50 protein-coding genes (2 of these 50 only partly in view) are annotated in these 57,279 nt (G+C 60.4%); 34 read left to right on the top strand and 16 right to left on the bottom strand.

Features of this window, described 5'->3' with window-relative positions; all coding sequences use genetic code 11:
- Positions 1–1,555 carry the 3' portion of a hypothetical protein gene (locus LC531_RS05885; RefSeq protein WP_223649385.1) on the top strand. The gene continues 50 nt to the left of window position 1, outside the view, so only the last 1,555 of its 1,605 coding nucleotides appear in the window; the start codon falls outside the window, past its left edge; the stop codon is at positions 1,553–1,555.
- Positions 1,556–1,585: 30 nt separating this feature from the next.
- On the top strand, positions 1,586–3,229 hold the full coding sequence (locus tag LC531_RS05880; protein WP_223649384.1) for an LGFP repeat-containing protein: 1,644 nt from the start codon (positions 1,586–1,588) through the stop codon (positions 3,227–3,229).
- Positions 3,230–3,265: 36 nt separating this feature from the next.
- On the opposite strand, the gene LC531_RS05875 is transcribed toward LC531_RS05880, so the two are convergent.
- Positions 3,266–3,886 carry an N-acetylmuramoyl-L-alanine amidase gene (locus tag LC531_RS05875; RefSeq protein WP_223649383.1) on the bottom strand — a complete coding sequence of 207 codons (621 nt, stop codon included), beginning with the start codon at positions 3,884–3,886 and terminating at the stop codon, positions 3,266–3,268.
- Between the two features lie 51 nt (positions 3,887–3,937).
- Positions 3,938–5,695 carry a phospholipase D-like domain-containing protein gene (locus tag LC531_RS05870; RefSeq protein ID WP_223649382.1) on the bottom strand — a complete coding sequence of 586 codons (1,758 nt, stop codon included), beginning with the start codon at positions 5,693–5,695 and terminating at the stop codon, positions 3,938–3,940.
- 223 nt (positions 5,696–5,918) lie between these two features.
- Between LC531_RS05870 and LC531_RS05865 the strand changes: the two genes are divergently transcribed.
- The gene (locus LC531_RS05865) at positions 5,919–6,587 is read left to right on the top strand and encodes a helix-turn-helix transcriptional regulator (RefSeq protein WP_223649381.1); all 669 of its coding nucleotides are present in this window, start codon (positions 5,919–5,921) and stop codon (positions 6,585–6,587) included.
- Positions 6,588–6,736: 149 nt separating this feature from the next.
- Here the strand turns inward: LC531_RS05865 and LC531_RS05860 are convergent, their stop codons facing one another.
- The gene (locus LC531_RS05860) at positions 6,737–7,870 is read right to left on the bottom strand and encodes an SMP-30/gluconolactonase/LRE family protein (protein WP_223649380.1); all 1,134 of its coding nucleotides are present in this window, start codon (positions 7,868–7,870) and stop codon (positions 6,737–6,739) included.
- Positions 7,871–8,129: 259 nt separating this feature from the next.
- Here LC531_RS05860 and LC531_RS05855 point away from each other — a divergent pair, with 259 nt between their 5' ends.
- Positions 8,130–10,349: a catalase gene (locus tag LC531_RS05855; RefSeq protein WP_223649379.1), complete on the top strand. Its 2,220-nt coding sequence runs from the start codon at positions 8,130–8,132 to the stop codon at positions 10,347–10,349.
- Positions 10,350–10,533: 184 nt separating this feature from the next.
- Positions 10,534–11,049 carry an FKBP-type peptidyl-prolyl cis-trans isomerase gene (locus LC531_RS05850; RefSeq protein WP_223649378.1) on the top strand — a complete coding sequence of 172 codons (516 nt, stop codon included), beginning with the start codon at positions 10,534–10,536 and terminating at the stop codon, positions 11,047–11,049.
- Between the two features lie 5 nt (positions 11,050–11,054).
- Here the strand turns inward: LC531_RS05850 and LC531_RS05845 are convergent, their stop codons facing one another.
- Positions 11,055–11,651, bottom strand: a complete 597-nt coding sequence (locus LC531_RS05845) for an acyl carrier protein phosphodiesterase (RefSeq protein ID WP_223649377.1) — start codon at positions 11,649–11,651, stop codon at positions 11,055–11,057.
- Between the two features lie 132 nt (positions 11,652–11,783).
- Between LC531_RS05845 and LC531_RS05840 the strand changes: the two genes are divergently transcribed.
- Both LC531_RS05840 and LC531_RS05835 read left to right on the top strand, forming a co-directional pair.
- Positions 11,784–12,296, top strand: a complete 513-nt coding sequence (locus LC531_RS05840; RefSeq protein WP_223649376.1) for a pyridoxamine 5'-phosphate oxidase family protein — start codon at positions 11,784–11,786, stop codon at positions 12,294–12,296.
- An 82-nt stretch (positions 12,297–12,378) separates the two neighbouring features.
- Positions 12,379–13,065, top strand: a complete 687-nt coding sequence (locus LC531_RS05835) for a spheroidene monooxygenase (RefSeq protein WP_223649375.1) — start codon at positions 12,379–12,381, stop codon at positions 13,063–13,065.
- A 50-nt stretch (positions 13,066–13,115) separates the two neighbouring features.
- On the opposite strand, the gene LC531_RS05830 is transcribed toward LC531_RS05835, so the two are convergent.
- Entirely contained in the window at positions 13,116–14,858 is a 1,743-nt protein-coding gene (locus LC531_RS05830) for a hypothetical protein (protein ID WP_223649374.1), read from the bottom strand.
- 96 nt (positions 14,859–14,954) lie between these two features.
- Between LC531_RS05830 and LC531_RS05825 the strand changes: the two genes are divergently transcribed.
- Positions 14,955–16,523: a hypothetical protein gene (locus LC531_RS05825; RefSeq protein WP_223649373.1), complete on the top strand. Its 1,569-nt coding sequence runs from the start codon at positions 14,955–14,957 to the stop codon at positions 16,521–16,523.
- 127 nt (positions 16,524–16,650) lie between these two features.
- Here LC531_RS05825 and LC531_RS05820 read toward each other — a convergent pair whose 3' ends face one another.
- On the bottom strand, positions 16,651–17,772 hold the full coding sequence (locus LC531_RS05820; RefSeq protein WP_223649372.1) for a DNA topoisomerase IB: 1,122 nt from the start codon (positions 17,770–17,772) through the stop codon (positions 16,651–16,653).
- Between the two features lie 267 nt (positions 17,773–18,039).
- Here LC531_RS05820 and LC531_RS05815 point away from each other — a divergent pair, with 267 nt between their 5' ends.
- From LC531_RS05815 to LC531_RS05775, 10 genes are all read left to right on the top strand, one after another.
- Positions 18,040–19,170 carry an App1 family protein gene (locus LC531_RS05815; RefSeq protein ID WP_223649371.1) on the top strand — a complete coding sequence of 377 codons (1,131 nt, stop codon included), beginning with the start codon at positions 18,040–18,042 and terminating at the stop codon, positions 19,168–19,170.
- Between the two features lie 174 nt (positions 19,171–19,344).
- On the top strand, positions 19,345–20,106 hold the full coding sequence (gene mtgA / locus LC531_RS05810) for a monofunctional biosynthetic peptidoglycan transglycosylase (protein ID WP_223649370.1): 762 nt from the start codon (positions 19,345–19,347) through the stop codon (positions 20,104–20,106).
- A 44-nt stretch (positions 20,107–20,150) separates the two neighbouring features.
- On the top strand, positions 20,151–20,573 hold the full coding sequence (locus tag LC531_RS05805; RefSeq protein WP_223649369.1) for a YybH family protein: 423 nt from the start codon (positions 20,151–20,153) through the stop codon (positions 20,571–20,573).
- Positions 20,574–20,613: 40 nt separating this feature from the next.
- Positions 20,614–21,180, top strand: coding sequence for a DinB family protein (locus LC531_RS05800; protein ID WP_223649368.1), 567 nt, complete (start codon positions 20,614–20,616; stop codon positions 21,178–21,180).
- A 92-nt stretch (positions 21,181–21,272) separates the two neighbouring features.
- A complete protein-coding gene (locus tag LC531_RS22635) occupies positions 21,273–21,407 on the top strand; it encodes a hypothetical protein (protein ID WP_262903260.1) in 135 nt (44 codons plus the stop codon).
- A 162-nt stretch (positions 21,408–21,569) separates the two neighbouring features.
- Positions 21,570–22,220 carry an FKBP-type peptidyl-prolyl cis-trans isomerase gene (locus LC531_RS05795; protein WP_223649367.1) on the top strand — a complete coding sequence of 217 codons (651 nt, stop codon included), beginning with the start codon at positions 21,570–21,572 and terminating at the stop codon, positions 22,218–22,220.
- 39 nt (positions 22,221–22,259) lie between these two features.
- Positions 22,260–22,889: a hypothetical protein gene (locus tag LC531_RS05790; RefSeq protein WP_223649366.1), complete on the top strand. Its 630-nt coding sequence runs from the start codon at positions 22,260–22,262 to the stop codon at positions 22,887–22,889.
- Positions 22,890–22,974: 85 nt separating this feature from the next.
- Positions 22,975–24,945, top strand: a complete 1,971-nt coding sequence (locus LC531_RS05785; RefSeq protein ID WP_223649365.1) for a KUP/HAK/KT family potassium transporter — start codon at positions 22,975–22,977, stop codon at positions 24,943–24,945.
- A 250-nt stretch (positions 24,946–25,195) separates the two neighbouring features.
- The gene (locus tag LC531_RS05780; protein ID WP_223649364.1) at positions 25,196–25,399 is read left to right on the top strand and encodes a hypothetical protein; all 204 of its coding nucleotides are present in this window, start codon (positions 25,196–25,198) and stop codon (positions 25,397–25,399) included.
- Between the two features lie 111 nt (positions 25,400–25,510).
- Positions 25,511–25,759, top strand: a complete 249-nt coding sequence (locus LC531_RS05775) for a hypothetical protein (protein WP_223649363.1) — start codon at positions 25,511–25,513, stop codon at positions 25,757–25,759.
- Between the two features lie 7 nt (positions 25,760–25,766).
- Here LC531_RS05775 and LC531_RS05770 read toward each other — a convergent pair whose 3' ends face one another.
- A complete protein-coding gene (locus tag LC531_RS05770) occupies positions 25,767–26,738 on the bottom strand; it encodes an ADP-ribosylglycohydrolase family protein (protein WP_223649362.1) in 972 nt (323 codons plus the stop codon).
- A 198-nt stretch (positions 26,739–26,936) separates the two neighbouring features.
- Here LC531_RS05770 and LC531_RS05765 point away from each other — a divergent pair, with 198 nt between their 5' ends.
- The 3 genes from LC531_RS05765 (at position 26,937) to lysS (ending at position 32,182) form a co-directional block, all read left to right on the top strand.
- A complete protein-coding gene (locus tag LC531_RS05765; RefSeq protein WP_223649361.1) occupies positions 26,937–29,078 on the top strand; it encodes a carboxy terminal-processing peptidase in 2,142 nt (713 codons plus the stop codon).
- Between the two features lie 224 nt (positions 29,079–29,302).
- Positions 29,303–30,406, top strand: a complete 1,104-nt coding sequence (locus tag LC531_RS05760; protein ID WP_223649360.1) for a hypothetical protein — start codon at positions 29,303–29,305, stop codon at positions 30,404–30,406.
- A 246-nt stretch (positions 30,407–30,652) separates the two neighbouring features.
- Entirely contained in the window at positions 30,653–32,182 is a 1,530-nt protein-coding gene (gene lysS, locus LC531_RS05755) for a lysine--tRNA ligase (RefSeq protein WP_223649359.1), read from the top strand.
- A gap of 280 nt (positions 32,183–32,462) precedes the next feature.
- Here the strand turns inward: lysS and LC531_RS05750 are convergent, their stop codons facing one another.
- Both LC531_RS05750 and LC531_RS05745 read right to left on the bottom strand, forming a co-directional pair.
- Positions 32,463–32,864 carry a YtxH domain-containing protein gene (locus LC531_RS05750; RefSeq protein ID WP_223649358.1) on the bottom strand — a complete coding sequence of 134 codons (402 nt, stop codon included), beginning with the start codon at positions 32,862–32,864 and terminating at the stop codon, positions 32,463–32,465.
- A gap of 157 nt (positions 32,865–33,021) precedes the next feature.
- Complete coding sequence (locus tag LC531_RS05745; RefSeq protein WP_223649357.1) at positions 33,022–33,606, bottom strand: CsbD family protein; 585 nt, start codon at positions 33,604–33,606, stop codon at positions 33,022–33,024.
- 263 nt (positions 33,607–33,869) lie between these two features.
- Here LC531_RS05745 and LC531_RS05740 point away from each other — a divergent pair, with 263 nt between their 5' ends.
- The 3 genes from LC531_RS05740 (at position 33,870) to LC531_RS05730 (ending at position 35,546) form a co-directional block, all read left to right on the top strand.
- Positions 33,870–34,241 carry a cupin domain-containing protein gene (locus tag LC531_RS05740; RefSeq protein WP_223649356.1) on the top strand — a complete coding sequence of 124 codons (372 nt, stop codon included), beginning with the start codon at positions 33,870–33,872 and terminating at the stop codon, positions 34,239–34,241.
- Positions 34,242–34,461: 220 nt separating this feature from the next.
- Positions 34,462–35,001 (top strand): RNA polymerase sigma factor, encoded by a 540-nt coding sequence (locus tag LC531_RS05735; RefSeq protein ID WP_223649355.1) that lies wholly within the window; start codon positions 34,462–34,464, stop codon positions 34,999–35,001.
- A gap of 206 nt (positions 35,002–35,207) precedes the next feature.
- On the top strand, positions 35,208–35,546 hold the full coding sequence (locus LC531_RS05730; RefSeq protein WP_223649354.1) for a hypothetical protein: 339 nt from the start codon (positions 35,208–35,210) through the stop codon (positions 35,544–35,546).
- Between the two features lie 164 nt (positions 35,547–35,710).
- Here LC531_RS05730 and LC531_RS05725 read toward each other — a convergent pair whose 3' ends face one another.
- Positions 35,711–37,900 (bottom strand): glutamine synthetase III family protein, encoded by a 2,190-nt coding sequence (locus tag LC531_RS05725; RefSeq protein ID WP_223649353.1) that lies wholly within the window; start codon positions 37,898–37,900, stop codon positions 35,711–35,713.
- 556 nt (positions 37,901–38,456) lie between these two features.
- Between LC531_RS05725 and LC531_RS05720 the strand changes: the two genes are divergently transcribed.
- The 5 genes from LC531_RS05720 (at position 38,457) to mtaB (ending at position 43,021) form a co-directional block, all read left to right on the top strand.
- Entirely contained in the window at positions 38,457–38,744 is a 288-nt protein-coding gene (locus LC531_RS05720) for an outer membrane beta-barrel protein (RefSeq protein ID WP_223649352.1), read from the top strand.
- A 57-nt stretch (positions 38,745–38,801) separates the two neighbouring features.
- Positions 38,802–38,948, top strand: coding sequence for a hypothetical protein (locus LC531_RS05715; protein ID WP_223649351.1), 147 nt, complete (start codon positions 38,802–38,804; stop codon positions 38,946–38,948).
- A gap of 49 nt (positions 38,949–38,997) precedes the next feature.
- Positions 38,998–40,326: an ammonium transporter gene (locus tag LC531_RS05710; RefSeq protein WP_223649350.1), complete on the top strand. Its 1,329-nt coding sequence runs from the start codon at positions 38,998–39,000 to the stop codon at positions 40,324–40,326.
- 116 nt (positions 40,327–40,442) lie between these two features.
- A complete protein-coding gene (locus tag LC531_RS05705; protein ID WP_223649349.1) occupies positions 40,443–41,645 on the top strand; it encodes a glycosyltransferase family 9 protein in 1,203 nt (400 codons plus the stop codon).
- Positions 41,646–41,680: 35 nt separating this feature from the next.
- Complete coding sequence (gene mtaB / locus LC531_RS05700) at positions 41,681–43,021, top strand: tRNA (N(6)-L-threonylcarbamoyladenosine(37)-C(2))-methylthiotransferase MtaB (RefSeq protein ID WP_223649348.1); 1,341 nt, start codon at positions 41,681–41,683, stop codon at positions 43,019–43,021.
- Positions 43,022–43,181: 160 nt separating this feature from the next.
- Here mtaB and LC531_RS05695 read toward each other — a convergent pair whose 3' ends face one another.
- Together LC531_RS05695 and LC531_RS05690 are read right to left on the bottom strand one after the other, a co-directional pair.
- Entirely contained in the window at positions 43,182–43,691 is a 510-nt protein-coding gene (locus tag LC531_RS05695) for a hypothetical protein (RefSeq protein WP_223649347.1), read from the bottom strand.
- Between the two features lie 135 nt (positions 43,692–43,826).
- Complete coding sequence (locus tag LC531_RS05690; protein WP_223649346.1) at positions 43,827–45,074, bottom strand: ABC transporter permease; 1,248 nt, start codon at positions 45,072–45,074, stop codon at positions 43,827–43,829.
- A 196-nt stretch (positions 45,075–45,270) separates the two neighbouring features.
- On the opposite strand from LC531_RS05690, the gene LC531_RS05685 reads away from it, so the two are divergent.
- The 3 genes from LC531_RS05685 (at position 45,271) to LC531_RS05675 (ending at position 50,077) form a co-directional block, all read left to right on the top strand.
- Positions 45,271–46,536 carry an asparagine synthetase B gene (locus tag LC531_RS05685; protein WP_223649345.1) on the top strand — a complete coding sequence of 422 codons (1,266 nt, stop codon included), beginning with the start codon at positions 45,271–45,273 and terminating at the stop codon, positions 46,534–46,536.
- A gap of 207 nt (positions 46,537–46,743) precedes the next feature.
- Positions 46,744–47,841 carry a tetratricopeptide repeat protein gene (locus LC531_RS05680; protein WP_223649344.1) on the top strand — a complete coding sequence of 366 codons (1,098 nt, stop codon included), beginning with the start codon at positions 46,744–46,746 and terminating at the stop codon, positions 47,839–47,841.
- 172 nt (positions 47,842–48,013) lie between these two features.
- A complete protein-coding gene (locus tag LC531_RS05675; RefSeq protein WP_223649343.1) occupies positions 48,014–50,077 on the top strand; it encodes an OmpA family protein in 2,064 nt (687 codons plus the stop codon).
- 34 nt (positions 50,078–50,111) lie between these two features.
- Here LC531_RS05675 and porX read toward each other — a convergent pair whose 3' ends face one another.
- Complete coding sequence (gene porX / locus LC531_RS05670) at positions 50,112–51,680, bottom strand: T9SS response regulator signal transducer PorX (RefSeq protein ID WP_223649342.1); 1,569 nt, start codon at positions 51,678–51,680, stop codon at positions 50,112–50,114.
- A gap of 210 nt (positions 51,681–51,890) precedes the next feature.
- Between porX and LC531_RS05665 the strand changes: the two genes are divergently transcribed.
- Complete coding sequence (locus tag LC531_RS05665) at positions 51,891–53,126, top strand: HD domain-containing protein (protein WP_223649341.1); 1,236 nt, start codon at positions 51,891–51,893, stop codon at positions 53,124–53,126.
- A gap of 105 nt (positions 53,127–53,231) precedes the next feature.
- Here the strand turns inward: LC531_RS05665 and dnaA are convergent, their stop codons facing one another.
- From dnaA to LC531_RS05650, 3 genes are all read right to left on the bottom strand, one after another.
- A complete protein-coding gene (dnaA, locus tag LC531_RS05660) occupies positions 53,232–54,767 on the bottom strand; it encodes a chromosomal replication initiator protein DnaA (RefSeq protein ID WP_223649340.1) in 1,536 nt (511 codons plus the stop codon).
- A 153-nt stretch (positions 54,768–54,920) separates the two neighbouring features.
- Positions 54,921–55,847, bottom strand: a complete 927-nt coding sequence (locus LC531_RS05655; protein ID WP_223649339.1) for a bifunctional metallophosphatase/5'-nucleotidase — start codon at positions 55,845–55,847, stop codon at positions 54,921–54,923.
- 178 nt (positions 55,848–56,025) lie between these two features.
- Positions 56,026–56,775: a 5'-nucleotidase C-terminal domain-containing protein gene (locus LC531_RS05650; protein ID WP_223649338.1), complete on the bottom strand. Its 750-nt coding sequence runs from the start codon at positions 56,773–56,775 to the stop codon at positions 56,026–56,028.
- 233 nt (positions 56,776–57,008) lie between these two features.
- On the opposite strand from LC531_RS05650, the gene LC531_RS05645 reads away from it, so the two are divergent.
- Positions 57,009–57,279, top strand: the beginning of a protein-coding gene (locus tag LC531_RS05645; RefSeq protein ID WP_223649337.1) for a methylmalonyl-CoA mutase family protein. 1,535 nt of this gene lie beyond the right edge of the window; the window shows 271 of its 1,806 coding nt (coding positions 1–271); the start codon lies at positions 57,009–57,011; its stop codon lies off the right edge, out of view.

Below are 57,279 nucleotides of genomic sequence, written 5' to 3'. Positions count from 1 at the left end.
CGAGACGGACGCCAACGGCAAACCCCAGGACGACACGTTCCTGGCGTTTCAGAACGGGTCGTTTGCCGTGGGCAAGGACAGCTTCTACTTTATGGAGCCGGCCAAGCACGGCCTGGGCCCCAACGAAACGGCGCAGGCCATGATGAGCTTCGACAAGACGTTCAACTTCGTGGCGACGGTGGACGACATCATTACCAGCGCTCCCGACGAGCTGGACCAGGTGTACTACGAAACCCTGAAGGGCTGCCAGCCCGCCAGCAGCATCCGCACCGCCGACCAAGAAGCGCGCTACCAGGTGGCCCTGGCTTACCTGCAGCAACCCGTGACCGGCGACGATGGCACCATCCTGTCGGCGCTCGATAACTACCAACGCTATTCTGACGCCTACAAGGCGGCTACCAGCGAGTACAAAAACGGCCAGATTGCGGCCGACTCGGCGACCGGTAACGGGGCTGCCGCCCTCCAGCAAGCCTGGCAAACCGATAGTGGCGCGCAGCAGCAAGCCTGCGCCACGGCCCTGCTGAATTGGGAAACCAAGGGCCACCGCACCGAGGTAGAGGACAACCTGGCCACGCTTATCTCGCTCGGGGGCAGCTCGCCGCGCAAAACGGTAGCTGACCTGCAGAGCGACTACGAGCTATTTGGCAAAAGCACGGCCCTTGACCCAGCGGGTAATGAAATCAACTACCTACCCACCCAGTTTTCGCCCACCAACTTCTTCGACGATAGCGTACCCTGGCTCACCATCTCGCTGGATAAGACGGAGATTAACAGCCTGTTGCAGCGCGCTTCGCCGCACCTCAAAAGTCTGTTTCAGCTGGATGCCAACTCCGATATTGAGCATATGACGGCCGAGTACACGGTAGTGGAAATTTTGCGCAACTGGTTTCACTTTCCCGATTTTGTGCTGCAACGCTTCTGGAAGCAGGCTCCCGGCGCGCCGCTGCTGGCCGATGGGCAGGGCCAGGGCCGGCTACCAGCCTTTCCGGCCAAGCTCCTATTCGTGCGCAACGTGAGCATTGTAGCACCCAAAGCCGCCCAAAACGCGCCGGCTACGCCCAATCGGTTTAGCGCCCTACTGTTTGCCAGGGCCCAGCCCAGCGGCATGCAGCTGCTGCAAGCTAAAGCCGCGCCTTTTCAAGCCAAAGAGCAAACTACCAAGGTGCAAGTCAATACTTTCCGCTTGCAGCAGCTGAAAATGGCCACCGCGCCAGTGGCTCACGCGGCCACCAAGCCGATGATGGCCAGGGCCGTGGCCAACCCCCAGCTGCTGATGGCCGTGGGCAGGCCCGCGCCGCCCGTGGCCATCGGGCACGTCGTGGCCAAGCCAGTGCCTGCGCCGCCCATCATCTGGCGCGGCATTGTGCGCACGCCCACGCCGGCAGTGCCTATCCGCTTCCTGCCGCCAACGCGCGTCTTTATCCCCGTCAGCCCGCCACCCAAGGCCGCCACCGTGCTCGAAACCAAGACTTACCCTGAGCTGGAGCTGCTGGGCTTTCTGTGCCGCCGGCTACCCGCCTGCCCCAACCCTGACCCCACGCTACCTTGGAGCTAACTACCGGCCCGCCACTCCCCCTTTTTTATCATGACCCTTATTCAGGATAAAGTGCAGGCCCTGGCCCAAAGTGGCTTTGACGTGGGCGCGCCCGTGACGGCCGAAACGCCCGAGCGCGACGGTGGTGCGCTGCAGCAGTTTGCGGCCGCCACTATTATTGCGCACCCGGCGCTGGGCACCTTTGAGGTGCACGGTCTCATTCGGGACCGCTACGAGCAGGACGGCGGCATCCAGGGCAACGCCCTGGGCTACCCCCTCTCGGACGAGGAGGCCGACCCGGACGTGCCGGGCGGGCGGCGCAGCCGGTTTCAGTTTGGGCAGCTTACGTGGTCGGGGGCGGTGGGCGTGACGCTGGTTTCGGCCGGCGGCAGCCCTACCCCCGCCCCAGACCCTACCCCCACGCCTGACCCGGTGCCCGCCGCTGCCGCGCCGCCCGCGCCGCTGCACCAGCTCACGGACGTGACCGCGCGCGTGCTGCGCGAGCTGAACCTGGTGCCGGGGGGTAGCCGGCGGCCCGGCCCGGCCCAACGCGCCGGCGACGCCGCGCCTTTTTTGCAAGCTAAGATGGGCGAGCTGCCCGCCGACGCCGATAAAAGCACCTGGCAAAGCTTACTGCTGGCCTGCGAGGCCAATAACCTGACGCTGCTCGACACCTGGGACCCGCAGCCGCTGGCAGCCATTGCCTGCCTTTCGGCCCAGGATACCGACGACCCGCAGGTATTTAAGCTGGCCGACGGGGCATTCGACTTCGACGGCAGCGCCGACGTGCAGCACGTGGTGCTGGAGCGCCCCGGCAACGTGTTTCCCAAGCTGATAGCCGTGAGCTTTCCCAAAAGCCTACTAGAAAGCGAGGAAACGCCGTTTCTCGTATATTTCCACCCTACGCTAGGGCAGGCGGTGCCCTCGGGTTACTACACGGCCGCACCCAACCTTAAGAGCCCCGAAGATGGAAATTTTTATCCCTACGGCTGGGATTTTCTCTTCCACGGCTTCTGGAAGTACCTGAACTACAGCGGCCCCGATTTTACCACCGAGTACAGCATCGGCCTCGACTACCAGATGGCCCAGAGTGGCAAGGCCGTGGCCGTGGTGCTGCCAATATTTCACGCCAACGACGGCATCAACGTGGGCGACTTCCTGAAGCCCGACCAGATACTGTTGCTGCTGGCCGAAATTAAGTGGTTTTTCACCCAAAAAGCCGAGCTGGCCGACGGCAAGCCCACGGCCGCCAACTTTCGGGTGGCGATGGGCGCTTTCAGCTCAGCTACCAGCCTGCTAGCCACAGTTTTGGGTAATATAAATTCGGTTTTTTGCCGCGATGTGCTGCGCGAAGTCTACTTCTTCGACGCGCCGCAGGGGGTAGGGCACGCCTGCGTGGCCGCCGCCCTGGCCTGGGCCAAAGACAACGCCGACAAGCACGTGCGCTTTTACTCGCAGTGGACCTACGACAACTACAACCAAGTGCTGGGCGGCCAGAAAACCGTGCAGAGCGCCCGCTTGGTGGTGCACCCCGCCAACCCCAACCGCTCGGTGGCCCTGGTGCCGCAGGCTTTCTGGGAGCCTATCGTCAACGACGTGGCGCTCAAAGACATCAAGGCGCGGGGCTGGGCGGCTATTCACGCCCTGGTGCCCAGTACCCTGCTGGCCGACGCGCTGGCTAGAAGCGGTTTCTAGTCAGCGCGTCGGCGCGGGCAGTGGCCAGCCAATGGCTCAGGCCGGCACTGTGCTGCTGGCCTTCGCGGGGGTTTTGGCAGTGGCAACTACCGGGGAGTGCTCGCCGCCGTGGCGAACCACCAGCAGGGCCTGCACCTGGTCGATAACGGGCTGCTTGTTGACGTGCTCCTTGCCGGGGCAGATGTGGGTCGTAAGTGGGTCTTCGCGGTGCAGGCGCATGGTGGCGGGGTCGAGGCCCAGCACGGCGCTGAGGGTAGCCATCGCCGCTACGGCGTTGGCCTGCACCTTTTTACCGCGGCCCGAGTCGAATTCCTCCTTGGCGTAGTCGCCCAGCATTTCGAGGCCCAGGGCCACTTTGTTCCACGACGGCGAGTGCACGCCCGACACGGTGAGGGGCGTGAAAACCCAAATCTGGTGGTCGTCTACGAACAGGTGGGGGCCGGCGCTCCAGTGCTGGTCGTCGCGGTAGTAGCTCTCCAGGTCCAGAATGTGCTGCTTGCTGAGGCCATTCGGGCGCTGCGCCAGGGTCGGCACGGCCGTGTTGTGCAGCACGATAAAGCTGGGCCGCCACGCCAGCCAGTGCAGCGAGTGGCAGTAGGCATCAAACGAATCGGGCGTGAAGCTGGCCCCCACGATTCCCTTCCAGGCAATAGACATAAGAAGCAGGTGATGAAAAGGTTGAGAGATAAAAACCGAGCCCCTACCCCCCTACAGGGTGCCGGCAAACAGGCAGCGGTCGCGGGCGTCGGGGCTGTCCTTGACGTAGTATTTATCGGCCCAGCTGGCGTCCGACTTCAGGCCCAACGGCTGGGTAATCGGGGCTTTGGCCAACGAGGCGCGGAAGTGATAGTGCTCGAACATGCGCATGAAATCGGTGGCGTAGATGTCGGCCACCGCCGTGTGGCCGCGCACCACCAGGCTGTTCGAGTCGTTGGTCACAGTCGAGTTGCTGGAAAAATTGGCCGAGCCCGTCACCAGAATCGGGTCCGAGCTGAAGGGGTCGGCCAGGATAATCTTGGCGTGGATGTGGATGCCCGCGTGGTGAAAGCCCTCGTGCTCGTCGAGCAGCCGGTTCTGGTAGTCGTGCAGCGGCGAGCTGAGGGTAGTAGCCACCGCGATGGAGCTAGCCGGGTCATCCTGAATAATTTTCACTTCCTCGCCCGTACCCAGCGCGCCGGCCTTGTCGAGCAGCATAAACTGCGCCGTGCCGGGCGGCCGCTTTGTGAGGGCCGCCAGCACGATGGGCGAGAGCGCGAACGGGGCCGACACGAACAGGCACCGCGCCCCGGCGCACAGGCTGGCGTAGAGGTGCAGCATGGTGTCGTTATTTTGGGGCGAGAACACGGGCACCACCTGCTCGCCGTTGGGCAGCAGCAGCGACACCGGCGTGAGGCCTTCGAGGGCGTGCTTGAGGTCGTGGGCGGTTGGGTCCGGGGCCAGCAGCTGGAAGCATTGCTCGTAGGTGGCGGCCGTTTTGGCCTCGAACACGGCGTGGCCCACGTTGAGCTGGCCGTAGAGGCCGCCGTCGGTCCAGTTGGTCGAGCCCGTCCACACGGCTATTGGCTGAAGCGCGCCGGCCGCGTCTTTTTTGAGCAAAATCACGAACTTATCGTGCATAATGGCCGCCTGCGGGTCGGCCTGCCGGGGCCGCAGCGTGAGGCCGGGCACGCCGGCCAGGCCGGCATCGGTAATGGCCTGCTCGTTTTTGGCTTTGGTGGCGTCGGTGGCGGCCTCACCGGCCGCTTTCTGGCGGGCGTGGTACACCACTTCCACGGCCGCGCCGGTTTGGGCCACGGCCTTGAGGGCCGCCAGCAGGCTGGGCTTTTGAAACTCGTAGATGGCGGCGTGCAGGGCGTAGCCGGGGCCAGCGGCCTGGGCCAGGTAGGCCAGCAGTCCTTCCTCGAGGCCATTGGACAGCCACTTGCGGGCCAGCGCCGCCTCGGGCGAGTCTTCGGACACGTCCTTGACGTTTGGGAACTTACTGTTGAACGCCTCGCTGGCGGCGGCGGCCCGGTTGAAGAACACCATCGTGTCGGGGTGGGTCGGGTCTTCGGTAGTCACCTCCACGCTCACGCCATCGGCGTCGCTGGGGTCGTCGCCCCCGGAGTTCCAAAGGAGCTTATCGGGCGTGCCGTAGCGCGGCACCACCCGAAAGCGGTAGCGCTGCCCCGGATACAAGGCGTAGTCGCCCCACCGAAATTTCTGGAGCGGGGCCGTGTCGGTGGTAGCAAAGGCCCCCGCCGCCAGCGGCGGCGCGGTGGCGAAGCGCAGCATATTGGGCAGCCAGCGCGGCGGCTTTACTACCCCCCCGGCTGCGCCGGAAGCCGGCCCCAGGTCGGTACGCTGAATAGAAAAGCCCAGGCAGCCGGCCCGCTTATTTTCCTGCAAGTCGATGCCGATGATGGCGCTGTGCGTGCCCGCGATAACGCGCAGCGTGAGGCCATTAGAGGTGATACTGCTTTTCATAGCGGCCGGGTGGCTAAGGGGTGGAAGTCCCCGGCGCGGCGGGCGAGGGAGCGGCGCGCGACCCCGGTGCGGGGGCCTACCCCCGCCTGGGCTACCGCACCTGATTCTTCCCCTCTACCAACCCCTTCGCGGGACCATTACAAAAGTATACCCCGCTGTTTGTCAGTAAAATACCTAGCACTAGGTAATTTTTATGCTTTCCCTACCCCTCTCTTTTTCAGCTATGACAACCGACCAACGTATTCAGCAGCGCATTGACCAGCTCGCGCCGGCCGCCGATTTTTTTCCGGGCCCGGTCTTCGTGCACGACCTGCGCACGGGCGGCATCGCCTACATGTCGCAGGTGGGGCTCACCGCCCTGGGCACAACCCTGCCCGCGCTGCGCGCCCTGGGCAGCGGCTTTCAGGAGCGCTACCTGCCTCCCCGCGACGCGGCCGAGCACGGCCCCCGGCTGGCGGCCCTGCTAGCCCCCGGCAGCAACCACGAGCAGGTGTCCTTCTTGCAGCAGCTGCGTGCCGGGGCGGGGCAGGAAGCAACCTGGTACCTGAGCACGGTGCGCATCTTTCTGCGTGATGAGGCTGGCCGGCCGTTGCTCGCGCTCACGGTGGCCTGCCCGCTGCACCCGCTCAGCCACGTCGCGCCTAAGGTAGCGCGGCTGCTTGACGAGCATGTTTTCCAGCGCCAAAAAGAATCATTATTCGCCCAGCTCACCCGGCGCGAGCGGCAGATACTGCAATTGCTGGCCCAAGGCAAAAACTCGGTATCCATTGCCAACGAGCTGTTTATTTCGGCCAATACGGTCATCACCCACCGCCGCAACATCAACGCCAAGCTCCACCCCGAAACCCAGCACGAGCTGGCCCGCTTCGCCTATGCTTTCGACTTGGTGTGAGGGTAGCGTAAGAGGGTAGGCGGGTAAAGGGGTAAGCGGAAAGTCATGCAGACCGCAGGGAAGCATCTCGTCCACGTCGTTGGAGTAGTAACCCTAACAAAGCAGGCGAGATACTTCCCTGCGCTCTGCATGATGTTTCGCTTACCCGCTTACGGCAAGTCAATCGCCGATTCCGTGTGCGGGGCGTCGGACTTCGTGTTCACGAAGTGCTTATTGGGATTGTCGTAGTTCGAGATAAGCAGCTGCTTGCCTTTGAGCAGCACCTCGGCGGGCTGGTCGAGGCGGCCGCCCGCGCCGTTGGTGTCGCCGTTGCGGGCCAGAATGGTGTGGGCGTTGGTTTTCAGGTCTACCACATCAATCGAGTTGAGGCGGGCGCTGGTGATGTAAGCTTTATCGGTGGTGCGGTCAATCACGAAGCCGTCGATGCACGGGATTTTGGGAGCGGCCACCGGCACTACTTCCTGGCTGGCGTAGCTGCCATCGGGCTTGAGCGTGACGCGGTACAGGTTGCCATCGCCAAAGGAGCCGGTATAAATGCGGCCCTGGCTGTCGTAGTCGATGCCATCGGCCCCGTTGTCCACGCCGGTTTCGTTCACGGTCGTCGTGAACATGGCCAACACGTGCGGGTCCTTGGTTTTGGGCTTGAGGTGAATAGTGGTGCCGGGCTTCAGCTCGGCCAGCGCGAAGTGCATGATGGCGCTACCCTTGTCGTTGTCGGGCAGGTCCCACTGGCTGTCGGTCACGTACAGGTCGTTGCCCTTCCACACGATGCCGTTGGCGAGGGCGAAGTGGTCCACGGCCGTTTCGATGGTGCCGGTGGGCTGGCCGTTCTTCATCAGCACCCGCATCAGGCGCGATTTAAAATCCTTGCTGTTTTCGTACTGATTCTCCGCGTAGTATACATTGCCATCGGGGCCGATAGCCAAGTCCATCGGGGCAGCGTGCTTGGTAGTGGGCTCCACCGGCGGATGGCTGATGAAGGGCTTATAGCCATTGGACGTCAGCTCCACAATGCGGGCTGGGTACTTATTATCGGCCATGTTGGGGATGGACAGCAGCACCCGGCCACCGGGCAGCAGGGCCAGGCCGTCGGGCGTGTTCATGGAGTCGGGGAAGGTAGTAATCAGGCGCGGCTTGAGTCCCTGGGTGGCGGTATCCGCCATTTCGACCGTCTTATCGGTGGCTTTGGCTACCTCTTTTTTTTCTCCGGATTGCTGGGGGCTGCAGCTGCCGAGCCAGGTAGCGCCAGCCAGCGCGGCGAGGGGTAGGAAAAGGATTCTCATGTGGTTTTCAGGGAAGTATGAGCGGAGCTTTACGACCAAGCGCGGACCGGAGTTGTGCGGCCGCATCCTGGTGGCGAGGCCCTTTTTTGGGCGTAATTTTTTTCGCGGAGATTAGCTCTGCCTTATGCAATAGCCGCGTTTTGACTGTCAGCTAGTAACCTGATACCTTGACCCTTATTAAGAGAAATTTAAGCTAACCCGCTGGCTTAAAAGCCCGTTGGCAGAAATCCATTCCTTTTCCCCTATCTACTCTCTTTGTATGGAACAGAAACCACTGGCGAAGCAAACCCACGAGGACGTGGTAAGCAACCCCAAAACTGACGAGCTAGCCCAAAACCGTGAGGATGGCTACGGCCAATTCTTAACTACCAACCAGGGCTTACGCGTCAACGACGACCAGAATTCGCTCAAGGATGGCGACCGCGGCCCCACGCTGCTGGAAGACTTCCTGCTGCGCGAAAAAATCACTCACTTCGACCACGAGCGCATTCCCGAGCGGGTGATACACGCCAGGGGGGTAGGGGCGCACGGCTACTTTGAGGCTTACGGCAACGCCACCGACCTGACCCGCGCCGCATTTCTGCAGCCGGGCGCAGTAACCCCCATTTTCGCCCGCTTCTCCACGGTAGCTGGCTCGCGCGGCTCCTCCGACATGGCCCGCGACGTGCGCGGCTTCGCGGTGAAGTTTTATACCGAAGAAGGCATTTATGACTTCGTGGGCAATGATATTCCGGTGTTTTTCATCCAGGACGCGATAAAGTTTCCTGACCTCATTCACGCCGTGAAGCCCGAGCCGCACAACGAGATTCCGCAGGCGGCCTCGGCTCACGACACGTTCTACGACTTTATTTCCATCACGCCCGAAAGTATGCATATGCTGCTGTGGGTGATGAGCGACCGTGGCCTGCCGCGCAGCCTGCGCATGATGGAGGGCTTCGGCGTGCATACCTACCGCCTGATTAACGCCGAGGGCAAGTCGCGCTTCGTCAAGTTTCACTGGAAGCCCAAGCAAGGTGTGCACTCGGTGGCCTGGGAAGAGGCGCAGCAGATTTCGGGCAACGACCCTGACTTCCACCGCCGCGACCTCTGGAGTTGCATCGAGTCGGGGGCCTACCCCGAGTGGGAGCTGGGCGTACAAGTGATTGAGGAAGAAGACGAAATGAAGTTCGGCTTCGATATTCTGGATGCCACCAAGTTGATTCCCGAGGAGCTAGTGCCGGTGCAGATGCTGGGCAAGATGGTGCTCAATCGCAACGTGGACAACTACTTCGCCGAGACGGAGCAGGTCGCGTTTTGCCTTAGCCACGTGGTGCCGGGCATTAATTTTTCGAACGACCCGCTGCTGCAAGGCCGGCTGTTTTCCTACCTCGACACCCAGCTCAAGCGCCTGGGCGGCCCCAATTTTCACGAGATTCCAATTAACCGCTCGCTCGCGCCCATCCACAACGGGCAGCGCGACGGCCACATGCGCCAGACCATCAACAAGGGCAATGTTGCTTACGGCCCTAACCTGTTGAACGACAACTTTCCGAAGCAGGCCAAGCAAAGCGAAGGTGGCTTCGTGAGCAACCACACTCGCGTGGACGCGGCCAAAATTCGCCGTCGCAGCAAGAGCTTCATTGACTTTTATAGCCAGGCCAAGCTGTTTTGGAACAGCCAGACTGAGATTGAAAAGCTGCACATCGTCAAGGCCTTACGCTTCGAGTTGGGCCACGTGCAGACGCTGGATGTGCGGATGCGGACCGTGCTTCAATTGGCGCAAGTAGACCACGACCTAGCGCACCGCGTGGCCGAGGGCCTGGGCATGAGCATCCCGGCCGTCAACGGCACGCAGCTCAATCTGAATGTGCCCGCCGATGCCAACCCGGCCGACTACCAGTCGGGCCCGGCCAAGCCGACCGTGGAGAACTCGGCGGCGCTCAGCATCTCGGCCGACAGCCCCGCCAACGCAGACAAGAAAGATATTAAGACCCGCCAGATTGCCATTTTGGCCACCGATGGGGCCGATGTGGCCGCCATCAGCGAGCTGATGAAGACGCTGATGGAAGCCGGTGCACAAACCGCCATCGTGGCCACGCACCTAGGCACCATTAAGGGTAAGGATGGCCAGGAGATTATGGCTAACTGGACGTTCCAGAGCACGTCGTCGGTACTGTTTGATGCCGTGTACGTAGCTGGCGGAGTCCACAGCGTGCAAATGTTAGTGCAGGATACGGATGCCGTGCGCTTCGTGCAAGACGCCTTCAAGCACTGCAAGCCCATCGCCGCCTCGGCCGAGGGTGCCGACCTGCTCAAAGCCGCTACCCATCCCAGCGCAACGGACATCGTGGGTGCCGAGGGGGTAGTGGTAGATACCGGCAACATGGTGAACAAACTGGCCCCGCAGTTCATACAGGCCATTGCGCACCACCGCTTCTGGGGCCGCGAGCTGAAAGCCGCCCAGAAAATGGAAGCAATTCTGGCGGAAGCAGTGAATTAGTGATTGCGTGAACAAAAAGAACGTCATGCTAACGCAGGAAGCATCTCTAGGACGTCGTTCGGGTGTCGTTCGGTAGAGATGCTTCGTAAGCTCAGCATGACGTTCTTTTTATTTACGCAATCACTAATTCAATCGCTAATTCACCGCAGCCCTACCTTTGCGGCTGACCCTAACCCACTCTTTTATGGCTGCCATTGCCCCAAACTCCGTCGTAACCCTGACCTACGACTTGTCCGTAACCGACGATAATCAGCAGAAAGTATTAGTAGAGCAAGCCGAAGCCGACGAGCCAATGGTGTTTCTATTTGGCCACAGCGGCCTACCCGAAGAGTTTGAAAACCAACTTAACGGCAAGAGCGAGGGCGACTCGTTCAGCTTCTCGCTCACGCCCGAGCAGGCCTACGGCGACTACGACGAGCAGGCTGTGGTGCAGATTCCGAAAGAGGTGTTTGAAATTGATGGCAAGCTCGACACGGAGATGCTGCAGGCCGGCAACTACCTGCCGATGGCTGACAACGAGGGCCACCACATGCAGGCCAAAGTAGTGGAAGTCAATGACGAACAGGTAACGATGGACTTCAACCACCCGCTGGCCGGCATGGTCATGCACTTCGACGGCAAAGTGCAGGGCGTGCGCCCCGCCACCGCCGAGGAACTGACCCACGGCCACGCCCACGGCGAAGGCGGGCACCAGCATTAAGTGAGCTAAGAATTGGGCGAATAAAAAAGCGCACTTACCGCCGCCCAAAATTCCTGGAAATCGGCTTCATACTCCGCATAGTGGCGTTGCAGCTCCTGGGTAGCGTTTTCCATGCCGGAGCCGGGGGAGGCGCGGCGGCTCAGGCCCTGCAAGGCGCGGGTGATGCCTACAATTTCGGCGTAGTGCAGCAGCCAGTTTTGCTGCACCAGGTAGGGAAAAAAGCGCTGCACAGCCGCCGGAAACTCCGGCTCGTGCGCAGCCAGCAGTGCGTAGGTGCGCTGGGTGAAAGCCAGCAGGTTATCGCCGGTTAGTTCGGTGAAGTGAAGGGCCAGGAAGTGGTCCATAAACACGTCGGCCACTACGCCGGCGTATTTACCGGAGCCAGCCAGGCGCAGGCGGGCGGTGGTGCGGCGCACCACGGGATGCTGGTCGGTAAAGGTATCGAGGGCGCGGTGCGCCCGGATGCCTACCTGCACGGCGGGGGGGTAGGCTTCGAAGCGGCGACCGGGCACCGAATCGGCGATGAACTGGCCCACCAGCCGGCCGGCATAGTCGGGCGCAGTGGGTGGGCCGGCCAGGTAGAGGTGCGCCAGGAAGTTCATACGAAAGCGGGAAAGCGCGGCCGGCGGCCACTCCCCTACCCTAACCGCAAAACCAGATGCCTGTTCGGCCGTAAAGCCAGGTACACCCGTGCCGATTCCGGCGCGGCACTTCTTGCTTAATTTTCCTTTCCCATGTCTGATACGAAAACCCCGGTCACCCACGACCTGAAGAATCTGTTTGAAAAAATCAAGGAAGTGCGCATTGCCATGTTCACGACCTTCGACGAAAACCGCGTGCTACACAGCCGCCCGATGGCTACCGTTAAGCCCGAAGCCGACGGCTCGCTGCTCTTCCTGACTGATAAGGACTCGGCCAAAGTGTACGAGGTGAACAAGGACAGCCAAGTGAACCTGAACTACGCCAGCCCCGACGACAGCGTGTACGCCTCCGTATCGGGCCGCGCCAATGCCTACCGCGACGAGGCTAAAATTGCCGAGCTGTGGAGCGAGCATATGCGCGCCTGGTTTCCGAAGGGCAAGGAAGACCCTAACATTATGATTCTCAAAGTCACCATTGACCAGGCCGAGTACTGGGACTCGCCCAGCGGCCTGCTTTCGCGCGCCTACGGCTACGCCCGTGCCGTGGTCACGGGCGAGCGCAGCACGTCGGACGACGTGAATGAGCACGCGCAGGTGAAGGTGTGATTTTTCACTCATAACCCTTAACTTCAAAAAAGGCCGGGCGTAATCCCGGCCTTTTTTTGCGTCCGTTTGTTTGCCTGTTTGAATGCTTACTACCCTTTCCCTTATTACGCTGAAGCCCGGCGTGGCCCGCTGGGCGCTGGCTCAGATGGCTACGGCCCCGCCCCGGCTACGACGGGTGCCGGGCCTGCGCTTCTGCCAGCTGCTGGGTAGCGGGGCCGCCAATGGCTTCGGCTTCTGGCCCAACTTGCAGCGCTACGGCCTTATCGCCACCTGGGACCGGGCCGCGGATGCCGCCGCCTTCTTCGCCGCCGACCCTACCTGGGCCGCCTATAGCGAACGCAGCCATGAAATCTGGACCGCCGAACTGGCCCCGCTGCAAGCCCACGGGGCCTGGAACGGCAGCAACCCTTTTGCCGGCGAGCTGGCCGCGGCGGGGGGGGTAGGGCCGGTGGCGGTACTCACCAGGGCCAGCATCCGGCTGCGGCGCGCCCCGCGCTTCTGGCGCTTCATAGAGCCCACAAGCCGGGCGCTGGCCGGGGCCGAGGGCCTACGCCTGGCCATCGGACTGGGCGAATTGCCGCTGGTGCGCCAAGCCACGTTCAGCGTCTGGGATTCGGCTCAGGCCATGCAGCAGTACGCCTACCGCGACGTGCGCCACCGCGAGGTCATTCAGCTTACCCGCCGCGAGGGCTGGTATTCGGAGGAGCTATTTGCCCGCTTTCAAGTGCTAAAAAGTACCGGTACGGTGGATGGAAAGGTAATTGAGTGAGTGCAATTGTCATTGTGAGCGAAGCGCAGCAATCGCACTCACTCAATTACTCACTCACTCTTCCCCAAATTCAGCCGGTACTGGCTGGCGACCCACGCGGCGGCCGTGGCGGTGGCGGCCGGAGCCGGTAGCACCCGCACGGTATGGCTCACCTGCACCAGGTCATCGGGCCCAGCAGAGTGAATGGTGAAGCCGGGGCCAGCGGTGGCCAATATATCCTGCTGCAAGAACACGTTGCGCCCGGCCCCGCCGTAGAGGTGCACTCCGAAGCCGGGGGCCAGCCGGCCATTCAGGTCAAACTCGTCGTTGCCGCCCAGGCCGTAAAGGCTCAGGTGCACGGTGCGGTGCACGTCGTAGGTCTGCTCGCCCAGCAGGCTGTCGGGGCGGGTAGGGCGGCGGGCAAACACGCGCAGACGCAGGCAGCCCGGCCCTATCCCCGTCAATTCGAAGCGCTCGGCGGCATCGGTACCCGTGACCACGGCCTCCGCTTGCAACACCTCGTAGTAGCGGCGGGCGGCGGCGGGCAGCGCGTCGCGGCGGGCGCGCAGGGCGGGTAGCAGCGCGCGGGTTAGGTAGGCGCGAACTTCGGGCGGCCCGGCTTGCAGGGCTTGGGCGAGCGCGGCATTGGGCAGACGGGCGCGCAGCGAGTCGGCCTCGGCCTGGAAGGCGGCGGGGGGTAGCAAAGCCAGGGCCGTGTGGTCGAGGGCGCGGGCGGTGACGGTGAGCGGGTCCACGTCGGCGGGCGCGAGGTGGGCGTTAAACGTCTGGTAGCGCGGCCGGAACCAGGAGATAAGCCGCGTCAGCCAGCCGTCATCAAACCGAAAAAACGCCTGGTCACGGTCGCGCGGAATGGGCCGGAACTCAATGCCCCTACCCCCCTGCGCAAAGCCAGCCCAGCGCCACTGGTCGGCGCGGCGGCTCCAGTCGCCCATCAGCATATCCAGCAGGCGGGCGCGCAGGTAGGCGCGGGCCGCGAGGCGGGCGGCCGGGCCGCGCAGCACCTGCCGCAGCATCTCCTCGGAGCCCACCACCTGCCGGGCATCGCCAAAGCTGCTTGCCTCGCTTTCGTCGTGAGCGGGGCGCTCTTCGAGCAGATATAGCGCGGGCCGAAACCGCTCGCGCCACGCCCCCAGGGCCGAATCGGGCAGCAGGTACACCAGCCGCGGGTTGGTGTGAAACACCCCGGCGGCGCGGGCCAGCCGGGCCGCCACGTAGGCCCCGTAGGGCGGGGCGGCGCAGGCCTGGTCGCGCAGCACGGGCGCGGCGGCGCGCGCCAGCCAATTTGTATTTAGGCTTTGGCTCAAGTCTTTATCCACGGAGCACAGCACGAAGGGCTGGCCATCGCGGGCGCGCAGGTGGAGCGAGTTGGTTTGGAAGCTGCCGCCCGCTCGCGTGGGCCGCAGGCCGGCTGCGCCCAGGCGCAGCGTGGGGGCGCTCACGGGGGTGGCCCATAGCGCCCGGTAGTGATAGCCCCACAGGTGCTGCCACCACCAGCCGCGCTGGGCGTACTGCGGCCCGGCGGCCACCCGCACTGCGCTCGAATCGGAGTTGAAGACCGCGCCGACGGCCGGGCCCGCGCCAGTTGGCGCGCCGCAGCCCGCCAGCAGGGCAGCCAGGCCCGCCAGCAACCCACGCCGCCAACTCTTTATTCTTGGCTTGACTGAAGTTGATAGCACCTGCGTGACGAAGCAAGCCTGGCGGCGGGCTTTTTTAAAGTAAAGCAAGCTACCCGTGGGCTCTGAGCCCCGGCTTAGCTGCCGGGTATAGCGTAGGGTGTGCCGACCGGGTTGCACACGGGAGACAGTTGGGCATTTATCTTTTCTGGTTGAGCTACTTTAGGTGAATTTCTGGTGGTTTCGGCCGCTATTCACAACCTACTTCAGCCCGTTTTGCGCATTGGTACTCTCTTATTATTGATGGGCTTAGGAGGAATTCTGACGGTTGGCTGCGCCCGGCATCCCTACTTCCAGCCCGATGCCCGGCTGCCGGCCGCGGCCGACGCCCCTACCCCCCCCGCCGACAGCGTCTGGGCCACGGCTGGCCGCCAGTACGCCCGACACGGCGGTGCCTACCGGGTACTAATGGGTCCGCACTACCGCGCCGTGTGGGCCGCCCCGGTGCGTGTGCCGGTGCTGCGCCTAGCTACCGCCGGCCCCGGCCCACTGACTCCGGTAAAGCTGGGCGGCGGCTTCCAAACCACCAGCCTGACCCTGCACGCGCCCGACGGCCGGCTTTTCGCTCTGCGCTCCTTGGATAAGGACCCGTCGCGCATTTTACCGGCCTTCTGGCATAAGACCTTCGTGGCCAATTTCGTGCGCGATGGCACCTCGGCCGGCAACCCTTACGCGGCATTGGTGATGGTGCCGCTGGCCCAGGCCCTGGGCGTGCCCCACCCCCACCCGCGCCTCTTCTACGTGCCGGCCGGGGCCGCCGACCTGGGTTCGGCCGAGGCCAACGAGCGGCTGGGCGGTAAGCTGGTTTTGCTCGAAGAAAAATACGTGGGCGATGACGTGCGCTCGCCGTTGCTGCCCGCCGCCCGCCAGTTTATTAATGATGAGGACGCGCGCCAACTGCTTTACACCGACCCCCGCACCCGCGTGGACCAGCCCGCGCTGCTGCGCGCCCGCCTGCTCGACGTGCTGGTGGGTGACTGGGACCGCCACGCCGGCCAGTGGCAGTGGGGCCAGGTGCCCGACCCCCAGCGGCCCGGCAGCTACCTGCTGGTGGCCGTGCCCAAGGACCGCGACCAGGTATTTTTTCGGATGTCGGACGGGGCCGTGCCCTGGCTGCTGACGCGCAAGTTCGCGGTGCGCCACCTGGTGACTTTTAAGGAACGCTACCACGACCTGCCGGCCCTCACCGGCCAGGGCCAGTATGTGGACCAGCGCGGCCTCAATGCCCTCACTCAAAGTAACTTCGCCGCCGCAGCCCGCTTTGTGCAAGTCCGCCTGCCCGACTCGGTGCTGGCCCGCGCTCTGCGCCGCCTACTCCCCGCCGTGTATGCTCACGAGGGCCCTACCCTGCTACGCGCCCTGCAAGCCCGCCGCGACGCGCTGCCTGCCGCCGCCCAGCGCTACTACGCGTTGCAAGCCCGCCGCCCGGTGGTGGCCGGCACCGAGCAGCCCGACTATTTTGCGGTAGTCCGCACGCCCGATTCCACCACCGTGCGCGTGTATAATGCGGGTCTGGGGGCCGATTCGCTATTCTATCAGCGCACTTTTTATACCCGCGAAACCAAGCGCCTAACTCTCGAAGGGCTAGGTAGCACCGACGTATTCGACCTAACCGGCCGGGGCCTCAAAATCGTCATTCACGCCGGCGCGGGACCGGATGTGCTGCGCGCCACCTCGCGCCGCCGCCTGCGCTACGAGCCTGAATCGAATGGTACGCTCAATATCGCCGAACCTGGAGGGAAGAAGCAACGCTTCCAGAACTATAATCGGCTGACAGATGAATAAGTAATGGGTAAGAAAGAACGTCATGCTGACGAAGGAAGCATCTCTACCGCACCGTTCGGGTTTCGTGCGGTAGAGATGCTTCTTTCGTCAGCATGACGTTCTTTCTTACCCATCACCGACTACTCACTCAAACTTCCGCCAGCATTTCCAGCACCAGGTGCTCGGTGGGCGAGAGGTCGTCCTGGTCCTGCGGGTCGGCATCGTGGCGGCGCAGGTACTCGATGAGGCGGCCCGATTTGAACAGCTCCGTTACCTGGGGATGAATATAGTATTTGGAGCATACCGTGGGCGTATTACCCAAGTTAGAGGCCACTTCCTTGATGGCTTGGCGAATGGCTTTGTCGGGTGCCAGCTCCACGTCGCCGTTCAGCGCGTGTTCGAGGCACTCTACCATTTTCACGGTGCCGCCCCAGGTGCGGAAGTCCTTGGCCGAGAGCGCGATGCCGGTGTGCTGGTGCAGGTAGTCATTTACGTGGCCCGACTCCAGGGGGTGGCGCTGGCCATCGGTACCGTAGAACTGAAACAGGTGCTGGCCCGGAATCTCCTGGCACTTGCGCACCAGCCGCGCCAGCCGGCGGTCGTGGATGGTCACGTCGTGGGCTACCCCCTTCTTGCCCACGAACGTGAAGCGCACGTCGCTGCCCTCAATCTGGGCGTGCTTGTCGAGCAGCGTGGTGAGGCCATAGCTCTTGTTTTTCTTCGCATACTCCTCATTACCAATGCGAATGAACGACTGGTCCATGAGCGTGAGCACCAGCGCTACTACCTTGTCGCGGTCGAGGCCGGGGCGGGCCAGGTCGCGGCGCAGCTGCGCACGTAACTCGCCCAGCCGCTGGCCGAACGCCAGCAGGCGCGAGAACTTGGTGAGCGAGCGGGCCGCGTCCCAGTCCGGGTGGTAGCGATACTGCTTGCGGCCGGCCGCATCGTGGCCCGTCACCTGGAGGTGAAAGTTGGCATTAGGCGCAATCCACACCTCCGTCCAGGCCGGCGGAATCACGAAGCTCTGGATGCGGGCCAGCGTCTTTTCATCCTCAATTCTTTTCCCTTTTGCGTCAAAATACGTGAACTCGCCCTGGCTGGCCCCGACCTCGCGGCGCAGACCGGGGCCGGCGTCGGTGGCATAGCGCAGGCCGGCCAGCTCGGCCTGGCGGGCGGGGTCTTTGTACAGCTCATGGGCCGCCAGCTCGTGGATGGGCGGCAGGTCCTTCTTGCGGGTTTTAGGGCGGGGTAGGGCGGGGGTGGCGGTCATAAAAGGCGGGGCTTAGAGGTGCCTTCTACGCAGATTTGGCGCGCGGGGTGAGGCAGCTTTTTTCGGAGCCGCGCAGTATATGTGTGCAGAGAGTGGAGCGTTTCGGATGCTGAAGAAAGGGACGCACTGCGAAGTGCGGCGCATTGTTCGCCACTCGAAAAGTCGAAGGCCAGCTGCTTAGGCAGCCGGTCTTTTTTTGCGGTCGCTTTCGTTGGTCAGAATCCAGCTTTACCCTTTCAGTTCTCCCGCCCGCCGTAGGTTTGCCGGATGGAGATTGGCCAGCGGCTTGCGGATGCCTGGGAATGGATTGATGCGTCGGTGACGCGCGTGGCGGCGCGGCTGGGCCGGCTGCGCCCGCTGCACCTGGATGTGTATCGCAGCTACGGCACCGTGCACCGCTTCTACGTGAAGGGCCGCCTACTCGCCGACCGTGGCCTGACTCCCCAAACCAACGCCGACTCGCCGTGGCGCAACCTCCAGGCCATGTACCGGCGCTTCAACAGCCGCGAGATTCCGGGGGCCGAAGTGCTTATTTCTTTGCCCGAGCACCTGGATTTGCCCGTGACCACGGGCCCGACCGGCTACTTCACCCTCAGCCTCGACCCGCCCGTGCTGCCGCCGGCCGTAGACTACCTCTGGCACCCGGTGCCGGTGCGGCTAAGCCGGCTGCCGCAGCGCTTCCGGGGGCTGCTGGGCCAGGTGGAGGGGGTAGGGCAGGTCCTGATTCCGCCGCCCACGGCCGAGTTTGGAGTGATTTCGGACCTCGACGATACCGTGATTGTGACCCGCGCCACCCACCTGCTGAGGATGCTGCGCACGGTGCTGCTGCGCAACGCTCACTCGCACGAAACGCTGGCGGGCGTGGCGGCCTTTTACCAAGCATTGCTGCGCGGGCAGAGCGGCCGGCCCGACAACCCGTTCTTCTACGTCAGCTCCTCGCCCTGGAACCTCTACGACGTGCTCGATGACTTTTTGCGGCTGCAAGGCGTGCCGCCCGGCCCCTTGCTGCTGCGCGAAACCCTGCTGGGCCGCACGCCCGGTTCGGAGGGCCGCACCGCTGACTCCTCGCCCCACCACGGCCATAAGCTCAAGGAAATCAACCAGGTACTCGATACTTATCCCCTCCTACCCTTCCTGCTGCTGGGCGACAGCGGGCAGCGCGACCCCGATATCTATGCGGAAGTGGTGCGCACTTACCCCGGCCGCATTCGGGTGGTATACATCCGCGACGTGGGTGTGCCGGCCCGTGCCGCCCGCGTGGGCCCTCTCGCCGAGGCCCTGCGCCGCGATACGGGCGTGGAAATGCTGCTGGTGCCCGACTACCGGGCCGCCGCCACCCACGCCGCCGCTCACAGCTTTATTTCTTTAGGAGGCTTGCAGAAGGTTATGGAAGAGTAGCGGGCTGTCTGTCATTGCGAGCATGTTGCGCATCAAGAAAGGACGCGGCAAGCTTTCCCTCACGGCCGCGCCGATTGGCCTTCTCAGTGAGCAGCCGACAAGAAAAGATTGCTTTGCAGGCTCGCAATGACAAACGTCTAACAATTCCTCATTCTAACCTATAATTTAGCCTCCGTGGCACAGTCTATTCAAACGCTCCTACCCTCCTGGCGCACGGCCGGGCGGATGACGCTGCAAACCCTGGCGGCGCTGTTTCTAGTGACGGTGGCTTGGGTGCTGCTGTACCGGTGGGTAGCGCCGCCGGCCACCTGGCTCATGCTGGACCGCCGCGCGCACGCGCCGGTGGGCCAGGGCTACTACGGCATTCAGCCCGACCCGCGCCACGTGCGCTACGATTTCACCTCGCTCGATGAGGTAGCCCCGAGCGTGCCGCTGGCCCTGGTAGCGGCCGAGGACCAGCGGTTTCTGGTGCACCACGGCTTCGACGTGGATGGGATGTGGCGGGCGGCGCAGTACAACTGGCACCGCGCCGCGGGCCAGCCGGTGCGCGGCGGCTCCACCATCTCGCAGCAAGTGGCCAAAAACGTGTTTTTGTGGCAGGGCCGCTCCTACGTGCGCAAGGCCGCCGAGGCGTATTTTACTGTGCTCATCGAGCTGCTGTGGAGCAAGCGCCGCATTATGGAGATGTACCTGAGCGTGGCCGAGATGGGCGACTGCACCTTTGGGGTGGAGGCCGCCAGCGAGCGCTATTTTCACAAGCCCGCCCGCAGCCTGAGCGCTCCCGAGGCGGCCTTGCTGGCTGGCGTGCTGCCCAATCCGCTACGCTTCCGGGCCGGGCAGCCGGGGCCGCAGGCGCGGGCCAAGCAACTGCGCGTGCTGCGCAATATGCGGGCGCTGGGCGGCACCGCCTACGTAGCTACCTTGCTGAGCCGCTAGGAGTTGCCCGCAGTCGTTCGTCATCTTCCTTACTCTTTATCTGTATGCTGCTGACTCTCGCCCTAGCTTATGCGCTGGCCACGCCGCCTACCCCCCGCCAAGCCATCGCCCAGGTGCTGACCACCCAAACGGCGGCCTGGAACCGGGGCGACATCCCCGGCTTCATGGCCGGCTACTGGCACTCCGATTCGCTGGTGTTCATCGGCCGCAAGGGCCCGACCTACGGCTGGCAGCCTACCCTCGATAACTACCGCCGCAGCTACCCCGATGCCGCCCAGATGGGCCAGCTTGATTTCAGCGGCCTGCGCATTACGCTGCTGAGCCCCGAGGCGGCGCAGGTGGTGGGCCACTGGCACCTGGCCCGGCCGGGGGTAGCCGCCGGCGACTTGCAGGGCTATTTTCTGCTGGTTTTTCAGCGTATTAAAGGGCAGTGGGTTATTGTGGCCGACCATACCAGCTCTACCTAACGCACACGGATTCAGATTTCTTAATTTTAATCGCATAGCAATGGAAATTCGTGACCTGCTCACTGAGTTAGTTAGCTGCCTTACCGATACGTTCGCGTTGGTAGATGCGTGGTTTGACCAACCCGCCGACCTGCGCAGCTATCGTCCAGTTGACCAGGGCTGGACGGTTGATGAAGTGCTGCTCCACATTGGCCTAACGAATCATTTCTTACTCATTTTGATTGAGAAAGGGGCCATTAAAGCACTGAATAATCCGCAGGGGCTCGACTTAAACGCCGAGTTGACGGCCTACCAATTCCCACGCGATAAGCTGGCTGCCATCGGTGTACTGCACGCTTTCCCCTGGATGCGGCCCGAGCACATGGAGCCCCGCCAGCAATTGCCTGGGCCGGCTGTGCGGGAACAGCTACGCCAGCAGTTGGCCCAGGCTCTAGCTTGCCTGCAACGTTTATCACGTGGCGAGGGACTACTTTATTACACCACCATGTCGGTAAATGGGTTGGGCAAGCTGAATGTGTATGAGTACGTCTACTTTCTGGCTCAGCACGCCCGCCGTCACTTTACCCAGATGGCTGAGAATACGCGGGAGTTCGCTGAGAGCAGCTAGTAATTACCCTACAATTTAGTCGGCATGCCTAACATATTTGGACTGGCTTTCGTATCTTTGCACTGCGTTTAATCACTTAATTATCAGCGCTCATGAAAAAGACCACTGTCCTTTCCTCGTTGCTGCTGCTTGGCGGCCTGGGCTCGCTCCGCTACCTGAGTATGCGGCTGGCTTCCCTCAATCTGACCTTTCACCTGCATGGCGAAGAGGACCACCATTACCTCTAGCCAAAGCGGGTTTTCCCACCCTATTGCTTGCAGAAGCCCCGCCCCCGGCGGGGCTTCTTGCGTGAGAAGCCGGCTGTGGTGCCGACCTTTGCAGCCGCAATTCTTCATTTTCCACATTTGGCCGGCTTTAGCCAGCCGGTCAGCCTACCCCCTTTCTTTTCCGTGACGCTCGACACCAATCAACAGCAGGTCAGCTACATTATTGGCCGCGACCTGGCCCGCAACTTTGCCCAGCAGGGCCTAGAACTGGATATTGATACCCTGGCCGCCGCCCTCAAGGAGGGCATGGCCGGGCAGCCCAGCCGCCTCACTCAGGAGCAGATGCAAGCCGCCATGCAGCAGCTGCAGGAGCAGCTCGGCGGCAGCGATGACAACCAGGACGACGACCAGGACGACAACGATTCCTCAAACCCTAACTCCATGAACAACAAAGCCGAAGGCGAAGCCTTCCTCGCCGAAAACCAGCACAAGCCGGGCATCACCACGCTGCCCAGCGGCCTGCAATACGAAGTGCTAACCGAGGGCACTGGTCCCAAGCCTACCCTGCGCTCGTCGGTGACGACGCACTACCACGGCACCCTCATCAACGGCAACGTTTTCGATAGCAGCTACCAGCGCGGCCAGCCGGCTACTTTCCCGGTCAACGGCGTGATTGCTGGCTGGACCGAAGCCCTGCAACTGATGCCTGAAGGCTCGAAATACCGCCTCTACATCCCCTCGGACCTGGCCTATGGCAAGCGCGGCGCGGGCCGCGACATCGGCCCCGACTCGGCGCTGATTTTCGACGTGGAGCTGTTGAAAGTGAACAACTGAGCCGCCGCGTCGGCCGGGGTGCTGACGGCACCTACCATCTTGCCGGATACCCAGCCGGCCGCCCGCGCCCCGGCCTGGGTGCGCAGTGGTACGGCCGGGGTAGGCGGCCTTTGGGCCACCCCTACCCCCCTACCGGCCCCCGAAGCCCCGCCCCCGGCCACGCCGGGGGCGGCGGCTGAGGCCCCCGCCCCACCCCTACCCCCCTTACCTACGGTGGGCAGCCCCGATGGGCGCTTCATGCTGACGGACAGCACCCTCACGGTACTGGGGCAATCGTTTGGGCTGCGCGAACTGGAGGGGGCCGAGGTGCGGCCGGTGCGCTGGCTGCTATGGTATCTGCTGGGTGGGCTGGGCCTGGCGGTGGTGCTCATCCTGTTTTTAAATAACTGGCTGCGGACTTTGCCCACGATGGCGGGCCTGCTGGCAGCTGGTCTACTACTACTGTATGGCCACCGGGGTACCAACCGGCTACGGCTGGCGCGGCTGGGGCGCGAAGCCGTTCATGTGGCACTGCCTGGCGAAGCGGCCACCTGGCAGCGCCTGGTGCGCGAACTAAACCGCCGCATCGACCGGGCCCACGACCAAGCGGCGGCCGAAGCGGCCGCCCTGCTGGCGGCGCTGGAAGCCCTACCCCCAGCCGAGCCGGCCATTCCTGAAACACCTGCGTAAAGCGCGAAGTATGCCCTGTCTTACTTTTACCGCGCCACCGAGCTTCACCTCCCGCTGCCTGATTAAGTAATTACGCCATCAACAAATGAGTTCTAAATCCTCGCACACCGCCATTTCCGGGGCTGGGCTGCTTATCGCGCTGGGCATTATTTATGGCGACATCGGCACGTCGCCGCTCTACGTGATGTCGTCCATCCTGAAGAGCGGCCGGATACCCAACCATATTGACCCGATACTGGTGCTCGGCGGCATCTCGTGCGTTATCTGGACGCTGACGCTCCAAACCACTATTAAGTACGTGATTATCACGCTCAATGCGGATAATAATGGCGAGGGGGGAATTTTCTCGCTCTACGCGCTGGTGCGGCGGCGCGGGGCCTGGCTCTCGGCAGTAGCTATTATTGGGGGGGCGGCGCTGCTGGCCGATGGCGTGATTACGCCGCCCATCTCAGTAGCCTCCGCCGTAGAAGGGCTGCGGATTATCTACCCTACTATTCCCACGGTGCCTATCGTTATTGGTATCATCGCGGGGCTTTTCTTACTGCAAAGCTTTGGTACTCAGATTGTAGGCAAGGCTTTTGGGCCGATTATGCTCCTGTGGTTTACCATGCTAGGCGTGCTGGGTGCGGCCTGGATTATTGAGAATCCGACTATTCTGCGCGCCCTCAACCCCTACCACGCCTACCAGCTACTGGTGCATTACCCCGGTGGATTCTGGCTGCTGGGCTCGGTATTTCTTTGCACAACGGGGGCCGAGGCGCTGTACTCCGACCTGGGTCACTGCGGCAAGGGTAATATCCGCATCAGCTGGGCTTTTGTGAAGACTACGCTGCTGCTCAACTACATGGGCCAGGGCGCCTGGCTGCTGGAACACCAGGGCCAGACGATGGGCCAGGGGCCGCTGGCCGATGTGGCCAACCCTTTTTATGCGCTCATGCCGCCGTGGTTTTTGCTTTTTGGCATTGGGCTGGCTACGGTGGCGGCCGTTATTGCCTCGCAGGCCCTTATCACGGGTTCCTTTACGCTAGTATCTGAGGCCATTCGTCTCAATATGTGGCCTAAAGTGAAGCTCAACTACCCCACCGATGTGAAGGGCCAGCTGTTTGTGCCCAGCATGAACCGGCTCCTACTCATCGGCTGCATCGGCGTAGTGTTATTTTTCCGCGAAAGCTCCAACATGGAAGCGGCTTACGGCTTAGCCATCACTATCACCATGCTCATGACCACGTTGCTGCTAACCATGTGGCTACGTAAAGTGCAGCGGGTGGCCCTATCGGTGGTAGCCTTCTTTGTGGCGATATACGGGATTATTGAGGGTTCCTTTTTGGTGGCCAATCTGGTAAAATTCCCGCACGGCGGTTGGGTGTCGCTGGCTATTGGTTCGATGCTAATGACCGTTATGTACGTCTGGCTTAAGGCCTTCTACATTAAGCGCCGCCTCACCGACTTCGTAAAGATGGAACCTTACATCGAGCCACTAAAGCAACTGAGCAACGACGAGTCCATTGGCAAGTACGCTACTCACCTCGTCTTTCTGACTTCGGCCGAGCGGGCCAGTGAGATTGAGCAAAAAATCATCTACTCCATCTTTCAGAAACGTCCTAAACGCGCTGATATCTACTGGTTTATCCACGTCGATACTACCGACGAGCCGTACACGATGGAGTACAAGGTAACCGAGCTAGCACCTGACGACGTATTCCGTATCAATTTCCGGCTGGGCTTCCGGGTGCAGCAGCGCATCAATCTTTTCTTCCGCAAGGTGGTCGAGGACCTGGTGCGCAATAAGGAGGTGGATATTACCTCGCGCTACGCCTCCCTCAGCAAGCAGCATGTGACGGGCGACTTCCGCTTCGTGGTGCTGGAAAAATACCTGTCGGTTGAAAACGACTTCCCGACTCAGGAAAAGCTCGTGATGCAGGCCTACTTCTACATCAAGCAGTTCATCTCGGGCGAGGCCCAGTACTTTGGCCTCGACACCTCGTCGGTGAAGGTGGAAAAGGTACCGCTGGTAATTTCACCGGTGCGCGAAGTTGCCCTCACCCGCGTGCAGTAGCCCGCGTCCCTACCTCCCTTTTTTTGCCCCAGTGCCCGCTGGCAGCCTCCCGTCGAGGCTACCAGCGGGCATCGTTTTCAGGCATTATACCCCGCACTTTAAGACACAAAAATGGCACTTCCGCACAGTTCATTCCCTAACTGACCGAGCTTATTTTGGATAGGTCTGGTCCTTACTCATCTTAGCAGTCGCATTAGCATACCCGCTGCTGCACTTCCGCACTTTATCCTTTCTAACTCTACCCTACTTTATGGAATCCAAGACCACTCGCATCCGTGCTGTCAAGCACGCTTTGTTCATCAGCCAGCACGCGGCTACCTTTCCTAGTGCGCATGAGCTGCACTTACTCACGCGGTTTGTGCTGGGTGAGCTTAATCTGGAGCAAGCCAATGAGTTGCTTCGGGCCCATGGCCGCACGCTGCTAGCTCAGCCCAGCGAACAATTTGCCTGGTAGCAACGCGCACCGACTACCACTTTTTTGCGGAATCAAAAAAGTTTGGCTCATTTTTGGCTAATTGCACAAAACTTATGGTATAGTTTATCCTGCGTGCCCTAACTTTATTTCATGAACTATCCTACTCCCACCCTCCGTCCGCTACCTACTTATCAGCTTGCCACCGAGCAGAACCGTCAGCGGCTGGTAGCAGCGGTTATTGCCTTCACAATGGGCGTTCCGTGCCTGGTACAGCCCCGCGAGCAGCAGGTGCTCGACCAGTTTACCCGCGGCCGCCTTACAATTGATGAAGTTGTATATTACCTGGAAGCAACCGCAAACTCCGGGGCTATGGCGACTAGGCAGCAACCTCCGCAGTAAGCAGCCCCTACCCCTTGGCTGCCAGCCGGGCGGCCAAGTCTTCAATGTCGGCGCGGCGGGCCAGAACGGCCCGCCACTCGGCCGGAATGGCGGCCTCTCCGTAGGCCAGGCCTGCTAGGCCGCCAGCTACCGCGCCGGTGGTATCGGTGTCGCTGCCCAGGTTCACGGCGGCCAGCACGGTCGCGGCGTAGGTATCGTGCCGCAACAGGCACCAGAGAGTAGCTTCCAAGGTGTGCACTACGTAGCCGGACGACTGAATTTCGGCCTCGGGCCGGCCAGGTAAGGTGCCATCCAGCCAAGTTTCGTAACGGGGCCACTCGTATAATACCGCACTATTAGCCGAGGTCTGCAGCCACCCGCGGGCACTCTTTCGCGCCTGCTCGTAGGCACTCGCCGGTGCATGGCCTTTGAGTAAGAAATGCGCCAGGAGCAGGTATAAAAAGCAGCCCAGCGTGGAGCGCGGGTGGCCGTGCGTTACGCTTGCCACGGCCTCGGTTAGTGCCCAGGCGGCGTTCAGGTCTAGTTGGTCGGCTTGCCAGGTAGCATGAAAAGCGAGGGGTAGGATGCGCATCAGTGCCCCGTTACCGTTGTCTTGCTCGGCGCGGGGGCCTGCCTGCGCGGGCGCTACCCCCGCTTTCAGAAGCTGGATAGCGGTGCGCGTGGCCCCGCCCACGTCGAAGGTTTCGGCGGTGGCCGTCCAGTAGGCATTATCGAGCCAGTTGATGGCGCGCCGGCCGAAATCGGCCAAATCGGGCGGCCCGGTGCGACCGCCGGGACGGGCCAGGGTTTCGGCCAGGCAAAAGGTCAGCGACGAGTCATCCGACCACGTACCGGGCGGCTGCTGATGCGAGCCGTACCCACGCATTCCGGTCACGGGGTTGGCGCGGCGAGTGGCGCGGTCTTTGAACTCGACGGGCACGCCTAAGGCGTCGCCCACGGCTAAGCCTAGGAAGGCGGCGCGAATAGTGGCGTCAGTCATGCTAAAGCGGCCTAAGGGGTAAATACGTGAGCCCAGCGGTAGCCTAAGTATCACGCCGGCGCAGCTAGTACGCAATAGTACTGATTTAAGAGGCACTATTCACGTCCTCATCGGCGTTTTCACCGTAGTTGGGCTAGTGGCGCGCAACTTGCCGCCGCCTGCTACTTACATTTGGCCTTCTTCCTAATTATCTTCTGAATGTTTTCCCCCCGCCTCAAAATCAGCTCCTACGCCGGCTTGGTGGCCGCCGTGTTCGGGTTGGCATCCTATCGCTTCTATGAGCACAACGGCCCTGGCGCAGTACCCGGCAAAGAGCAGGTGCTCGTGGGTACTATTGTGCAAGGGCTTTCGCAAGCGCACTACCAGCCCGAGCGCATCGACGATGCCTTCAGTAAGCGGGTGTTTGACTTGTCGCTCAAGCGCTTGGACTACCGCAAGAAGTTCTTCTTGCAGTCCGACATCGCGCAGCTGATGAAGTACCAGACCGATATCGACGACGAGACTAAGCGCGGCACCCACGAATTTCTGGACCTGAGCACCAAGCTCATGGCCGAGCGCAACAAGCAGATGCAAGCCCTGGCGCACGAGATTCTGGCCCAGCCGTTTACGTTCGATAAGGATGAAACCATCCAGACCGATTTCGAGAAGATGACCTTCCCGGCCAATGCTGCCGACCAGCGCGAGCAGTGGCACAAGCTGCTCAAATACGAAACCCTATCGCGGGTGGCCGAGATGATGGACGAGCAGGACAAGCGCCATGACCGTGCCCGCATCGCCAGCATCGCGAAAGAGCCCGCCACTGCCGAGCCCGACCGTACCCCCGCCCAGATGGAAGTGGAAGCCCGCAAACGCGTACTTAAATACTACGACGAGCAGTTTGCCGACCAGCCCGACCCCAGCGAGATGCTGACCGATTACGTGAAGGTTATTTGCAACACCTATGACCCGCATACTGAATATTTCCCTCCTAAGGACAAGGCCGATTTTGATGAGCAGCTCACGGGCTTGTTTGAAGGTATTGGGGCTTCGCTTCAGGAAAAAGATGGTCTGATTTATATTGCCGACATCATTCCTGGTTCTGCTTCGTTTCGGCAGGGCGAGCTGAAGAAAGGCGATGCCATTCTGCGTGTGGCTCAGGGTGCGGCCGAGCCCGTGAGCGTGGAGGGCTGGCACACGGCCAAAGCGGTGCCACTCATCAAAGGCAAAAAGGGTACTGAGGTACGCCTGACGGTGAAAAAGCCTGATGGCTCGACCCACATTGTTCCGATTATCCGCGACGTAGTGGTAATAGAAGACACCTACGCCCATTCGGCGATTATCAATGACCCGAGCGGCGCGAAAATCGGCTACCTCAAATTGCCGGCGTTCTACGCCGACTTCAATGACAATGGCGGGCGCTCGTCATCCGAGGATGTGAAGAAGGAGTTGGCCAAACTCACTGCCGAAGGCGTGAAGGGCGTTGTTTTCGACCTGCGCACCAACGGCGGCGGCTCGCTCAACGACGCCGTGGAAATGGCGGGCCTCTTCCTGCCCAGCGGCCCAATGGTACAGGTGCACGACAGCCGCGGCGTAACCCAGGTACTCAACGACAAGGACCCGCGCGTGCAGTACAGCGGCCCGCTCGTGGTGTTGGTGAACAAGTACAGCGCCTCGGCTTCCGAGATTCTGGCGGCCGCTATTCAGGACTACAAGCGTGGCCTCATCATGGGCTCCACCAGCACCTACGGCAAGGGCACGGTGCAGCGCATCATCAACCTGGATGAGACGCTACCCCAGGAGTTGAGCGCCTTGAAACCCTTTGGCTCGCTCAAGTTCACGATGCAGAAGTTTTACCGCGTCACCGGTGGCTCGACCCAGTTTAAGGGGGTAGCCTCCGACATTGTACTGCCCGATGTGCTTTCGTATCTCGACCAGGGCGAGAAGGAGTCGGACTACCCATTGAAGTGGGACGAGATTAAGCCTGCCGGCTACCGCCCCTGGGACGACCAGCCCAACTACACCAAGCTCGAAGCGGCTAGCAAAGCCCGCGTGGACGCCAGTCCGGCCTTCCAGCAGATGACGGAGTTAGTGCAGAGCCTGCGTAAGCGCAAGGACGAAACGACAGTTTCGCTTAAGCTCGCCACGTTCCGCACCATGCAGCACCAGCTCAAGGCTGAGTCGGATAAGTACGAAGCCATTCAAAAAACTGCTACCCCCCTGGCCCTGGCTCCGCTAACCGCCGACCGTACCGCCCTGGGTGGCGACTCAGTGAAGGTGAACCGCGCCATGCGTTTCACCCGCGGGCTCAACAAGGACATTACCCTGGGCGAGGCAGTGGCGGTAATCAAGGACGAACAATAATCGCAGATTCAAACTGATTTAGCCGATACGCCGCTGACGCAGCTGGCTAATTTTCTTTTGGCCCCCGGACTTTTAGTTCGGGGGCCTTTTTTTGTGTTTTACTCCGCGTCATCCGTGGGAAATGATGATTGAAAATTCTTACTAATATTTTTGGTAAATAGACCTAAATTTCCTTAGCAAACGTGCAACTAAAAATAGTGGCCAGCGGTTTACTTAGCATGACGATGAAACCCGAAGCCCGCATCATTCCGCTCATTCCGGCCGAGACGTATTTAGCTCCGGTAATGGCCATTTCGCCCGCTGAGGCAATGCTCACGCCCGAGGAGCAGGAGCAGCAGCGGCTAGCCGATGAAACCTGGCGCCGCTCCATTCCGGCGCAGGTGTTCCTCAACTATTTCTTCGCGCTGAGCTACCACATTGAGGAGGGCGAAAGTCCGCTGGGTGGCTTGGCCCACCTACCCTATTTCCGCCAGCACCAGGCTGAGTTGGCTGAGACCGACGTAGCCGCACTCACCAAGCTGCTGCACACTTGCTGGAGCACGGAGTACGCGCTACGCGCTACCGCCGAGTTGGGCGATGATAACTTCTTACGTAATGCGCTGCATTGGACGTTTCCGCAGGCCTATCACACCATCCAGTCTGGTTTGCAGGCTTTTCTGTACACGACCGGCGTGCGCACCAACAACGCCCAGGTAGTACGCCGCGAGGTGGGTAGGATGGTAGTGAAGAACGCTTACCCCCGCCCGGTGTCATTCTACGCGGCCGGGGCTTACGGTGACTTCAGCATTCACCGGCTGCCACTGGCGGGCTACAAGGCGGGGTTGCACATCGCCTCGCAAGAGATTGATGCGCAGGCTCAGATTGGGCAGTTTTTGCGCACCACGCGCAAGCAGAAGGCCATCGGGGTGCGCCAGCAGGTGCAGGCTAATCCCAACACGGCTATTCGCAGCCAGAAAACCGGCAAGCCTCTCGATAAGTGGACGACTACCCACTGGCAGCAGATTACCTGGCGGCTGGGCTATACGACCATCTTCGACCTGTTGGGCCGGCTGCGCATCTCGCAGAGCAGCCGCGAGATTGAGCGCTACGTGGAGGCTGATATTGACTTCCGCCTGTTTCACAGCTCGTTGCTGAGCGTGGTGAGCTACCTCAATGGTATTCACGAAGCCTACGTGGCCAAGGCTCTGGGCCTAGCACGCTACGAGCAGCTGGTGCGCGAGCTACCGACCCACTTGCAGCACGGCTTTGTGCAGGAGCGCCTGCGCACCCGTGTGCAGCCTGCCCTGCTCAGTACTGAGCCCGAGCCTGAGCTAAAAATGGCTGCCTAAACCGCAGATTCAAATTAATTTCGCAGATACGCCGCTGCGTAGCTAAGTGCGGTTAGCTGCGTGCATTCATCTTAAAAGGCCGCCTTGGTTCAGGGCGGCCTTTTTTTAGGCTTACTTTTGCGGCTTACCTGCTTGGCAGCAAGCCACGTCATTTACCTAAGTATACAAGCTATACCATAGTAAAATGCCAGCCAAGGCAGCCGCGCAGCGGCGTATTCGTTCCATCTGTTAAATCCGTTTGCATCTGTGGTCCCTTTAAGCGAACAAGAAACTCTGCGCCGCCACAAGCTCGATGAGCTACGCGCCCTGGGCATCGAGCCCTACCCCTCCGAGTTAGTTGAGGTCAATTTTTCGACTCAGGAAATCCACGACAACTACCACCCCGAGCTGAACAATTTTCAGGATGTAGCCCTGGCCGGTCGGCTCATGTCGGTGCGGGTAATGGGTAAGGCTTCCTTTGCGGAGCTAATGGACTCGTCGGGCCGCATCCAGCTCTATGTGAACCGCGACGAGATTTGTCCCGGCGAAGACAAGACACTGTATAACAACGTGTTCAAGAAGCTGCTCGACCTTGGTGACTTCATCGGGGTGAAAGGCCACGTTTTTATAACGCAAGTCGGCGAAACGACTATTCACGTCACCGAACTGAAGCTACTGGCCAAGGCGTTGCGCCCACTGCCAGTGGTAAAGGAGAAAATAGACGAGGCCACCGGCGAAAAGGTCGTGTACGATGCCTTCACCGACCCCGAGCAGCGCTATCGCCAGCGCTACGTAGACCTAGTAGTGAACCCGCAGGTGCGTGACACCTTCCTGAAGCGGACGCAGCTGGTGCAGGCCATGCGCAACTACCTGAACGACAAAGGCTACCTGGAAGTCGAAACGCCGATTTTGCAGCCGCTCTACGGCGGTGCGGCAGCCCGGCCCTTCACCACGCACCACAACACCTTGGACATGACGCTCTATCTGCGCATTGCCAATGAGCTGTATCTCAAGCGCTTGATTGTGGGCGGCTTCGATGGCGTATACGAGTTCTCGAAGGACTTTCGCAATGAAGGGATGTCGCGGTTTCACAACCCCGAGTTTACTCAGATGGAGCTGTATGTGGCCTACAAAGACTACCACTGGATGATGGACCTGGTAGAGGAAATGGTAGAGCGCGTGGCCCTAGCCCTGCATGGCAAAACCGAAGTGCAAGTGGGCGAAAACCTTATCAATTTTCAGCGGCCCTGGCAGCGTTACACAATGTTTGAGGCCATCGAAAAATTTACTGGCGTCGCCATTGGGAAGATGGATGAGGTAGCGCTACGCGAAACCGCCGCTAAGCTCAAAGTAGGCCTCGACCCCAGTATGGGCAAGTCGAAAATTATCGATGAAATATTTGGCGAGCATGTCGAGCCCAAGCTCATTCAGCCCACGTTCATCACCGACTATCCGGTGGAGATGTCACCGCTGGCCAAAAAGCACCGCGACCAGCCCGGCTTGGTTGAGCGCTTCGAGGCCATCTGCAACGGCAAGGAAATCTGCAACGCCTTTTCGGAACTGAATGACCCCATCGACCAGCGTCAGCGCTTCGAAGACCAGTTGGAACTCGGCAAGCGTGGCGACACCGAGGCAATGGTGCTCGACGAAGATTTCCTGCGTGCCCTCGAATATGGGATGCCGCCCACGGCTGGCCTGGGCATTGGCATCGACCGCCTGAGTATGATTATGACTAACTCGCACTCCATTCAGGATGTGCTTTTCTTCCCGCAGATGCGACCCGAAACCGGGGGGTAGGCCTCCCAGACGCCATAAAAAAGGCCCGCTACCAGTTTAGTAATAGCGGGCCCTTTTACAATGACCTAAAGAAAGGCGGGTAGCACCAGCAGAAGTTTGCGATGAACCGTCTGATTTTACGACCAGAATGATAAACCAATTCTGGCAGAAGCTCCTACGGCCGGCAATTTTACTGACAACTGCTTACCAGCTTCGATTAAGCCGTTTATAGGTTACCTAACGCGGTATCAGCGGGGAGGTTGCGCGGGAAGAAAAATATTCTTAAAATTCTGCCCTACCCCTATAGCGTGGCCCGGTGTCGGCCTTCACCCGCGTCGCCATCATAGTCGAGGTCGGCTCGGTTGTGCACGTCATAGTCATCATCGCCCGCGATGGAGTAGCCATTACCAGCCCCAGCGGGCGTGGCCAAGTCGCCGGGCTCCGCATTAGGGCGCATGGCACGCAACTGGGCATCGGCGGCTTGGCGGCCCTGGTCGGCATTGGGGCCGGAGGTAGGTGAGCTTTGTAGCTTATCAAAGGCCTCTTGCGCGCGCTGCCCCCACTTGCGCGCCGATGCGCGCAGGCCGTGGCGAGCTTCCTCACCAGTTTCGGGGGCCAGCAACAGGCCGGCCACTATGCCGGCCGTAGCCCCGGCCAGAAGCGAAACAATTACTTTTCCGGCGGTGTCTTTGTCGTTAGGCATGAGTGCGGGAAATTGGGGTGAGCGAAAAATGAAGTAGTCCAATAGCTGCTAACGAGAAAGAGGCCCGCGTAGTTGAGCGGCCGCTACGTAAAAGCCCCCGCACCAACATGGTGCGAGGGCTTTTGAACAAATAACTTCCGCTCGTAAAAGCTTTAGTCTACTTTGCAGCGTCTTTCGCAGCGTCAGCCCCTTTACTGGCGGCGTCTTTTGCAGCATCAGCTCCTTTATCGGCGGCATTTTTCACTGCATCAGTCCCTTTATTAACCACATCCTTGGCTTTGTCGGCCAAGTCGCTGTCTTTACCGGCCAAGTCGTTAATCATCTTGGTAATTTCAGCCTTGCCCTTACCTAACTTATCTTGCAGTTTGCCAATCAATTCATCGCCTTTGCCTTCGGCAAAAGTTAAGTCCTCATCAGTTAGCTGCGCGTACTGCTGTTTTAGTTTGCCTTTGATGTCATCCCAATTGCCCTTGATGTTGAGGCTACCGCCGGCACCCAGCACGCCCATTTCTTCGAGCTTGTCGGACAAGCCTTTGAACTTGGTTTCGAGGTCAGCGCTGTACTTATTGAATTGCTCACCCAGTTGACCGCCATAAGTTTTGGCCGAGTCTTTCCAGTTTTCGAGGGTAGCCGACCCTTTATCGGGGGCCAGCAACATGCCGGCAATAATGCCCGCGCCCGCGCCCGCTAGGGCAGCAAGGAGGACTTTGCCTGCGTTATTATCTTCTTCGCGGTATGCCATGAGAAGGAAAAGAAAAATGTGATAAGGTGGATGGGGCAGGCCCGGCCCGGTAGGGCGCAATGCCTTAGCTTTCGTAAGCTATACGGGCAGTAAGGCGGTGGGTTGGGCAGAAGCCGGATTTTCTTAGCCACTGACTACCCGTCCTTTTCCTCTCCGGCCCTAGGCTGCGCATAGCCATTCCGCTTATTTCCGCTTTGGCTGCCCTACCCCCGGCGGCAGCCGTAAGGTCGTGTTTCATCCTTTCAATAATGTTCTCAGTACCCATGTCTACTTCCAAAAATTATTTTCGCAATAGCCAGCCGTTTCGAGTTCCCACTACCGATGGCAAGCTTATCGAGGAGCACGTAGGACTGGCCAGCAGCCATACGGCGCAGTATAGTGTGGCGCACATGGTAGCCCCACCACAGTGGACTGAGCCGTATCAGCACCCTGAGTTTGATGAGATAACCATCGTCGTGCGTGGGCGCAAGCGCTTTGAGATTGACGGTGACGTGGTGGAGCTACAAGCTGGTGAGTCGCTGCTGATTCGGGCCGGAGCCCGCGTGCGCTATTCCAACCCGTTTGGGGAAGAATGCGAGTACTGGTCGGTGTGCGTACCAGCTTTCAATCCGGCTACTGTGCACCGGGAAGAATAGTCGGCGGTTTACACCCGGCGAGTATCGCGCTACCTGGTCTGCGTCGAAATACAATTTTACGAAGGCAACTGCTTGGCTTGAAAGCAGAGGCGAAGACTATTTTGCATTGCTTGATTAAGGGCATTATAGTTCCCTAAAAGCACCTTATTTATTGTTTGGCGCGGTACAATCCAGGGGCTAAAGCCAGGTCGTAAGTGACCTGCTCGCTACCCACCCGCCGATGAAAACGCTAAAGCAGGAAGATGAAAGCCAACTTGTTAGCCGCCTTCATGCACGCGATGAGAAGGCGATGGCGCACTTCTACAAGAATTATAAAAGTGCTTTGTACCATACTATCTGGCGCATCGTGCGCCAGGATGAGTTAGCCGAAGACCTGCTGCAAGAGTGCATGCTCAAGTTCTGGGTGGCCTTTCCCACCTACGACACGCACAAAGGCCGACTCTTTACCTGGGCCCTGCAAATTGGCCGCAACTTGGCCTTGGACAGCCTACGGGACCAGCGCCGCAAAGCGCAGTTTCTTTTGCCCTTCACCGAAGCGGCAACCATCCACAAAGAGGCTCCCACTACCTTTCGGCCCGAGCACATCGGTGTGCGCGACTGGCTGAATCTGCTTACGCCTAGCGACCGCCGGCTCCTGGAACTACTCTACCTCGAAGGCTACTCGCAGTCGGAAGCTGCTGAAGAATTATCCCTACCCCTTGGTACGGTAAAGACCCGCGCGGGCCGCATCATTCGCAACCTTACCCGCGTAGTAGCCTGAGTCTAAGCAGCTAGACCCCGTATTATCCGTTATTCTGCTCATTTTCAAGGTTTTACTACCTTCTGAAACACATACTTATCCGCACGAATGGATGAGACTGTCTACTGAAATATCTTGCTGATAATAGTAGAAAAACAAGAAAAAAGGGAACTTTTTTGAGTTAATTACGCAATCCAGCTTTTACCTGCTTACGTAAGGCAGGGCGAATGGAAAATAACTACCTGCCCTCACTGCCTTCGTTTGTGCTACCCAGCTTGGCTGCCGACTCTACCTGGCAGCGCCAGTTGCGCCAGAGCGTGCGCCTATACCTGGCCTTAGGCTACCAGCCCCTGAACGCGCAAGAGCTGGAAACGCACCTGCAAAGCACGGAAGAAGAGTTGGTGCAGCATCTGCTGCAAAGCGCCCCTCCCACGGCCGATGCCATCCACCATGCGCGCGTGGTGCTGGATATGGCCCAAAATCGCATTCTGCAATCGGAAGAAGAAGTGCAGCAGCTACTGCAAGAATTAGTAGCTGACCCCAGCGGTATGTCCGCGCCAACCTGAGCGTCTTACCCCGGCGTTTTTGCACTGACCGGCGGTGGCCCGGCTTGGATGAAAAAGCCGGGGTAGGGCACAAAAAAAGGCCGCGCCACCCGGCACGACCCTTTCCAAACCCGGACGCAGCGAGAATTCCCACCCAGCGCTGGTCCGTGGCTCCAACCCAGAGGCTAGTGCCGGAACAACAGTTCGCGGTACTTCACCAAGGGCCAGTCCTCATCGGCCACCAGCAGTTCGAGCTTGTCGGCCGCGCGGCGAATAGCCGCAAATTTATCTTTTACTGTGTCGCAGTACGCGATGGCATGGTCGCGGGCATTTTCAATCTTGTTGGCCACCTTGCGGGCCTCAGTCATGGCGTCCACCGTAGTTTTGATGGTGGATACGTAGCGCGAGATGGATTTAATCATCTCCACCGTCACTTCGCTGTTTTCGTCATCGAGACCCAACTCGCGCAGACCGCGCACGTTCTGCACCAGCTTGTTTTGGTAGATAAGCGCCGTGGGAATTACATGGTTGATAGCGAGGTCGCCGAGTACCCGGCTCTCAATCTGAATTTTCTTGGTGTAGTCTTCTAACAAAATCTCGTGGCGGGCGTGCAGTTCTACTTCCGAGAGAATACCGTGGCGGGCAAACAACTCGGCCGCGTCGGTGCGTACCATTGCATCGAGAGCAAGGGGGGTAGTCGGCACATTGGCTAAGCCGCGGTGAGCAGCCTCGTCGCGCCACTCGTCTGAGTAGCCGTTGCCTTCGAAGCGAATATCCTTGGAAGAAATCACGTAGCTGCGCAGCACATCCACAATGGCAACCTCCTTTTTTTTGCCCTGAGCAATCAACTCATCCACTTCTTTTTTGAAGTCGATAAGTTGGTCGGCCACAATAGCGTTCAGCGTAGTCATGGCCGACGAACAGTTGGCCGACGAGCCTACGGCGCGCAGCTCAAATTTGTTGCCGGTGAAGGCAAACGGCGACGTACGGTTCCGGTCCGTATTGTCGAGTAGGATGGCCGGGATTTTATCAATGCCCAGCTTGAGGTAGATGTTATCACCCTTGTCGAGCGGCAGCTTAGCAGTGCGCTCCAACTCGTCGAGCACGCCGTCGAGCATCGAGCCCAAAAATACCGACATGATGGCCGGCGGCGCCTCATTAGCCCCGAGGCGATGGTCATTGCTAGCCGAGGCAATGCTGGCGCGCAGCAAGTCACCGTAGCGGTGCACGGCCTTCACAGTGGTGATGAAGAAGGCTAGGAACTGCAGGTTTTCCTTGGGCCGCTTACCGGGGGCGAGCAGGTTTACGCCGGTGTCGGTGCTCATGGCCCAGTTGTTATGCTTACCCGAGCCATTGACCCCCGCAAAGGGCTTCTCGTGCAGCAATACTTTCAGGTTGTGCTTCAGGGCCACGCGGTCCATCACATCCATCAATAGCTGGTTGTGGTCGATGGCCAGGTTGGCATCCTCAAATGTGGGGGCGCATTCGTACTGGTTGGGTGCTACCTCGTTGTGGCGGGTGCGCAGTGGAATGCCGAGGGCGTTGGCCTCCTCCTCGAAGTCAAACATGAAGGCGTGCACGCGCGGCGGAATCGAGCCAAAGTAGTGGTCCTCCAGCTGCTGACCCTTGGCTGAGGCGTGGCCAAACAGGGTGCGGCCGGTCATCACCAAGTCGGGGCGGGCGTCGTAGAGCGCCTTGTCAACCAGGAAGTACTCCTGCTCGATGCCAAGCGTAGTATTCACGCGCTGCACGTCCTTATCGAAGTACTGGCACACGTCGAGGGCGGCTTTTTCCAGCACGGCCAACGACTTGAGCAGCGGCGCTTTATAATCGAGCGCCTCGCCGGTATAAGCCACAAAAATGGTGGGGATGCAGAGCGTTTTGGCCCCTACCGTTTCTATGATGAAGGCGGGCGAAGTGGGGTCCCAAGCGGTGTAGCCGCGGGCCTCGAAAGTATTGCGGATACCGCCGTTGGGGAACGACGAGGCATCGGGCTCTTGCTGCACCAGCGCTGAGCCCTTAAAGCTCTCAATCGGCCGGCCGTCGGAGTTGAGGTCGAAGAAGGAGTCGTGCTTTTCGGCGGTAGCGCCGGTGAGGGGCTGGAACCAGTGCGTGTAGTGGGTGGCACCCTTGGCCATCGCCCACGTTTTCATGGCGGAGGCTACGGCATCGGCTACAGAGCGCTCGATGGGCGTGCCATGCTTAACGGCCGATTGCAGCTTCTTAAAGTACTCGCCAGGCATGTTGGCCCGCATGGCTTCTTGGTTGAACACATTTTGCCCAAACGAATCGGACCGGCGGGCTGCCAAAGGCTTTACCGTCAGTGCTTGGCGCTGGTCGACGAGTTCGAGGGCTTTGAAGCGAAGAATGGCCATACTGGCGAGCAGAAAATGAAAAGTAGGAAAAAATACCTGACAAAGGTAGCCAAAAAATGCTTTTTCCGAAAGACACCCTTCGTGATGATGGCCTTTTTTAAAAAAAGACTCTGTTTTATAAGTAAGCACCTTGCGAATTAGCCCACTTTGTGAATTTTAAGGATTTGAAATACCAGGGTGGTAAAAAATTATCATTTACTAGTCCTGTTCTCACCCTTTCTATGGTGGCTAGTCCTTAGCAACTTCCTCGAAAGCAAGAAAAATAATCTTTAATACTATTATTTTATTGCTTGTATTTTTATAATTAGCGGATTTTTAAAGTTTTTATTTACAATTTGTAAGTACGATGAAAAAGCCTACTTTTACCGACGTGAAGTTTCTCAAAACAACCTTATTTTTAACAGGTATTTTTTCTTTTTTCACGCTTTTTTGTTCCCATGACCCTCTAGTAATAATCCCTAATCAAATAAAGTTGTGAGTTCTGACAAACAGGCAGTCTAATTTACACACTGCTCCAACTTTCGCGCTTAGGGGTTATGTAACAACAGATTTGGTAGTGCCAAGCCCATTTTGGGTAGACGGGACCTTTTATAGTAACTATGCTTTAAGCGACATGGTGGGGCTGGAAGTGCGCTACGAGTATTTCGAGGATGAGCACGGGGTGCGCCACCTACGAATGGTGAACAACTCAATTTCTGTAGCGACCTCGGTCACGCCAGCAGTTGGTAAGCTGCAGGTCAAGCCCGATTTCCGCATTAATACGGCCCCGGTCAACTACCACGAGAACTCATCAGACCAAAACACTCCTACACAAACCCCACTCGGCGGCATCTTTATTTATTAAACACTAACCGTGCGGCGGCGGGCAGGGCTAGCCCCCACTTGCTCTCTCTTTTTTACCATGCATAAGCTGATTCTGCTACTGAGAATGGAATGGCTGCTCATGAGCCTAGGGGCGTATGGCCGGGGCCTGCCTACCGGCAAACAGGGCCGGGTAGCCTTTTGGGAGGTAATGCCGGCCGATACCTTGGCCATCCTCGACTGTTAACCCTTTTTACTATTTCGCCTTCATTTTCAACTCTTTAGTCACCAGCCTAATGCAAAAGCCTAACTTCATTCCCTTATTGCTGCTGCTGGCAGTGGGCCTACTGGCAACATTCAGGCCGGCGCTACCCACCACTATCGTCACGGAGGGCATCAACGCGGGCGATACCGCCTGGATGCTGTGCGCCACGGCCCTGGTCCTGCTCATGACGCCGGGCCTGGCCTTCTTCTACGGCGGCATGGTCAACTCTAAGAACGTGATTTCGACCATGCTGCAAAGCTTCGCGGCGATGGGCATTATCAGCCTGCTGTGGGTAGTTGTGGGGTTCAGCCTGGCGTTTGGCACATCCTTTCACGGCCTGGTGGGCGACCCGCGCACGTTCTTCCTCTTCAGAGACGTACTCGATGGCAAGCCCTGGCCGCTGATGCCCACCGTGCCGCTGATGCTGTTCGCTTTTTTTCAGATGAAGTTTGCCATCATCACGCCCGCCCTCATCACGGGCTCCTTTGCCGAGCGCATCAATTTTAAGTCGTACATCCTGTTTATCGTGCTCTTTAGCCTGCTGGTATATGCGCCGCTGGCCCACTGGACCTGGCACCCCGATGGCTTCCTGGCTAAAATGGGCGTGCTCGATTTTGCGGGCGGCACGGTGGTACACATGTCGGCGGGCTGGGCCGCGCTGGCGGCGGCCATCTACCTCAAGCCCCGCCACTCGCGGAACGCCGAGCAGGTGCTACCCCCCGCCAACATTCCGTTTGTGCTGCTGGGCACGGGCCTGCTCTGGTTTGGCTGGTTTGGGTTTAATGCCGGCTCGGCCGGCGCGGCCAGTCCCTTGGCCGTGACGGCCTTTGCCACTACCAACGTGGCGGCTTCGGCGGCGGGCCTGGCCTGGATTTTATTTGATGTGGCGCGGGGCAAAAAGCTCTCGGCGCTGGGCTTCTGCATTGGGGCGGTAGTCGGGCTGGTGGCCATTACGCCGGCTTCGGGCTACGTTACGGTGCCGGTGAGCATCTTTATTGGGGCGATAGCGGGCGTCACGAGTAATTTCTTTGCCCACATGCGCTCCAAATCGCGCCTCGATGATACACTCGACGTGTTTCCGTGCCACGGCATCGGCGGCATGGTGGGGCTGATTATGACGGGCATCTTCGCCAGCAAAGCCGTGAACGCCGCCGCCGTGGATGGCCTGGCCTACGGGGGCACCAAGTTATTTCTGACGCATTTGCTGGCCCTGGTCATCGTATCGGCCTTCGCTTTTTGCGCTTCCTTTGCCCTGCTCAAGCTCACTGACCTGATTACGCCGCTGCGCGTAACCGCAGAAGAAGAGTCTGTGGGCCTCGATATGAGCCAGCACGAAGAACGCCTACTGGCTGGGGCTTAGAACCCTGCGGCTAGCGAGCCAAAGCAGTCCGTTTTGAATAATTATCCAAGGCCGGAGTGTTTGCTCCGGCCTTGCTGATTTCGGCTCCTACCCCCGCACCCGGTACCTTTGCTACCATGTTTCGTGACTTGCTCGAACGCTTGCACCAGTTTCGCCGCCAGCAGCGGCGGCGGCGGCAACAGGCCGACCTGGACCGCACTGATGCCGCGGCGCTGGCCACCCAGGCCCCGCCTAACCCGGCCCGCCTGCTGGTAGTGCGCAACGACTCCATTGGCGACTACCTGCTATACCGCCCCTGGCTGCGCCGGCTGGGCGAAGTGGCGCGGCAGCGCGGCCAGCGCCTGACCCTGGTAGCCAATAGCTTATGGGCCCCGCTGGCCCGCGCCTGGGATGCCGACCTGGTGGCGGAGGTATACGCCGTAGACTTCGGCCGCTTCAGTACCGACCTGAGCTACCGGGCCGAAGTGCTGCGCGAGCTAGGGGCAGTGGGGTTTGGGGAGGTGGTGTACCCGGTGCACGTGCGCGAGGCGGCCGTGGAGAATTTCATCCGGTTTTTGCGCGCGCCGGGGCGGCTGGCCAGCCAGGGCGAGCACCGCACGGGGCCTTGGTTCGCGGCGCTCGACGCGGGCTACACGCGGCGGCTGCCCGCCACCCGCGCGGTCCTGTTTGAGTACGACCGCAACCGCGAGTTTTTTGAGCACTGGCTGGCCGCTTCGGGAACCCTACCCCTCTCATTCGCCCCAACTACGCCGCTAGTGCTGCCCGCCACCGTGCGGGCGGCGGGCGCGGCCGAGGCGGCGGGCGGGCCCTACGTGGTGCTGTTTCCGGGGGCCAGCGCGGCGCGGAAGCGGTGGCCGGCCCGGCACTTTGCCCGGCTGGCGCAAGGGCTGCGCCAGCGCTACGGCAGTAGCTACCGGCTGGTGCTGGCCGGCAGCCCAGCCGACCAGCCGCACGCCCGGCAGATTATGAAGCTGGCCGGGCCCGGCGTGGCCCTTGACAACCGCTGCGGGCAAACCGACCTGCCGGGCCTGGCAGCGCTTATCGCCGGGGCGCGGCTGCTCATTAGCAACGACACCGTGGCGGCTCACCTGGCGGCCCAGGCTGGCACGCCCGCCCTAGTGCTGCTGATGGGCGAAAACTACGGCAAGTTTTTTCCCTACCCCCCCGCCCTGCTGCAAGCGCCCTGCCGCTGCCTGTTTCCGCCCGGCCAGGAGGCGCGGTTGGCACGGGGCGAGTTTGGCCCGCCCGCCCAGGACCCCGACATCAGCCAGATTGAGCCAGCGCGGGTGCTGGCCGCGGCGGCCGAACTATTGGGGTAGGGCTGGCGCGCGGGCGGCCGTAACTTTGCAGGACTATGACTCCCCAAACCGTTGCTTTTTATACGCTGGGCTGCAAGCTCAATTTCTCCGAATCGTCGGCCCTGGGGCGGCAGTTTGAGGAGCGCGGCGTGCGCCGCGTCGAGTTTGAACAGGGTGCCGACGTGTACGTGGTGAATACCTGCTCGGTCACGGATCACGCCGACCGCAAGTGCCGGCGGGTGGTGCAGCAGGCGCTTAAGCACAATCCGGCCGCATTCGTGGCCATCGTGGGCTGCTACGCGCAGCTCAAGCCCCAGGAGATTGCCGAAATTCCGGGGGTAGGCGTGGTGCTGGGCGCGGCCGAGAAATTCCGGCTGGCCGAGATTTTAGCAGAGCTGGAGCTCCCTACCCCCGGCGCGGCGGCCGGGCCGGGCCGGGTATTTGCCTCGCCCATCAGCGCGGCGCACGAGTTTCACCCGGCGCAGTCATTGGGCGAGCGCACGCGCACGTTTATGAAGGTGCAGGATGGCTGCGACTACTCGTGCGCGTTCTGCACTATTCCGCTGGCGCGGGGCGCGAGCCGCTCGGGTAGCATGGCCTCGGTGGTGGCGCGGGCAGAAGCCTTGGCCGCGCAGGGCGTGCGCGAAATCGTGCTCACGGGCGTTAACCTCGGCGATTTTGGCGTGCAAGGCCCGGAGCGCGAGCGCCGTGAGAACTTCACCCAACTGGTACAGGCGCTGGACGAAGTAGCCGGTATCCAGCGCTTTCGCATCAGCTCGTGCGAGCCCAACCTGCTCACCGACGAGATTATCCAGACTGTGGCGGCCTCGCGGCGCTTCATGCCACACTTCCACCTGCCGCTGCAAAGCGGCTCCGATAAAATCCTGGGCCTGATGCGCCGCCGCTACCGCCGCGCCCTCTACGCCGAGCGCGTGGCCCGCATCAAGGAGCTGATGCCGCACGCCGGCATCGGGGTGGATGTTATCGTAGGCTTTCCGGGCGAAACGGAAGCGGATTTTCTGGAAACCTACCAATTTCTAAACGAGCTGCCCATCAGCTACCTGCACGTTTTCCCGTACTCGGAGCGGGCCAATACGCTGGCCCCTACCCTGCCCGGCCGGGTACCCGAGCGCGTGCGCTCCGAGCGCACCACGCAGCTGCGCGGCCTATCGGAAAAGAAGAAGCGCGCCTTTTATGAGCAGCACGCGGGCTTCGAGACCGACGTGCTGTTTGAGGACGACGTGACCGATGGCCGGGTAGAAGGCTACACGCCCAACTACATCCGCGTGGCCGCCAAGTACGACCCGCTGCTGGTGGGCGAAATCCGGCCGTTGCGCCTCACGCAAGTAAACGCGCTGGGGCTGATGGAGGCAGAGGAAGTAGGGATATTTGTCTAAACCGCGGATTTATCGAATTCTTCGGATTAGTCGGATTTCGGGGACGATGTCCATTACAGCAAAAAGACCCGCTGAAGCGGGTCTTTTTGCTGTAATGGACATCTTAGTTTTCGCGTTTCGCGCCCTACGCGCCATCACCGAAATCCGATAAATCCGCGGTTTAGCTATTCCGTTCGAGGGCCTGCACCAGTTGCCGCATCAGCTGCTGCTGTTCCAGCAGGTGCTGGTTGCGCTGCTCGGCCAGGGCCAGCTGGTGCTGGAGGTACTGCGTCTGCAAGGCGGCGGTGAGGTAGGCTAGGTCTAGCGCGGCGGCGGGGGCTGGCGGCGCAGCGGGGGGTAGGGCCGGCTCTTGTCCGGCGGGCGCGTCAGCCACTGGCGCGGCGGGCGCGCGAGCGGAAGCAGCATTGAGCAGTGGCGCGGGGGTAGGCGGAGAGACGGCCTCATACGTCAGCATGCCACCCTGGCCGAGCAGGAGCCAGTCTTTTGACACATTTGGATAAGTCTCAAACACCTTACACAACAGGTCGAAGCCAGGCTTATTGCGCTCGTCTACCAAGTGCTGAATAACGGTCGCGGTCTTGTCCAGCGACTGCGCGAAGGCATTTTTACTCATTCCCAAATGGTGAATAAGCTCCGTAAAACGCTGGCCGATGGAAGTAGAAGCCGACATATGCGAAATCAAAGGATTACACAAATGTAAAAGCCCGCGCTCATTCAAGCGTCCACCAAGCTGACAAGCTCAACACCTGCCAGCCGCTTGAGCGGCGTATCCGCGAAATCCATTAAATCAATTTAAATCTACGGTCTATTCGTAGCGCAGGCTGTCAATCGGGTCGAGCGCGGCAGCCTTGCCGGCCGGGTAGGAGCCGGCCAACAGGCCCACCGACACACAGATACTCAGCCCTACCCCCACCCAGAGCCAGGGCACCAGAAACGACTTGCTGCCCGCCAGCGAAGCCACCGCGTTGCCGGCCCCTACCCCCAGCAGGATGCCAAACGTGCCGCCCAGCACGCAAATGACGATGGCTTCCAGCAGGAATTGCAGCCGCACCTGCCGCGCCGTAGCCCCCAGCGCCTTGCGGATGCCGATTTCGCGGGTGCGCTCGGTTACCGATACCAGCATGATGTTCATGAGGGCGATACTGGCCCCGAGCAGCGCCAGAAAAGCGATGATGCCGCCCGCCACGCGCATCTTACCACTGAGCGAATCGAGGGTATTGCTCAGCGAGTCGGGACTCTCGACGTCGAAGGAGTCTTCCTGGCCCAGGCGGTCGTTGCGCACGGCGCGCATCACGCCGGTGGCCTGGCTTTGCAGAAAGCCCAGCGCGCCGGCGGTGGGCGTAGCCGTCTTGATATCGTAGGTGAGCGCGCCCTGGCGGGGCAGTTGGTTGCCGGTTTCGAGGGGCACCAGCAACAGGCGGTCGGCCCCGGAGCCGCCCATCGTGCTGCCACTTTTTTCGAGCAGGCCCACCACCTGGAAGCGCTGACCCAGGGCGTAGATGTATCTGCCCACGGGATTCAGCTGCGGAAAAAGCTTGTCCTTCACCTCATCGCCGATGATAACCGCGTTGGCCCCGGTATTCAGCTCGGCCGGCGAGAAGGTGCGGCCCTGAGTGAGGGTGTAGCTCTGGATGCGCAGGTAATTTTCATCGCCCGCGATGACCTGCATATTGGGGTTGGTTTTCTGGCCGTTGGCCTTCGCCTCGGTGGCCCCGCTGATGAGGGCCGACAAGCCCACCACGGCGGCCGGCTCGCGGCGGCTCAACTCCTTTTTGTAGAGCGTGGCCTGCAAATAGCTGAGCGCCGGGTACTGCTTGCCCTGCACGCCGCCGCGCCGGAAGCGGTTGCCGTAGCCCTTAGCCTTGATTTCAAAAGCGTTGGCCCCAAGGCTGGCGAAGGTCTCGCCCAGCGAGTTGCGCATGGCATCAATGGCCGTGAGGATGCCCACCAGCGCCATCAACCCGATGCTCACGATGAGCGCCGTGAGAATGGTGCGCAGCAAATTGCCGGTGATGGAACGCAAGGCTTCGCGGATATTTTCGAGGAAGGACATTTTTTGATGGGCTGATAGGCTGATTAATTGATGTACTGGTGGAATGAGCAGTTGCTGGTGCTGGTACTAGTGGCGCAAAAAAGCGCGTTTGCACCCAGCATAGTAGCCCATTAACCAATCAGCACCTCAAAAATCCGTACCTTGAACTACGGTTGCGGCCGGCCCGTTGGCAAGCCAGCTCTTAGTCCTCAAAAGTATGTTCTTAAAGCGTCTTGTTCTGCTGCTGACCCTGCTAGCCCCTACCCTGGCGGCCCGCGCCAACCATATTTTCATCCCGATGGATGACACTCAGAAGGAATGCCTGAAGGCTTATGGGCTGTGCTACTGGGCGTTGAGCAAGCAAATTGAGGTAGACTGGCTGCTCAACTACCGCGGCGGCTCGTTTGCCTGCGAGGCCTCGCAGGCGGTGGAAAGCGAGCTGAGCGTGCGCGGCATCACGTTCCAGACCATTTCGGAGGCGCAGTACACCGGCATCTTGCAGCAAATAGCCGACCCCAACGCCAACATGGACGTGATGAAGCTGGAGAAAGTGCCCAAAATCGCGGTTTACACGCCCAAGGGCAAGCAGCCCTGGGACGATGCCGTAACGATGGTGCTCACCTACGCCGAGATTCCTTACGATAAAATCTACGACGATGAGGTGCTGAGCGGCGTGCTGCCCAAGTACGACTGGCTACACCTGCACCACGAGGATTTTACGGGCGAGTACGGCAAGTTTTACAGCGCCTACCGCTACGCACCCTGGTACCAGCAGCAGCAGCACGATGCCGAAGCGGCCGCTAAGCGCAACAACTTCAAGAAAGTGAGTGAGATGAAGGCCGCCGAGGCTGTGAAAATGCAGGAGTTTATCGCGGGCGGGGGCTTTATGTTCGCCATGTGCTCGGCCACCGATAGCTACGACATTGCGCTGGCCGGGCTGGGGGTGGATATGGTGGGCCCAATGTACGACGGCGACCCGGCCGACCCCAACGCCCAGAGTAAGCTCAACTTCAACCGGACGCTGGCTTTTCAAAACTTCCACCTAAGGATGAATCCGCTGGAGTACGAGTATTCCGACATTGATATGCAGCCGCAGGAGCGCGGCTTATACGAGCAAAATGATTACTTTCAGCTCTTTACCTTCTCGGCTAAGTATGACCCGGTGCCCACGATGCTGACCCAGAACCACGAGAGAACCATTCATGGCTTTATGGGTCAGACCACCGCATTTCGCAAAAGCCTCATCAAGCCCGACGTTATTATCATGGGCGAAACCAAGCAGGACGGCGAGGTGCGGTACATGCACGGCATCCTCGGCAAAGGCACCTGGACCTTTTATGGCGGCCACGACCCCGAAGACTATCAGCACCTGGTAGGCGAAGAGCCCACCGACCTCTCCCTGCACCCCAATTCGCCTGGTTACCGCCTGATTCTAAACAACGTGCTGTTTCCGGCCGCCAAGAAGAAAAAGCAGAAAACCTAGCCGACGGGTTACCCTGCCCTACCCCCCTTGCTCCCGCTAGTGCTGCTAGCGGGAGTTTTTTGTGGGCCAATAACTTGCCTTATCCAGCCTGAAGCTATAAAATTATAAGTAAAATTCTATTATTATTTTAAATGTACAATTTTTGATTTCCACTCAGTATCTTCGCTGCGTTCTTTATGTTAGCCCCTACCCCTATCTTTTTACGCGATGCGAGCACTACTTATATTAGGAGGCGGCGGCCTGGTGGCGCTGCTGAGCGCCGCGCCGGCCCACGCCCAGGTTGATAGCGTGCGGGCCAGCACGCTACCCGGCCGGCAGGTGGCTGAGAAGGCCTATAATACCGGCTTAGCGGCTTTTACAGCCCAAAACTACCCGGCGGCGCTCACCAGTTTCAACCAGGCCGTGACGACCAAGGCCGACTTTGCGCCGGCCTACGCCGGCCGGGGCGCTACCCAACTGGCTTTGCTGAACTACCCGGCCGCCGTGGCCGACTACGACCAGGCCCTCAAGCTGGAGCCGGGCGCGTTTGCCAGCTACTACGGCCGGGGCCAGGCCCAGGAAGCCGCCGGCCAGCCCGCTGCCGCTGAGGCCGACTACGGCGCGGCCCTGCAAGCCAACGCCGCCTACGCACCGGCCTGGTACCATCGGGGCGTGTTACGCTTTGAAAAAGGCGATTACGAGGCAGCCCGTGCCGACTTTGACGGGGCCGCGAAGGCCGACCCGACCTACGCTTTCGCCTACCACGACCGCGCCAGCACGCACCTGCGGCTGGGTAACTACCCGGCCGCTGTGGCTGATTATTCGCGGGCGCTGGAGCTGCAGCCGACGTTGCTGCCCGCCCTACTCAATCGGGCCGCCGCCGAGCGCCGCACCGGCCAGCTGCCCGCGGCCCTGCGCGACTACGACGCTTACCTGGCCCAGAAAACTGATAACCCGTTGGCTTTCACCAATCGGGGTAACGCCCGCTTCGAGAATCAGGACTATGCCGGAGCGGTAGCCGACTTCGACCGCGCCATTGCCCTGGATGCCAAATACGCCTACGCCTGGAACAACCGCGCCGCCGCCGAGCTGAAGCTCAAGCAGTACGCTAAGGCCAGCGCCGATGCCACCGAGGCTCTACGCTTGGCCCCGCGCTACGCCGAAGCCTTCCTCAACCGCGGCCACGCCCGCGAAATGCTGCGCCAAGCCGACGAAGCCTGCCAGGACTGGCAGCAGGCCGCCGCCCTGGGCCTCAGCGCCGGCAGTAGCTACGCCGCGGCGGCGGGCTGCGCGGGCGCAGTTGTTGAGGCGACGGCGGATAAGTAGCCGCTCGGTTTTGACAACTACTTAAATAGAACGGTCATGCTGAGCTTGCCGAAGCATCTCTACCGCATCGTTGAATGGCGCGGAGGAAGCGGTAGAGATGCTTCGGCAAGCTCAGCATGACCGTTCTATTTTATCTGATTTTATAAAATAATTTTATACAAAGTCCGCCTGTATGCAACGGATATTTCTGCCAGTTATTTTAATAGCTACCAGTTTACTAGCCATCAGCGCCCGCGCCCAAAGCGTGGAGTTTTCCAAGGATGAGTTCGCGGCTGACAAGCAGGGGCTCAAGGAAGCCCAGCGCGAGCTGAAGGCCGGCAATGAGGCATACCAGGCCGACCCCGCGCACTACGGGGAGGCCCTACCCCACTACCTGACCGCCCAGCAGTTCAACGCCAATAACGCGGCGCTCAATGTTAAAATCGGCGACTGCTACCTGCATTCGGGCACCAAAACCCTAGCCCTACCCTACCTGCAAAAGGCGATGAAGCTGGACCCGGCCAGCAGCCCACGCCTGCACTACCTGCTGGCCCGCGCCCTGCACCTGAGCGCCAAGTGGGCCGAGGCTGCCAAGGAATACCAGCTCAGCAGCCCCACCGGCCCCCGTGACCAGGCCAGCGAAAACGAGCCCGTGACGGCCGAGGACTTGGCCCGCCGCATCCGGGAGTGCCACAATGGCCAGGAGTTAGAGAAGAGCCCGGTGCGCGTGTTTATTGATAATGCCGGGCCAGCCGTGAACTCAGCCTACTCCGACTATGGGCCCGTGGTGACGGCCGATGAGGCCACGCTACTTTTCACTTCGCGCCGGCCCACCGGCCCCAACGCGCCCAAAGACCCCAGCACCGACGGCTATTTCGAGGATATTTACCAGACCGTAGCGCGGGGCCGCGCCTGGCAGCCGGCCACTAACTTGGGCGCGCCTGTGAACTCGGCCGGCCACGACGCTACCGTGGGCCTCGCGCCCGATGGCCAGCGCCTGCTGGTATACGCCGACGAAAACGGCGGCGACCTGCGCGAATCGGAATTGCAGGGCACGACCTGGACCAAGACCCAGCGCCTACCCGGCCGCATCAACTCCAAGTACCACGAGTCGTCGGCGGCCTACTCGCCCGACGGGCGCACCCTCTACTTCGTGAGCGACAAGCCCGAGGGCGGGCGCGGCGGGCGTGATATTTATAGGATAGACCTCGCCGGCAAGGGCCAGCCCGAAAACCTGGGCCCGACCATCAACACGCCCTACGGCGAGGAGGGAGTTTTTTTAATGCCCGATGGCAAGACGCTGTATTTTTCCTCCGAGGGCCACAACTCGATGGGCGGCTACGACATCTTTAAGTCTACGCTGCGCGACGGGCAGTGGAGCGAGCCCGAAAACCTGGGCTGGCCGATTAATACGCCCGATGACGACGTATTTTTCGTGACATCGGCCTCGGGGCGGCACGGCTATTATTCTTCCGACCGGCCGGGCGGCCTCGGGAGCAAAGACATCTATCGTATCACCTTTCTAGGCCCCGAAAAGCCGCCCGTGCTTAGTGAGGAAAGCCCGCTGCTGGCCTCACGGCTGGCCCCGCTGACGCAGCCGCCGCTAGCGCCGCCGGTAGCAGTGGCCACAGCCCAGGTTACCATTTTGAAGGGCACCGTGACGGATGCCACCACCCGGCAGCCACTGGAAGCTACTATTGAGTTGGTGGATAACGCTGCTAGCCAGGTTATTGCCTCCTTTCACAGCAATGCCACGTCGGGCAACTACCTGGTGAGTCTACCTTCTGGCACCAACTACGGCATCGTGGTGCGGCAGGAGGGCTATCTATTTCACTCCGAGAATTTCGACCTACCCGCCGGGGCCGCCTATGCCGAAGTGGTGAAGGATATTCCGCTCAAAAAGCTGGAAGTGGGCGTGATTGTCGTGTTGAACAACATCTTCTTCGATACCGGCAAGGCTACCCTGCGCCCCGAAAGCACCGCCGAGTTGGAGCGTCTGCAAGCGCTACTGAGCGCTCAGCCCGCCATTCGGCTCGAAATGGCGGGTCACACCGACAACGTGGGTAAGCCCGCCGCCAACCAGGACCTGAGCCAGCGCCGCGCCCAGGCCGTGGTCGCCTACCTCGCGACCCACGGCATCGCCGCCGACCGCCTCACCGCCGCCGGATACGGCGACACCCGGCCCGTCACGTCCAACGCTAACGCCGCCGGCCGACAGCTCAATCGCCGCACCGAATTCAAGGTGACGGGTAAATAGAGTTTTTCCGCGCGAAACCTCGCGCGGAAAAACTCTACCCCTTGGCCGTTAGCGTGATGTACGGGATAATGCACTCCTCCAACGATACGCCGCCGTGCTGGAACGTGTCCTTATAGTAGTTCACGTAGTAATTATAATTGTTGGGGTAGGCGAAGAAATAATCGCCGAGCGTAAAGACATAAGCCGTCGAAACATTTTCGCGGGGCAGAAAAATGCTTTCCGGCTTGCGCACCACGTAGATATCGCGGCTCTCATCAAAGCCCAGGTTACGGCCGTGCTTGTAGCGCAGATTGGTATTCGTATTGCGGTCACCCACAATCTTATACGGACGCTTCACGCGAATAGTGCCGTGGTCGGTGGTGATGATGAGCTTACCCTTTTTCTCTGAAATGGTCTGAAGCATTTCGTAGAGCGGCGAGTGCAGAAACCACGAGCGCGTGAGGCTACGGTAGGCACTTTCGTCGGCGGCCAGCTCGCGTATCATCGCCATGTCGGTGCGGGCGTGCGAGAGCATGTCCACAAAATTATAGACGATGACGTTGAGCTTGTAGTTGTTGTGCAGGTTGGCCATCTTACCCAGCAAGTCCTTGCCCGCCTGCAAGTTAGTTATCTTGTGGTAGCTATGCTTAGCCTTCTGGTTATTGCGCTGGAAATTGATTTCCAGGAACTCAGCTTCGTGCAGGTTCTTGCCCTCTTCGTCCTCGTCCCAGACCCAGAGGTTGGGATATTTCTTCTGAATATCGCCCGGCATCATGCCCGCGAAAATGGCGTTGCGGGCGTAGGCCGTAGTGGTAGGCAGAATAGCATAGTACATCTCCTCCGAATCCACCGTAAACAGTTCGGCGATAATGGGTTCGAGTACTTTCCACTGGTCGTAGCGGAGGTTATCAATAAGCAGAAAATACACGGGCGTGTCGCCGGTCTGCTTCATTAGCGGGAATACTTTTTCCTTGAACAGCTGGTGCGACATGAGCGGCGCGTCTTTGTCGCGGCCGTTCACCCAGTCTTCGTAGTTCTCCATAATGAAGCGGCCGAAGTAGGTATTCGCCTCGTCCTTCTGCATGTTGAAGACCTCCGCCATGCTCTTACCTTCGGTTTCATTAATCTCTAGCTCCCAGTAAACCAGCTTTTTATACACATCGGCCCACTCTGAAGGGGAAAGGCGGTCGGAGAGCTGCATTCCGAGCTGGCGGAAGTCACGCTGGTAGCCCGAGTTCGTAGCTTCGGTTACTAAGCGCTTGTTATCCAGCACTTTCTTCACCGACAGCAGAATCTGGTTCGGGTTGACGGGCTTGATGAGGTAATCGGCGATTTTGGCCCCGATGGCACCCTCCATAATGTGCTCTTCCTCACTCTTGGTAATCATCACGACGGGCACCGTGGGGCGCACCACCTTGATTTCGGTGAGCGTTTCGAGGCCGGTGAGGCCAGGCATATTTTCGTCCAGAAAAACCAGGTCGTAGGTATGTTCCTGCACTTCTTCGAGGGCATCGGCCCCGGAGTTGACGGGCGTTACATCGTAGCCTTTCTCCTTGAGAAAGAGGATGTGCGGCTTGAGCAGGTCAATTTCATCATCGGCCCAAAGAATGGAGTAGCGTTGCATAAGCGAGGGCACGCCGGTGGGGGCGTGCCAGGGGAAAAAGGTAAGCAATAGCGGCTCTAACGGCCAGGCAGGCCCGCCTAGTATCCGGGGGGTAGGCGGGCCGTCCGTAGCTTTACCGGAAAACTGGGGTTTGGGTTCCTGTAAGCGCCGCCTAGTCGGCCAACCGGCCCTAAACCCCGGCCAATGCCGGCTGGGCGGCCCTCGTACTTGATGAATAAAAAGAAGATTTTCAACGACCCGGTGTATGGGTTCGTCACGGTACCAACCGAGCTGCTGTTCGACCTCATCGAGCACCCGTACTTTCAGCGGCTGCGGCGCATTCAGCAGCTGGGGCTCACCAACTTCGTGTATCCGGGGGCGTTGCACACGCGCTTTCACCACGCGCTGGGGGCCATGCACCTCATGCAGCTAGCCCTGCGCACGCTCAAAGACAAGGGGGTAGGGATTTCGGCGGCCGAGGGCGAGGCGGCCCAGATTGCCATTCTGCTGCACGACATCGGCCACGGCCCACTTTCGCACGCGCTGGAAACCAGTATCTTCCAGGATGTGCCCCATGAGCAGCTGTCGCTTTATTTAATGCAGCGGCTCAATGAAGAATTTGGCGGCAAGCTGAGCTTGGCCATCGAGATGTTTCAGGGCAGCTACGGGCGCGATTTTTTTCACCAATTGGTTAGTTCCCAATTGGATATGGACCGGCTCGACTACCTCAACCGCGACTCATTCTACACTGGCGTGCAGGAGGGTAGGCCGGGCGCCGACCGCCTCATCAAGATGCTGCAAGTGGTGGATGAGCGCCTGGTGCTGGAAGAAAAAGCCGTGTACTCGGTCGAGAATTTTCTGGTAAGCCGCCGGCTGATGTACTGGCAAGTATATCTGCACAAGACCGTTACGAGCGCCGAGCAGATGGTCATTCGCACTATGCAGCGCGCCCGCGACCTGGCCCGCGCCGGCGTGGCGGTGCCGGGTAGCAGCTGCCTCACCTTCTTCCTGGGCCACGCCGTGTCGCTGGCCGAATTCGAAACCAATACCGACATCCTCAACCACTTCGTGGAGCTGGACGATACCGATATCTGGTCGGCCATCAAAAGCTGGAAAGGCCACGCTGACCCGGTGCTGAGCTTTCTGGCTAAGAGCCTGATAAACCGCCAGTTGTTCAAGATTATCATCGCCCCCGAGCCCTACGACGAAGAGTTTCAACTCGGCATCGTGGAGCTGATTGCCGAGCGCTTCGGCCTCACGCCCGACGATGCGCGGCAACTAATGATAACCGGCCGCCTTAGCAACACCGCCTACGACCCGGCTAGTAATGAGACGATTAATATTCTCACCAAGCTTGGCAAAGTCGTGAACGTGGTGGAGGCGTCGGATTTACCCAACATTCGGGCGCTGAGCCAGAAAGTGCAGAAATACTACATCTGCTACCCCAAGGAAATTTTGCGGGACTAGGGCGTGAGTGCCATTAGCCAAACCTGCTATAAATAACAGGTTTGGCTAATGGCACTCACGCCCTAGACAGAAGGTGCAAGAATAGCGCGCAACAAAATAGTAGCGTTATTTCTGCACGAATTTCTTGCGCAGCTCTACAATCTGGTCCTTGAACTTCTTGTCCGAATCAATCAAATCGGACACCGTTTGAACCGAGTGGATGACCGTGGCGTGGTCCCTCCCCCCGAAGTGATAGCCGATAGTTTTGAGCGAGTGGTTGGTGTGCTCCTTAGTGAAGTACATAGCCACCTGCCGGGCCGTAACTATCTCTTTCTTACGGGTTTTGTCCTTCAACAGCGCCACCGGCACGCTGAAGTAGTCGGCCACCGTTTTCTGAATAAAATCGACATTAACCTCGGCCTCTACCTCCTCAATAATGTGGCGCAGGGCACCTTTGGCCATTTCGAGGTCAATGTCGCGGCGGGTTAATACGCTCTGGGCCAGCAGGGTCGTGAGTACGCCTTCAAGCTCGCGCACGTTGGTGGGCACCGAATGGGCCAAATACTCCACCACCTGCGGCGCGATTTCCATGCCGTCCTGCTGAGCCTTATTCTGGATGATGGCGATGCGCGTTTCGAAGTCGGGGCTTTGCACGTCGGCCGTGAGGCCCCACTTAAAGCGGGAAAGCAGCCGGTCTTCGAGGCCGCTCAGCTCGCGCGGCGGGCGGTCGCTGGTCATCACGATTTGCCGGCCGCCCTGGTGCAAGTGATTGAAGATGTGGAAGAACATCTCCTGCGTCTTGCCCTTATTGGCCAGAAACTGCACATCGTCGAGGATGAGCACATCCACGAGCAGGTAGAAGTTGGCGAAGTCCTGCACGGCGTTGCGCTGCAGGCTTTCGATAAACTGGTTGGTAAATTTCTCGGCCGAGACGTAGAGCACGAACTTCTCGGTATTCGTGGCCTTGATGTGGTTACCGATGGCCTGCACCAAGTGCGTTTTGCCCAGCCCTACCCCCCCGTACACCATGAGCGGGTTGAAGGCGGTGGTGCCGGGCTTATTGGCCACGGCGAGGCCCGCCGAGCGGGCCAGGCGGTTGCAATCGCCCTCCACGTAGTTGTCGAACGTGTAGGTAGTATTCAGCTGCGAGGGCACGATGTTGCGGTCCATCGTCTTGGCCGCATCGAAGGGGTTGCGCAGGGTATTGGCGGCGACCTGGGCGGCGGTGGCGGTGTTACCGCCGGGCACCAGGTGGCGGGCCTGGGCCACCGGCCGGTTGGGCTGAATGCCGCCGGGTGCCGTGCCGTAATTGGGAGTAGGGCGGCCTTCGGGCGGCACGGCCAGGCTGGGGGCCGTTTTGCGGGCCGGCGGCAGGTGCATGGTTTTGGCCGAGGCCTGGGCATTACCCTGGTCCACTATCACGCTGTACTCCAGGCGGCCTTCGGGGCCAAGCTCTTGGTAGATAGCGCGTTTCAACTCCTCTACGTACTGCTCTTCGAGGTATTCGTAGAAGTAAACGCTCGGCACCTGGATGGTGAGCACATTGCCTTGCAGCTCAATCGGCACGATGGGCAGGAACCACGTATTGAAGCTCTGCTCCCCCACCTCGGCGCGGATAACGCGCAGGCACTTAGCCCAAACAGTGCGGAAATCCTGCGGCATGAGGTGAAAGAAAGAGACCCGGGTAGGCGGTCAGCAGCGAAAAAAGCCCCCCAAGTTCGGACCACGCCAGCGGCCGGCCCAACTTGAGGGGGACAAATTTGCGCATAAACCAGCAGACAAAAAAGCCGCCGAATGCTTGCTAATATCGGGCCGCTAGCAGGTAGCACCCACGGGCAGCACCAGCGCCCCGGTAGCCCGCACCGGCTGAGCGCCGCGCCGCAGCTCGTAGTCGATACGGCCGAGGTTGATGCCCGACCAGCCGACCTGGTTTATGAGCGTTACGTGGCCCTGGGGGCCGGTTATGGGCTCGGGAGTGGGCATAAAGGTGTGGGTGTGGCCACCCAAAATCAGGTCGATGCCGCCGACCTGAGCGGCTAGTTTGCGGTCGTCAATTTTTTCTTCTTCGTACTTGTAGCCGAGGTGCGAAAGGCAGATAACCATGTCGCAGCGCTCGCGCTGGCGCAGCAGCTGCACCTGCGCTTTGGCTACCGCCACGGGGTCGAGGTACTGGGTAGTGCCGAAGTTTTTATCCGCTACCAGTCCCTTTAGCTCGATGCCAAGGCCGAAAACACCGATGCGCGCGCCGCCCTTCTCAAACACCTTATAGGGCGCGAAGCGGCCGGCCAGCGGCGTACCGCCGAAGTCGTAGTTGGCGATGAGGAAGGGGAAGCCGGCGTTGGGCAGCTGCTTTTGCAGGCCTTCGAGGCCATTGTCAAAGTCGTGATTGCCAAAGGTACTGGCATCGTACTTCATGCGCGACATGAGCTTGTACTCGAGCTCGCCCTGGAAGAAGTTGAAATACGGCGTGCCCTGCCAAATGTCGCCCGAGTCGAGCAGCAGCACGTTCGGCTCCTGGCTGCGCACCTGGTTGATGAGGGCCTCGCGGCGGGCCATGCCGCCGAGCCCGGCCCACTTCGGGGCATTGTCGGGGAAAGGCTCGATGCGCGAGTGCATATCGTTGGTATGCAGAATAACGAGCCGCGCCGGGCCGCCGGCCGCGTGGGCTACCAGGCTGGGGCCGAGCACGCTCAGGCCGGCCGTACCAAGCAGGGATTGCTGGAGAAAGGAACGACGTTTCATTTAATAGATACCAAGATATCAAGTTAGAATTTACACAAAATCGTTTGTCATTTGCGAGCGTAGCGCGGCAATCGCCCCAGAACGACACCCGAGCCAGTCGTTCATCCATCGTTCGAGAACGATTGTCGTGCTGCGCTCGCAATGACAAACGCCTTCGCATAAATTACAGTTAACTGACTCAATTAACCCTACCTCCCGCCGGGGCCGCAACGGGCTGGCCAGTGGCGGTGAGGGCCTTGATATGGTCCACGATGGCGGTGCGCAGCAGTAGGCCGGTGTGGCGCAGCCGGGCGGACTTGAGAAAATCCATGTGGTCGCCGCCGCCGGCCAGGTAGTCCGAGATGGCGATGGAATAAGTCCGGGCGGGGTCCAAGGGCTGGCCGCCGATGCGAATAGTTTGGGGCTTGTTATCGGGCCCCACGGTATAGGTAGCGCCCGAAACGGCCATGTGCACGGGCGCGGCGTAGTCGAAAAGCTGCTGCACTACGGGGCCGGGCGCGTCGAGCACCACCAGCTCGTTCTCGAAGGGCATTAGCTCGAATACGTTGCCCAGCGTGACGGGGCCGGCGGGCAGGGCGTTGCGCATGCCGCCGTTGGTCATCACGCCCAGGGCAATGGGCTCGCCCTTGAAATACTGGCTGGCGGCGGTGCGCTGCAAGTCGGCCACGAAGTCCACGATGGCGTTTTCGCCCGGATTCTTACCCAGCGCCTCCGGGGCCGTGCCGATAACCTGCTGCATTTCGCGCTCCACCTGCTCGTGGTAGGGCCGGATGTAGGCGGCCGCACCGGCATCAGGGGCGATAGCGCTGCCCACCGGCTGGCTGGTGCTGGGCGGCAAGTGGGCCGTGGCCACGAGCGGACCGCGCTGGCAGGCCGTGGCCGAGCCAAGAAAAAGAAGACCGAACGTTGCCGAACGAAACAAGTGCATAGGAGAGGGCATTGGGCCTGGCGCTTAGGAAGCCGGGGCAGCCCAAAGTTACGTGAGCGGGGCGGCAGCCCCGCTCTGGCTGAAGCAGGCGGCTTTTTTTCTACCCAAAAGAGGAGCTGCAAATGCTTAGTTTTATTAAACGTGTAGCTCTACCATTGCTTAGTACGGCGGCCAGCGTATGCGGAGGGCACGGTAACTTGCGGGCGGTGCCGCCCGCACGCCGTCCTTCTACTATGCCCGATTCTTCCCCACCCCCTACCCCCCCGGTTTCGTTTCCCGAGTTCGCGCCCGTCAGCACGGCGCAGTGGCAGGCGCAGCTAACCCGCGAACTGAAAGGGGCCGACCCAGCCAGCCTGCGCTGGACCTTGCCCGACGGCCTCACGCTGGAGCCTTTTTACCACCGCGAAGCGCTCACTGCCCTGGGCGGCCTACCCGCGCCCCTACCCCCCCGGCCCGCGCCCTGCCGCAACGTGGTGGCCCTGAGCGTGCCCGCTGGCACTGATG

It is taken from the genome of Hymenobacter psoromatis (assembly GCF_020012125.1).
Classification (GTDB): domain Bacteria; phylum Bacteroidota; class Bacteroidia; order Cytophagales; family Hymenobacteraceae; genus Hymenobacter; species Hymenobacter psoromatis.
This window is presented reverse-complemented; position numbering and strand designations above follow the sequence as displayed.

Coding starts and splice junctions, on each gene's coding strand:
- LC531_RS05880 (WP_223649384.1), top strand. CDS start 1,586: ATGACCCTTATTCAGGATAAAGTGCAGGCCCTGGCCCAAAGTGGCTTT.
- LC531_RS05875 (WP_223649383.1), bottom strand. CDS start 3,886: ATGTCTATTGCCTGGAAGGGAATCGTGGGGGCCAGCTTCACGCCCGAT.
- LC531_RS05870 (WP_223649382.1), bottom strand. CDS start 5,695: ATGAAAAGCAGTATCACCTCTAATGGCCTCACGCTGCGCGTTATCGCG.
- LC531_RS05865 (WP_223649381.1), top strand. CDS start 5,919: ATGACAACCGACCAACGTATTCAGCAGCGCATTGACCAGCTCGCGCCG.
- LC531_RS05860 (WP_223649380.1), bottom strand. CDS start 7,870: ATGAGAATCCTTTTCCTACCCCTCGCCGCGCTGGCTGGCGCTACCTGG.
- LC531_RS05855 (WP_223649379.1), top strand. CDS start 8,130: ATGGAACAGAAACCACTGGCGAAGCAAACCCACGAGGACGTGGTAAGC.
- LC531_RS05850 (WP_223649378.1), top strand. CDS start 10,534: ATGGCTGCCATTGCCCCAAACTCCGTCGTAACCCTGACCTACGACTTG.
- LC531_RS05845 (WP_223649377.1), bottom strand. CDS start 11,651: ATGAACTTCCTGGCGCACCTCTACCTGGCCGGCCCACCCACTGCGCCC.
- LC531_RS05840 (WP_223649376.1), top strand. CDS start 11,784: ATGTCTGATACGAAAACCCCGGTCACCCACGACCTGAAGAATCTGTTT.
- LC531_RS05835 (WP_223649375.1), top strand. CDS start 12,379: ATGCTTACTACCCTTTCCCTTATTACGCTGAAGCCCGGCGTGGCCCGC.
- LC531_RS05820 (WP_223649372.1), bottom strand. CDS start 17,772: ATGACCGCCACCCCCGCCCTACCCCGCCCTAAAACCCGCAAGAAGGAC.
- LC531_RS05815 (WP_223649371.1), top strand. CDS start 18,040: ATGGAGATTGGCCAGCGGCTTGCGGATGCCTGGGAATGGATTGATGCG.
- LC531_RS05805 (WP_223649369.1), top strand. CDS start 20,151: ATGCTGCTGACTCTCGCCCTAGCTTATGCGCTGGCCACGCCGCCTACC.
- LC531_RS05800 (WP_223649368.1), top strand. CDS start 20,614: ATGGAAATTCGTGACCTGCTCACTGAGTTAGTTAGCTGCCTTACCGAT.
- LC531_RS22635 (WP_262903260.1), top strand. CDS start 21,273: ATGAAAAAGACCACTGTCCTTTCCTCGTTGCTGCTGCTTGGCGGCCTG.
- LC531_RS05785 (WP_223649365.1), top strand. CDS start 22,975: ATGAGTTCTAAATCCTCGCACACCGCCATTTCCGGGGCTGGGCTGCTT.
- LC531_RS05780 (WP_223649364.1), top strand. CDS start 25,196: ATGGAATCCAAGACCACTCGCATCCGTGCTGTCAAGCACGCTTTGTTC.
- LC531_RS05775 (WP_223649363.1), top strand. CDS start 25,511: ATGAACTATCCTACTCCCACCCTCCGTCCGCTACCTACTTATCAGCTT.
- LC531_RS05770 (WP_223649362.1), bottom strand. CDS start 26,738: ATGACTGACGCCACTATTCGCGCCGCCTTCCTAGGCTTAGCCGTGGGC.
- LC531_RS05765 (WP_223649361.1), top strand. CDS start 26,937: ATGTTTTCCCCCCGCCTCAAAATCAGCTCCTACGCCGGCTTGGTGGCC.
- LC531_RS05760 (WP_223649360.1), top strand. CDS start 29,303: ATGAAACCCGAAGCCCGCATCATTCCGCTCATTCCGGCCGAGACGTAT.
- LC531_RS05750 (WP_223649358.1), bottom strand. CDS start 32,864: ATGCCTAACGACAAAGACACCGCCGGAAAAGTAATTGTTTCGCTTCTG.
- LC531_RS05745 (WP_223649357.1), bottom strand. CDS start 33,606: ATGGCATACCGCGAAGAAGATAATAACGCAGGCAAAGTCCTCCTTGCT.
- LC531_RS05740 (WP_223649356.1), top strand. CDS start 33,870: ATGTCTACTTCCAAAAATTATTTTCGCAATAGCCAGCCGTTTCGAGTT.
- LC531_RS05735 (WP_223649355.1), top strand. CDS start 34,462: ATGAAAACGCTAAAGCAGGAAGATGAAAGCCAACTTGTTAGCCGCCTT.
- LC531_RS05730 (WP_223649354.1), top strand. CDS start 35,208: ATGGAAAATAACTACCTGCCCTCACTGCCTTCGTTTGTGCTACCCAGC.
- LC531_RS05725 (WP_223649353.1), bottom strand. CDS start 37,900: ATGGCCATTCTTCGCTTCAAAGCCCTCGAACTCGTCGACCAGCGCCAA.
- LC531_RS05715 (WP_223649351.1), top strand. CDS start 38,802: ATGCATAAGCTGATTCTGCTACTGAGAATGGAATGGCTGCTCATGAGC.
- LC531_RS05710 (WP_223649350.1), top strand. CDS start 38,998: ATGCAAAAGCCTAACTTCATTCCCTTATTGCTGCTGCTGGCAGTGGGC.
- LC531_RS05705 (WP_223649349.1), top strand. CDS start 40,443: ATGTTTCGTGACTTGCTCGAACGCTTGCACCAGTTTCGCCGCCAGCAG.
- mtaB (WP_223649348.1), top strand. CDS start 41,681: ATGACTCCCCAAACCGTTGCTTTTTATACGCTGGGCTGCAAGCTCAAT.
- LC531_RS05695 (WP_223649347.1), bottom strand. CDS start 43,691: ATGTCGGCTTCTACTTCCATCGGCCAGCGTTTTACGGAGCTTATTCAC.
- LC531_RS05690 (WP_223649346.1), bottom strand. CDS start 45,074: ATGTCCTTCCTCGAAAATATCCGCGAAGCCTTGCGTTCCATCACCGGC.
- LC531_RS05685 (WP_223649345.1), top strand. CDS start 45,271: ATGTTCTTAAAGCGTCTTGTTCTGCTGCTGACCCTGCTAGCCCCTACC.
- LC531_RS05680 (WP_223649344.1), top strand. CDS start 46,744: ATGCGAGCACTACTTATATTAGGAGGCGGCGGCCTGGTGGCGCTGCTG.
- LC531_RS05675 (WP_223649343.1), top strand. CDS start 48,014: ATGCAACGGATATTTCTGCCAGTTATTTTAATAGCTACCAGTTTACTA.
- porX (WP_223649342.1), bottom strand. CDS start 51,680: ATGCAACGCTACTCCATTCTTTGGGCCGATGATGAAATTGACCTGCTC.
- LC531_RS05665 (WP_223649341.1), top strand. CDS start 51,891: ATGAATAAAAAGAAGATTTTCAACGACCCGGTGTATGGGTTCGTCACG.
- dnaA (WP_223649340.1), bottom strand. CDS start 54,767: ATGCCGCAGGATTTCCGCACTGTTTGGGCTAAGTGCCTGCGCGTTATC.
- LC531_RS05655 (WP_223649339.1), bottom strand. CDS start 55,847: ATGAAACGTCGTTCCTTTCTCCAGCAATCCCTGCTTGGTACGGCCGGC.
- LC531_RS05650 (WP_223649338.1), bottom strand. CDS start 56,775: ATGCACTTGTTTCGTTCGGCAACGTTCGGTCTTCTTTTTCTTGGCTCG.